This window comes from Lysinibacillus cavernae (assembly GCF_009724685.1).
GTDB classification, from domain to species: Bacteria; Bacillota; Bacilli; order Bacillales_A; family Planococcaceae; genus Lysinibacillus; species Lysinibacillus cavernae.
This window is the reverse complement of the sequence record NZ_WMEF01000012.1, coordinates 57,672-115,342: the sequence shown is the minus strand read 5'-3', so window position 1 is coordinate 115,342 and position 57,671 is coordinate 57,672. Positions and strand designations below refer to the sequence as shown.

Genomic DNA, 57,671 nt, shown 5'->3' with positions numbered 1-57,671 from the left:
GCAAGACATGCAGATACAGTAGTAGTTGGGAATATCATTTACGAAGATTTAAAAGCTGCACTTGCGACTGTTAAGGCTGTTAAAAATACGTTATAATTTTAGAACAAATGTTTGTAAGGCGGTGCGAAATGGAACAGTTAACAAAAAATTTACTTGCAGGTATGAATCCTGAACAGGAAAGAGCAGTCAAAACAACTGAGGGACCGTTACTAATAATGGCGGGTGCTGGGTCAGGAAAAACAAGAGTATTAACCCATCGAATTGCTTACTTAGTCGTAGAAAAGGAAGTATATCCTTCAAAAATTTTAGCCATAACGTTTACGAATAAAGCAGCCCGTGAAATGCGCGAGCGTATTGATGGTATTCTTGGCAATGGTACTAGCGATAGTATGTGGGTATCTACTTTTCACTCGATGTGTGTAAGAATTTTACGTCGTAATATCGATCAACTAGGCATATCGCGTAATTTCTCCATTCTAGATTCTACTGATCAGCTATCAGTGATCAAAAATGTGATGAAGGATGAGAATATTGATCCAAAGCGTTTTGAGCCACGAGCTATTTTAAATGCCATTAGTTCAGCTAAAAACGAGTGTATAACGGCAGACGATTACGCTGGACAAATGAACGATAAAAATCCTTATGAACAAACCGTTGCACGTGTCTATAAAGGCTACGAGAAAAGATTGCGTCGCAACCAGTCCCTTGATTTTGACGATTTAATTATGACAACGATCACGTTGTTCAAACGTATACCAGAAGTGCTTGAATACTATCAAAATAAATTTCAATATATTCATGTGGATGAATATCAGGATACAAATAAATCACAATATTTACTTGTACAGTTACTGGCTAAGAAATTTAAAAATATTTGTGTTGTAGGAGATTCCGATCAGTCCATTTATCGTTGGCGTGGAGCGGATATTGGCAATATTCTATCATTTGAAAAGGATTATCCTAATGCCAAGGCAATTATGCTTGAGCAAAATTATCGTTCAACTAAACGCATCCTACAAGCAGCCAATGACGTCATTCAAAATAATACAACACGTTATCCAAAAGAACTGCGCACAGAAAACGCAGAGGGTGAGAAAATTGCCTTATACAAAGCTTATAACGAGCAAGAAGAAGCGCAGTTTGTTGTACAAACGATTCAACAGTTGATCGAAAAAGAAAATCGTTCATTTGATGATTTTGCCATTTTATATCGTACGAATGCTCAATCACGTGTGATGGAGGAAGTGCTTGTAAAGTCTAATATGGCCTATCAAATAGTGGGCGGAACAAAGTTCTATGATCGAAAAGAGATAAAGGACTTACTAGCTTATTTAAGACTGATTGCCAATAATGACGATGACTTATCACTTGCACGTATTATTAATGAACCAAAGCGTAGTATTGGCGCTACATCCTTTGAAAAAATGGCACGCTATGCGATTGACCAGGATCGTTCCATTTTTGATGCTATGAATGATCTTATATTCATGGGGCTTTCCGGAAAAGCTGCAAACTCAGCTGAGCAGTTTTATGCAATGATTAAAGGCTTTACAGAAATGCAAGATTATTTATCTGTCACTGAAATTGTGGAGCAAGTTATTGATAAATCAGGTTATCGTGCAATGTTACAAAACGAAAAAACGATTGAAGCCGAAAGTCGTTTAGAAAATATTGAAGAGTTCTTATCCGTTACAAAGGCTTTTGAGGAGCGAAGTGATGATAAAAGCTTAATTGCCTTTTTAACAGATTTAGCACTAATTGCTGATATCGATGCACTCGATAAAGAAGATGAATCCAAGGGCAATATTATTTTAATGACGATGCATGCGGCTAAAGGCTTAGAGTTTCCTATTGTCTTTATTATCGGTATGGAGGAAAACATCTTCCCACATTCTCGCTCTTTAGATGATCAGGACGAAATGGAAGAAGAGCGTCGTCTCATGTACGTTGGCGTGACACGTGCAGAAGAACGTCTATATTTAACATGTGCACAAAGCCGAACAATTTTTGGTCGTTCAAGTTTTAATATTGCCTCAAGATTTTTAGGGGAAATTACAGAAGACATTACAGAATCAATTTCCAAGGCAGGTACTAACTCAAATATACCGTTTGCCACTAGCAATCGTTCAACAGGTAGCTATCAAAAACGGACACTTGGGGCTATTCAACAAACACAGCCTGCTACAGCACGTTTACAAGCAACGGGTGGAGACCAATTTGGCTGGAAGGCTGGAGATAAGGCTATCCATAAAAAGTGGGGAACAGGTATGGTTGTTAGTGTAAAAGGTGAGGGTGATAGTACAGAGCTTGATATCGCTTTTCCACAACCAATTGGTATTAAGCGATTACTAGCTCAATTTGCACCGATTGAAAAAGCGTAAGCGGAGGAACGTAAATGAACGAAATAGAACAACGCATAGCGGAGTTAAATAAATTACTGCATGAATATGGTTATGCCTATTATGTGTTAGATAAGCCTGTCGTAGCTGATAGTGTCTATGATCAATTATTACATGAACTGATTGCATTAGAAGAAGCGAATCCGTCACTCATTTACCCCGATTCTCCCACCCAACGTGTTGGAGGAGCAGTGGTAGAGGGCTTTAAAAAAGTGACACATGATTACCCAATGCTCAGCCTATCAAATGCTTTTAACGAAGAAGATTTACAAGAATTCGATCGTAAAGTTCGTCAAGCGATCGGGGATCAATTTTCCTATGTATGTGAATTGAAAATAGATGGTCTTGCCATTTCATTGAAATACGAAAATGGTGTGTTTGTACAAGGAGCAACACGAGGAGATGGTGTTGTAGGGGAAGATATTACAGCCAATTTAAAGACAATTCGCGCGATACCGCTTCGTTTAAAGGAACCTGTTACGATTGAAGTACGTGGCGAGGCATACATGCCAAAAAAATCATTTGAAAAATTAAATGGGCAGCGTACAGCCAATGGGGAAGAATTATTTGCCAACCCACGTAATGCCGCTGCTGGCTCTTTACGTCAATTAGATCCTAAGATTGCGGCAAGTCGTCAATTATCAACTTTTATCTATGCCATTGGTGGAGATGGTGAAGGATATGGTATTGATGGACATGCAGAAATGCTTGATTATCTAGAAAGTCTAGGCTTCCCTTCTAACAAAGAGCGTCAACGTTGCTCTACAATTGAAGAGGTAATGACCTTTATAGAACATTGGACAGAAAACCGCCCAAATTTAGCCTACGAAATTGATGGTATCGTTATTAAAGTGGACCGTTATGCTCAACAAGATGAGCTAGGTTATACAGCAAAAAGTCCACGTTGGGCAATTGCTTACAAATTCCCAGCAGAGGAAGTTGTCACAACATTACTTGATATTGATTTAACAGTAGGACGTACAGGGGTTGTTACGCCAACAGCTATTTTAAGTCCAGTACAAGTAGCGGGGACAACGGTTCAACGTGCTTCTTTACACAATGAAGATTTAATTCGAGATAAAGATATACGCCTTGGGGATACAGTGATTATTCGAAAAGCTGGTGATATTATTCCGCAAGTAGTAGGAGTCCTTATAGAGCAACGCCCTGAGGATTCAGTACCATTTGAGATGCCAAAAAATTGCCCTGTTTGTGATAGTGAATTGATTCGTATTGAAGGTGAAGTGGCATTACGCTGTGTAAACCCTGCATGCTTTGCCCAAATTGCAGAGAGCATTAAGTATTTTGTTTCTCGAAATGCCATGAATATTGATGGTCTTGGAGATAAAGTAGTTGAGCAGTTATTACGTGCAGATTTAATCCATGATGTTTCTGACTTATATCATTTAACAGTTGAGCAACTTGTTGGATTGGAACGCATGGGGGAAAAATCTGCTACCAATTTAGTGAATGCCATTCAAGCATCTAAGGAAAATTCGATGGAGCGTTTATTAATTGGTCTAGGAATTCGACATGTTGGTGAAAAGGCAGCGAAAATTGTATCAGAGGAATTTGGTTCAATGGAAGCAGTAATGGCAGCAACGGAGGCTCAGCTAGTCGCTATTTATGAGATTGGTGATAAGATGGCTTCATCCCTAGTCGAATATTTTTCAAATGAAGATGCATGTACAGTCATAGGCAGACTTGCTGAAGTAGGCGTAAATATGACCTATAAAGGTAAAAAAGTAGAAGTGGTTGTAGGTGATAATCCTTTTGCAGGTAAAACAATTGTTTTAACTGGTAAACTTGAGCAATTGACACGCAACGAAGCAAAGGTGAAAATAGAAGAGTTAGGTGGTACTGTAACAGGCAGTGTCAGCAAAAAAACGGACCTTGTCATCGCAGGTGCGGATGCGGGTTCTAAACTGACAAAGGCTGAGCAATTAGGTATTGAAGTTTGGAATGAAGAAAACTTAATTGAACAACTTAACCTCATCTAATAAGTGCATTTTCAATATATTTTGTTGTTTGGAAGCCATATTGAATGCATAACGATTACATCATGGCGTCGATTGACTCGTCAGCCTAAAATTGACTATTAGTAAAGGAGCACTAAATAATGAAGTCTTTTCGACTCATTCCAGCAATTGTAGCTGCTGCAATGCTAGTCGGCTGTGTGCCTTCTGACAAGAAGGAGACAGAGCTTACACAGGAAACGCAACAGAAAGAAAAAGCTGAAACAACAATTATCCCAAGCATACAGATTGATGAATCCTATTATAAGACACTTATTCCTTATAAAGAGAGTGCAAGTAGAGGACTAGTTGTGTCAAATATTTATACAAAATATGATATGAAGGAAGTAGAAGGGGGTTTAATGCGTCTATCTCAAAATGAGTTTGATACGGAAAACTACTACTTCCAAGAAGGTCAATATTTAGCTGAAAGTACAGTGAGTTCATGGCTTGCCCGTAGTTCACAAACAGAAGATGGATTGAATCCACCGACAACAGAAACGATGACACCGGAAGAAAGAGCAACGAAGGCTCCCGTTTATTTAGCTCATATTGTGGAGCAAAACTACTTAACAAAAACAAAAGATAATAAAGTAAAATTAGGCGGAATTTCGATAGGTCTTGCCCTTAACTCTATTTACTACTATCAGAAAGAACAGTATGGAGAGTATTATGAGAAACCGATTTCTGAGTCGGATCTAGTTGAGCAAGGCAAAAAAATGGCTGCTGAAATTGTATCCCGTTTACGCACACGTGAAGAGTTGAAAGATATACCTATAGTTGTTGGTTTGTTTAAACAGCAAGCCCGCAATCAAATTATTCCAGGGGCATACTTTAGTTACGGTGTAGCAAAAGCTGGGCAAAACGACATTGCCGATTGGGAAGGCATAGATGAAAATTATGTCATGTTCCCTACAGATGATTCACAGGATGTCTATCGTGATGTCAACAATAACTTCAAGAATTTTAAACAAGATGTCGATAAATACTTTTCTAACTATACTAGTGTGATTGGGACAGGTTTTTATCGAAATAAGCAAATACAAAATCTTACTATCGAAATTCCAATCCAATTTTTTGGCAAAGCTGAAATAATAGGATTTACGCAATATTTGACAGGTATTTTAATCAACCAATTTGATAATATTCATGTTGAAGTGAGCGTTACTTCAATAAATGGTCCTGAAGCTTTAATTATCAAAAAAGCCAATGACAAGGATCCTTACGTGCATGTCTATGATTAATATAGTCAGCCTTTGTGCTGGCTATATTTTTATCTTAATTCAGCAGAAGACTTCCCCTTTAGAGGAGGGAGTCTTCTGCTGATTTGACGCAGGTCAGTTAAACATTATCACAGGACGTGATGGTTTTCGGTTAACTTCTACTCGTTAGCTCAAAAAATTATCTGGGCGAAAGCCAGGCGTAAATGAAGTAGATGTCTAGAATTAAAGGGACGCAAAAGGAATATAGTGACAACACTTTGTTATAGTAGTGAAAGTTTCTATATTTTTGGTGAAAGTTGTGATTTTTAATATGAATAATGTTATGATTATTGGCATGGTTAACTTTATTCAACCCTATTGTTATCAATAAAAACAATGAATTGAACAAGTATTCGGAGGTGTGAAAAATGGCTAAATTAACAAAAGAGGAAGTAAAGCACGTGGCAAATTTAGCACGTCTTGCAATTACAGAAGAAGAAGCGGAAAAATTTGCTGAACAGCTTGGGAAAATTACAGACTTTGCGGAGCAGTTAAACGAGTTAGATACAACGAATGTTGAACCAACAACTCACGTTTTACCACTAGTCAATGTAATGCGTGAAGATGTTGCAGTAAAAGGTTTAGATCGCGAAGTTATGATGTTAAACGTAAAAGAACAAGAAGATGGTCAAGTAAAAGTACCAGCTATCATGTAATACTAAAACATAGGAGGATTCCTCATGACGTTATTTGAACGTTCAGCAAAGGAGTTACAAGCAGAAATTAAAGCAGGTAACTTATCAATCGCTGACTTAACGAAAGAAGCATACGAGCGTATTGCAAAGCTTGATGGCGATGTACAAGCATTCCTTGCTTCAAACGAAGAAAAAGCAACTGCACAAGCAACTGAAATGGATAAAGTACCATTTGAAGAACGTGGACCACTATTTGGTCTTCCAATCGGTGTAAAAGACAACATCGTGACAGAAGGTTTAGAAACAACTTGTGCCTCTAAAATTCTTGAAGGCTTTATGCCAATTTATGATGCAACTGTTGTAAATAAGCTACGTGAAGCTGGAATGATTACAATTGGTAAATTAAACATGGATGAGTTTGCAATGGGTTCTTCAAACGAAAACTCCTATTTTAAAACAACAACAAATCCATGGAACTTAAACCACGTACCAGGAGGATCTTCAGGTGCATCTGCAGCAGCAGTAGCAGCCGGTGAAGTGCCAATCTCTCTTGGTTCAGATACAGGTGGTTCAATCCGTCAACCAGCAGCTTACTGTGGTGTTGTAGGGATGAAACCTACATATGGTCGTGTATCTCGTTTTGGTCTAGTTGCATTTGCATCTTCTTTAGATCAAATTGGACCAATTACACGTAATGTTGAAGATAATGCTCTAGTACTTGAAGCTATTGCAGGCTTAGATCCAAATGATTCTACATCTGCAAACGTAGAGGTGCCAAATTATGCTGCAGCCCTTACTGGTGATGTAAAAGGCTTACGTATCGCTGTACCAAAAGAATTCCTTGGTGAAGGTGTTGGCGAAGCGGCACGTCAATCAGTGTTAGATGCATTAGAGGTATTAAAAGGCTTAGGTGCAACGGTAGAAGAAGTATCACTTCCTCATTCTAAATATGCACTTGCTGCGTACTATATCCTTTCTTCATCTGAAGCGTCTTCAAACTTATCTCGTTTCGATGGTATCCGTTATGGTTTCCGTGCAGAAAACGTTACAAATTTAATGGATCTTTATAAAGAAACACGTGCACAAGGTTTTGGTGATGAAGTAAAACGTCGTATTATGCTTGGAACTTACTCATTAAGTGCAGGTACGTATGATGCTTACTACAAAAAAGCACAACAAGCACGTACACTCATCAAAGCAGACTACGACAAAGTATTTGAAGACTTTGATGTTATCATTGGACCTACAGCACCAACACCAGCATTCAAAATTGGTGAAAACGTTGATGATCCGATGACAATGTATGCAAACGATATTTTAACAATCCCGATGAACTTAGCTGGTGTCCCTGCCATTTCAATTCCATGTGGCTTTGAAAACGGACTACCACTTGGTTTACAAATTATTGGTAAATACTTCGACGAAGCAACTATTTACCGTGTAGCTCATGCTTTTGAACAAGCAACGGAGTTCCACAAACAAGTTCCTCAAATGTGGGAGGGAAAATAACATGAACTTTGAAACAGTCATTGGTTTAGAAGTACACGTTGAGTTGAAAACAAACTCAAAAATCTTCTCACCAGCACCAGCTCACTTTGGTGCTGAACCAAATACAAATACAACAGTAATCGATTTAGGTTATCCTGGTGTCCTACCAGTTCTTAATAAAAATGTAGTTGATTTCGCAATGCGTGCAGCTCTTGCACTAAATATGGAAATCGAACAAGAAACAAAATTTGACCGTAAAAACTACTTCTACCCTGATAATCCGAAAGCTTACCAAATTTCGCAATTTGATAAGCCAATCGGTAAAAACGGCTGGGTTGATATTGAAGTAGACGGCTATACAAAACGTATCGGTATTACACGACTTCATATGGAAGAAGATGCTGGTAAACTTTCTCACGCAGGTGATCATTCATTAGTTGACTTCAACCGTCAAGGTACACCACTTGTAGAAATCGTTTCTGAACCAGACATTCGTACACCAAACGAAGCCTATGCATATCTTGAAAAAGTAAAATCAATTATTCAGTATACAGATGTATCTGACTGTAAGATGGAGGAAGGATCACTTCGTTGTGATGCCAACATTTCTATTCGTCCTTATGGTCAAGAAGAATTTGGAACAAAAACGGAGCTTAAAAACCTGAACTCCTTTAACTATGTTCGTCGTGGTTTAGAGCATGAAGAATTACGTCAAGCAGATGTATTATTATCAGGTGGCGTGATTGAGCAAGAAACACGTCGTTTTGATGAAAAAACAGGTAAAACAATTTTAATGCGTGTTAAAGAGGGAACAGATGATTACCGATACTTCCCTGAGCCAGATTTAGTTCGTCTTTCTATTGATGATGCATGGCTAGAGCGTGTAAAATCAGAAATTCCTGAACTTCCAGATGCGCGTAAAAAACGTTATGTTGAAGAGTTAGGCTTAACACCATATGATGCAGGGGTTCTTGTTATTTCGAAAGAAATCTCAAACTTCTTCGAGGCAATGATAGTGAAAGATGCAGATGCGAAGCTTTCTGCTAACTGGTTAATGGGTGACGTTTCTGCTTACTTAAACGCAGAGCAAAAAGAACTAAAAGATACTGCGTTAACACCTGAAAACCTTGCTGAAATGGTAAAATTAATTACGGATGGTACAATTTCTTCTAAAATCGGTAAAAAAGTATTTGCTGAATTAGTAGAAAATGGCGGTTCTGCACAGGATATTGTGAAGGCGAAAGGTTTAGTTCAAATTTCCGATGAGGGTGCATTATTAGCAATCGTAACAGAAGTTTTAGATAACAACGCACAATCTATTGAAGACTTCAAAAACGGTAAGGATCGTGCTATTGGTTTCCTAGTTGGACAAATCATGAAAGCAACAAAAGGCCAAGCGAACCCACCAATGGTTAATAAATTATTACAACAAGAAATTGCCAAACGTTAATACTCGTTGTAACATAATAGCCGAGAGAGCTTCATTGCTTTCTCGGCTATTAATTTTCAAAAATGTAACAAATTTGCAATTTGCAACACTTAATAGTTGTTTAAAAAGAGTATTCATAGCAAAATATAGAATAGATAATAATAAGGGGGACGAGCCAATGAAAACAGAACAACAATATTTTAATGAAGCTATTTCAATACAACAATATATGGAGAACATGACGACGCTGAAAGAAGAAAGTTTCCGTATTTATGATGGCTATGAAGTGCCAACAAACGATGGGTTTATCGACTTACTAAAGGACAAGCAACTAAAAATTTTAACCATTACAGAAGATTGGTGCGGGGACGCAATGTTAAACAATCCAATTATTCGTCGTGTTGCTGAAGCAGCTGGATTAGATATGCGTGCAGTTTTCCGTGATGCCGATACAGCTCTAATTGATTGTTATTTAACAAACGGAGGTCGTGCTATTCCAATATACTTATTGTTAGATGAAGCAGGTGAGGTTGTTGGAAAATGGGGACCACGTGCACCTGAATTACAAGAGCTAGTAGTAACGAAACGAGCAAGCTTACCAGATAAAGAAGATCCAACATTTGAAGAAGCCCAAAAAGCCCTTTATGCAGAAATTCGAGAGGAAAATATTTCGAATCAAACCTACTGGACTTATGTCTATGAAGACTTTAAAAATCAGGTAACAAACACATTACAAAAATGACAAAAGCATTGCAACATTTCAGCGTTTAATTCGTTGAATGAAATAGAATCTTATGAAGCAGGAAGGTATGTTATGAAACGAGCAAGAATCATTTATAATCCTACATCTGGACGCGAAGTGTTTAAGAAGCATCTACCAGAGGTGTTGGAAAAACTAGAGGTAGCAGGCTATGAGACATCCTGTCACGCAACAACATGTGAGGGCGATGCAACGCTTGCAGCAAAAAATGCGGTAGAACGCGGTTTTGATATCATCATCGCAGTTGGTGGAGATGGCACATTAAATGAAGTTGTTTCAGGTGTAAGTCCATTTGAAAACCGTCCGAAAGTTGGTCTAATTCCGATGGGCACTACAAATGATTTTGCCCGTGCTGTGCATATCCCTCGAAATATTGATGAAGCTGTAGACATTATTATTCAAGGCGACACATTACCAGTTGATGTTGGTCTCTTAAATGGAGAACGTTATTTCATCAATATTGCTGCCGGCGGACGAATTACAGAGTTAACATATGAAGTACCAAGTAAGATGAAAACCATGCTTGGTCAACTAGCCTACTATTTAAAGGCGGTAGAGATGATTCCATCAATCAAAGCCTCGCATATGCGCATTGAATATGATGGAGAAGTATTTGACGGTGACGCCATGATGTTCCTATGTGGTCTAACCAATTCAGTAGGTGGTTTTGAGAAACTTGCACCTGATGCAAGTATTAATGATGGATACTTTACATTGTTAGTACTTAAAAAAGTTAGCCTACCTGAGTTTATTCAACTGGCTGCCATGGCATTAAGAGGCGAGCATTTAAATGATGACCGTGTCATCTACAAAAAAGCTAGCGTTGTCAAAGTTACTACAGAAAACGAAGTCCATCTTAATTTAGATGGCGAATATGGCGGAGACGCACCTGCTACGTTCGAAAACTTGAAACAACATATTGAAATTTTTGTTCCACTTGCAGATATTCGAGAGGAAGACCGCATCTAAAGATTGAAAAGCTCATCCGATTTTAATGAGGATGAGCTTTATCTATTTATTTGCTTGCTCTTTTATGAGGGAGAGAAAGCCCACGAAAAAGGATTCCTGTAACATTGAATAACAAAGTAACTTCTCATTATTGGCGCTCACTATTCTTAAAGGTTCATGGCTAAAATTCCACAATCTACGTGCTAGAACTAACATTGTGAATGAATTTAGAAAAATGTTTGGCGAATGTGCGTATATTACTTGAACAAAATTTGAAACCTTACTAATAGGCTGAAATTTCAGTCCGTTATTAAGGTTTTTTTCGTTGTAATAGTGGAAAATGGGGGTATGGATAAAGGAAAGGAAGTGTTGCCTATGTATAAGTCACAAGAAAAGAAGCTTATATGGCTAAGCTTTGGTGTTGCAATCGTTATGCTACTTTCCATTCTTGGAAAAATATTTGGAAGTTAGGGGGGCAATGAGATGATTAATGAATCTGCAGTCTTTTGGAGTCGAGCATTAACTGAGTTGACATTATCGTTCCATATTATTTATGCAACGATTGGTGTGGGTGTCCCGTTAATGATTATGCTTGCTCAATGGACTGGGTATAAAAAGAATGATGAGCATTATATCTTAATGGCAAGACGGTGGGCGCGTGGTTTTGTTATTACCGTAGCTGTTGGTGTTGTAACAGGAACTGCAATTGGCTTACAACTTTCACTACTATGGCCTAACTTTATGCAGCTAGCTGGTCAAACGATTGCTTTACCACTTTTTTTGGAAACGTTTGCATTTTTCTTTGAGGCAATATTCTTAGGTATTTATTTATATACATGGGACCGCTTTGATAGTCAGAAAAAGCACATGTTGCTGTTAATCCCTGTTGCTGTTGGGGCGTCTATGTCGGCTGTATTCATCACAATCGTTAATGCTTTTATGAATGCACCGCAAGGCTTTGATATTGTGGACGGAGAGCTTGTTAATATCCAACCTCTTTTAGCAATGTTTAACCCTGCCATGCCGACAAAGGTTGCACATGTACTTGTAACTGCCTATATGACATCGGCATTTGTGCTGGCTGCTATTGCAGGATACAGAATGCTAAGAGGATCTAAGCATGTATACCATAAAAAATCATTACTTTTATTGATGAAAATTGGCCTGATTTTCTCCATTGCAGCCGCTGTTATTGGAGATTTTTCAGGAAAATACTTAGCCGAATATCAACCCGAAAAACTAGCAGCAGCAGAATGGCATTTTGAGACTGAAGGGAAAGCTTCACTTGTATTATTTGGTGTATTAGATGGAGAAGAAGTAAAATATGCCATCAAAATTCCGTATGCTTTAAGCATTCTTGCACATTTTAATCCTAATGCAGAGGTAATCGGCTTAGATCAATTTGCGGAAGAAGATATACCACCACTCTATATCCATTATCTATTTGATATTATGGTTTCCATCGGTATGTTTATGGTGCTAGTTTCATTACTTTATGTTGTAGGGAAAGCGCGTGGTTGGCAGTTTATTCATTCACGATGGTATAGATGGATTATTGTGGCGGGAGGACCACTGTCGATCATTGCGATTGAAGCAGGATGGTGGCTTGCCGAGGTTGGACGTCAACCATGGATACTTTATGGTTTAATGCGCACACCAGAAGGAGCTACGACGAGTGATCATGTGGATTTAATGCTGCTGTTATTTGCGGGTGTGTATGCTGTATTGGCAGTAGGAAGTATTGTCGTATTGGTACGAATGTTTAAAAAGAATCCGATTGAGCGTGAGATTGAAGAGCGCCACTCTGAAAAAGGCGGTGACTTCCTATGACATTAGAGATTTTAGGTATTTCAGTATTATGGATTTTCCTATTTGGCTATGTCATTGTCGCTTCAATTGATTTTGGTGCAGGCTTCTTTAACGCATATAGCCTGCTCATTGGTAAAAATCATATTTTAACAAATATTATCAAACGTTATTTATCACCTGTCTGGGAAGTAACCAATGTCTTTTTAGTGTTCTTCTTTGTAGGAATCGTAGGATTTTTCCCACAAACAGCTTTTTATTACGGAACAATTTTACTTGTGCCAGTCAGTATTTCACTTGTACTATTGGCAATTCGGGGCTCCTACTATGCTTTTGAATCCTATGGTGCGCGTGGACACATTGGGTATACGTTGACATATGGTGTGGCAGGCTTATTAATTCCTGCTTCCTTGTCTGTTGTCTTTGCCATTGCTGGTGGAGGCTATGTTGATCTGATTGATGGGCAGCCTGTATTAAACTACTGGACTTTATATACAAGTCCATTTGCATGGAGCATTGTGGTACTAAGCATTGCCGCTGTACTTTATATTTCTTCCGTATTTTTAACTTGGTACGCCCATAAAGCAAACGACATAGAAGCTACAAAACTAATGCGAAAATATGCACTTGTGTGGGCTGCACCTTTAATGATCAGTGCACTTGGCATTATGTATGAAATGAAATCCATCAACCCAGAAAGTTATAGTCACATGGTTAATTTATGGTGGATGTTTGCGATTTCTGCCGTATTATTTATCATCACAGTCGTACTCATTATGATGCGTAAAAAGTACGGACTGGCGGTTGGGCTCCTCATCGCTCAATTTGCTGTAGCATTCTTTGCTTATGGTATTGCACAGTATCCTTATTTACTTTATCCGTATTTAACAATTTACGATGGCTTCACAAGTACACAAATGGCGATTGCCTTAATCATCGCATTTATTTTAGGGCTTTGCCTCCTTCTTCCTTCACTTTATTTATTGATGAAATTGTTCTTGTTCAATAAAAATTATGTGACAGGAAAAGAAGACAATCACGCATAGGAGGAAATAAGATCATGCAGAGTTTTTTAATTTTTTATGCGCCTTTTATCGTTGTCATCCTCGGTATTTTGTTTGCATTTTGGTGGGCACCAAGGGACTATCATATTACAAAAGATCAAGGAAAGAGTCGCGAGTAGCGGCTCTTTTCATAGTGTTGAAAAACAAAACCATCCATAGAATTTTTGTGTAAGGTGAAAAAGGATTTCTGTTGCAGGCTACTTGCTTTCCTGTGGACGAGCGCCGAGCTACCGCTCCGTTCAGGAGCTCGCCTGTCTCGCTATCCTGTTGGAGTCAAGTAGCCTTCCACTCCAATCCACAAAAGTGTTATGACAAATAAAGTGAAGATGTTCACTTATTGATCGTTGTTGTGACTCATCACTTCTCCACAAGAAAATAAGAGCCTATTCTTTCTCTAATCATACAAATAATGAGCAATTTTGTTTACTACGGCTAGTATGAAAGAGAAGGAAAAGACACTTTTGCACATGGTTGATTGGAGCGAACGCAGTGAGTGAAGCGGCTCATCGGACGCCCCATGGAAAGGACGCTGGCTGAACGGAAATCACCCCCTCACATTGCCCAAGGCTCTTTTTCTGCTATTGACATGATCTTTTTTCAAGTTAGTGAGGGGAATAACATAACGGGCAAGTCTTGTTCTTTTTTCATTCGCCAACACATGCTACAATAAGGAGATTGAAATGGAGGATGTACGAATGTCAGCACCCGTGAAAAAAAATGATCGACTTTCAGTTTATATAGAAGATTTAACACATGATGGTAATGGTGTCGCAAAGGTTGACGGCTACCCGTTATTTATACAGGGCGCACTTCCGAACGAAACAGCCGAAATCCATGTGTTGAAAACCTTAAAAAATTATGGCTTTGGAAAAGTTGTAGAAATTATCAAGCCATCACCAGACCGTGTTGAAGCACCTTGTGATTATTTCAAGCAATGTGGCGGCTGTCAATTACAGCACTTATCTTACGCGGGGCAACTAAAATGGAAAGAAAATATGGTGCGCAATGTGATGCAGCGCATTGGTAAAATTGATGCACCTGTTCTCCCCGTAAAAGGAATGAAAGAACCTTGGCATTACCGCAACAAAGCGCAAATTCCTTTCTCTGAAAATGAAGCAGGACAAGCTATCGCAGGCTTTTATAAAACAAAAACGCATAGCATTGTGGATATGGAACGTTGCTTAATTCAAACAGGAGAAGCAGACGCCATTCTAGCAGGCTTGAAGAAGGAATTAACGGCGATAGGGATTCGCCCTTACAATGAACAAACACATGAAGGTATGCTACGCCATGTGGTCATTCGCAAAGCAAGAGCAACAGGTGAAGTGATGGTCGTCCTCGTGACAAAAAAGAAAAAGTTCTCACAAAAAGAGGCAGCAGTTACAACGATTCAAAAGCTTGTTCCGAATGTCACGTCGATTATGCAAAACGTGAATAGTGAGAAAACAAATGTCATTTTTGGTGATGACACGATCAACCTATGGGGCAAGGACGTCATTATTGATACAATTGGCGATGTGCGCTTTGAAATTTCAGCCCGTTCGTTCTATCAAGTCAATCCAGAGCAAACAGAGGTCCTTTATAAACAAGCGCTTGATTATGCTGCCTTGCAGGGGGATGAACGTGTTATTGATGCGTATTGTGGAATTGGTACCATCTCTTTATTCCTTGCGCAAAAAGCAAAGGCAGTCATGGGAGTTGAGATAGTCCCACAAGCGATTGAAGATGCCAAACGTAATGCAGTACTCAATGGTTTTACAAATACTTATTTTGAGGCTGGCCCAGCAGAAGAAGTTATACCAAGATGGTATAAAGAAGGTAAGGAAGCAGACGTACTCGTAGTCGACCCCCCACGCAAGGGCTGTGATGAAGCACTTTTAAATACGATTTTAGAACAACGTCCAAAGCGAGTGGTCTATGTCTCTTGTAATCCAGCTACATTAGCACGCGATCTTCGTATTTTGGAGGATGGCGGTTATCAAACACAGGAAATTCAACCAGTGGATATGTTCCCGCATTCAACGCATTGTGAAGCGGTGGCGTGGCTTGAACTAGCTGATTAAACTAAGTTAAGCGTGTTTTTTAATGTACGCTTTATTAGGGTGTGTCTTTGGAACATCTAGCTTAATATTCGTTGAAACATAAAAAGCAGACGGTTTAGAAGTGTGATAATGCACCTCTAATTGGCCGTCTGCTTTTACTATGATTTTATGAATGAAGCGAGCATTAGGAGAAACAACCGGGAAATTTGGTTTATTAGTGTGTCGCAAAGTTGAGAATGTAGAATTATTAATGAAACGATGTAAAGATACAATGAATAGGGACAGGAAGTTTATTTTATTTTTCGATGATAATGATATTAAAACTTTATTAACTTTGAAATCAAAAGAAGATGAAGAAGGAATTATCGATTATTTATCTGAGAAATGGGATCGATTGGTTTTAGATAATTAAGATGTTTTTTGATATGTGTCTTTAATTAAATATATCTTTTACTGTAATTTTATAAATGAATCGTGCTAATGTGGTTGGCGTTAGTTCTACAGAAGTGAGCAAGGTAGATTGTTGGAAGTGAGATATAAAATAAAAGAAAAATATTTATATTTATATAATAACAGGGTGAGTAACTATGAAAAATAAATATAAGTAGGAGAGATTTTTATGGAATAATGAATATTTGTAGTAAAATAAAGGATACATAGGTTTTATTAAAGTGTTTACTATTAGAGATAACGCGAGATAATTATTTGAAAAAATCATATAATTGGAGATTGTGGTAATGAATAGAAAAGAAATATTAAATTATTTTCAAACTAAAATACCTTCATATGAATTGAAAGCGAACCAAAATAAACATATTTTACAATTTGATTTATATGTTCATCCATTTTTTAGTAACGGTAGAAATACGCATTTTATTACCCAATTTAGTGAAGTACTCGAATTTATCGATTCGTATGTTGAAAATTATGCTCAAATTACAATTGATAGTATTGCAAGCTATCCTAAAAGTGAGCCTCAACAATTTTTTCAAAGAGTAGCAGAGGTATATGTTTTGTTTAATTTACTTAATATAGAAGGTGTAGATAGAAATAGTGTGATTCTTGAACCCAGCGCTAGAAATCAAGGTAAAAATCCAGAATATAGGATAAAAATTAAGGATATTTGGTATGCATTTGAGGTTAAAACACCCGATCATAGAACATTTGAAAATCGTCAACAAGGTGTGCAGACTACAACACGACTTTCTGAAAAAGAAGTAAGTATTATTAAAAGATATAAAACTTTAAGTTATACAAAGGACAATAAAGTAAAAGATTTTATTAAAAGTGCCGACGAAAAATTTTCTGAATATAAAACATCATCTGATTATTCAAGAGATATAAAAATTCTTGTTATTGTTTGGGACGATTTTATAAATGAAGTAGTTAGTTCTTTAATCAATCCACATGCTGGGATCTTAACTAATAAATCGTTTGCATCGGATATCAGTTTTGAAAATATAGATGGTATATTAATTTCGCGTTTTTTAACACCATTAAAAAGGGTATTTTATTTTGGAGAGGTATTTAAAGAAAATAATGGATATATACAAAGTGTTTTTAAAGATAAGTATAATATCAAAGGTCTTTCAATAACGCTTTCAGATAGTTTTAATCCATTAATATTTTTTAAAAATTTCCGTCCATATACTATTGATATTGAAGCTGCAGAATATCATCCAACAGACTTTATTGATTGGGAATCTTCAATAGGCGTAATAGGTTTAAATAATTGTCCTCAAAATATTAAGGAAAGTTTATTAAAGCATCTAATGAAACTAAATTATAAAAAAGAGATTTATTCTTTTAATTATATTAATTTTGGTTTAGTAAACATTAATAAAATTTGGGATAATTCAATCAAAGATAGTCAAAACTTAAATAATATTAGAGGAGTTATTGAATTTTCGAAATTAATGGCTAAGGAAGACCTTAAAAGTCCGGAAATTAATTTGAAAACTTTTGAAGAAGGGGCATTAAAGTATAAAGAAGTCTTAGAAAAAGAATATAATAATTTAGTAGGTACTGAGAAATTATGTAAATGCAATTCAGGAAGGCTGTTTAAAGATTGTTGTGAAATCAATCTAAAGAATTATGAATATGTCACTTTTTTCGAAAGGTAATATACAAATAGAAGAGCGTAATCTTATTTTTATATTCAAAGTGGATTGTATAATTAACTTTGTAACTATTTATGATAACTATGATTTGAAGAGAATTTTACTACATCAATTATAATTTTTGTCTACGCTCAGCACTCAACGCATTGTGAAGCGGTGGCGTGGTTAACGTTAGCAGAGTAGAAAAGCAGATGGTGTAGAGAGATCTATGCTATCTGTTTTCTTTTAGACAATTATCATTTAGAAACGATTTTCGATCTAATAAATGTGACTGATTTATAAAAAGTTATTAGCATGATAAAAATGAAAAATGGAGCTTTATAGTTTGAACGGTGAGTATCGAGTTTTAGCCATATTACTATTAATTTTAATCATCATAATAAGCAAGCTGCATTTTTAATTTAGACAAAATCAACTATACCACCAATCAATCTACCTATGCCTCTAAGTAACCAGAAAAGGACTCTAAAAGGCAGGAGAATGAGTTCAGGTATCCAAAATAGTACATCAAAAATGAAATCTAAAAACGTATAACCGTTGTCGTTCTTCTTGTTTTTTCTTCTTTGCCACCATTCCTTCATATATGTCATTCCTTTTTTAATAGTTGTTATCTTTTAGTAAATTTACGTTCAAGTTTTTATTTAGTTTCAAATGGACTTAATTCATCTGCCAGAGACTGTTACCTTGTTGAAAAACTTGCTAGAAAAAACCACTTTGTTTAGGCAAGTGCTATATTCCTTCACATGACAGGATGCTGCTTAAACATAAACTTGCCTTTTTTGAATGTGCATATTACAATCAAAGTAAGTTAATAGTAGGTTTGAGTAACTGAGAGACCATTGAAAACATATGTGCCTAGCGTACATATGCTTTTGATGGTCTTTTTTTATCGTTAAAAAGATGAGGGAGGAAAAAAGTATGAGTACAGCTTCTGCGTTACAACGACAACAAACAATAGAGGAACTTCAAGGCAGGGAGTACGATTTATTAGTAATTGGTGGCGGTATTACAGGGTGTGGTATTGCACTGGATGCTATTGCACGTGGTCTTTCTGTAGCATTAGTGGAAATGCAGGATTTTGCAGCAGGTACATCTAGCCGTTCCACAAAATTAGTACATGGCGGTTTACGCTATTTAAAGCAATTTGAAATAAAAGAGGTAGCAGAGTTAGGAAAGGAACGTGCCATTGTTTATGAAAATGGTCCACATGTGACTACACCTGTTTGGATGCTGTTACCTTTTCATAAAGGAGGGACATTTGGAAAATATTCTACAAATCTCGGCTTGCGTGTCTATGATTTTTTAGCAGGTGTCAAACGTGACGAGCGTCGTTATATGTTAAATACAGGTCAAACCATTGAGAAGGAGCCATTAGTGAAAACAAATGGATTACTTGGCGGTGGTATGTATGTAGAATATCGTACCGATGATGCTCGTTTAACAATTGAAGTAGCGAAGGCAGCCATTGAAAGAGGTGCAACATTACTTAATTATATAAAAGCCGAAAACTTCTTATATAATGAACAGCAAAAAATAAATGGCATTGTTGCAAAGGATTTATTAACAAATCATACAATCGATATTCGTGCAAAGGCTGTGGTTAATGCTGCTGGTCCATGGGTGGACGAAGTGCGCACAATTGAAGGTGAGCAAGCAGGGAAGCACTTAATTTTATCAAAAGGTGTGCATATTGTTTTTGATGAATCCAAATTCCCATTAAAGCAAGCTGTTTATTTTGATACACCTGATGGTCGCATGGTATTTGCCATCCCTCGTCAAGGAAAAACATATGTGGGTACAACAGATACATTTTATGAGGGCGATGTTCGCAATATGGATATTTATCAAGAAGATCGCGATTATATAATGAACGCTATTCATTATATGTTCCCAAATGTGAAGGTGAGCGATGCGGATATTGAATCAAGTTGGGCAGGTGTTCGTCCATTGATTCATGAGGACGGAAAAAATCCATCTGAAATTTCTCGGAAGGATGAAGTGTGGATTTCGCCATCGGGACTTGTAACAATTGCAGGTGGGAAATTAACAGGTTATCGTAAAATGGCTGAAACGGTATTAAATACGATTGCACAAGAGCTAGAGCAACAGTTTGGCATTACATCTTCTCCATGTACAACAAAAAATATTCCGATTTCTGGTGGCCATATTGGCGGCTCAAATAAATTTTATGCCTTCTTATATGATCATACAAGATTAGGTAAGAAGATAGGTTTATCAGAGGAAGAGGCCAAATTTTTAACGCAGCATTATGGTAGCAACGTAGAAATTGTTTTTAATTATGTAAAGGAAGGACATCCAATCTTACCATCATGGCTATATGCACAATTGATGTATAGTATTCATCATGAAATGGCCGTTCATCCAAATGATTTTATGATTCGCCGAACAGGATATATGTTCTTTCAAATGGCAACTGTTCAACACTATGAAGAGGCTATTTTAGATGAGATGGCTAAGCAACTCAATTGGACAGCGCAGCAACGTACACAATATGAAGAAGATGTAAAGAAAGAAATAAAACGTGCGACAACTGCGCTATAATGAGGTAGTTACTCTCAACATAATATAAGGGTGAGCATTCACACTGTATTATAAGGGAAGGAGAGAATGGAATGCATTTTGATAATCAACAGGTGATTCCTGCTGCGCGTACCGTCAAGCAGTTTGACGAGATAATAGCAAGCCCATTCGATTATATTGTGCTATTGGAGGTGCACATTAGCTTATTGATGTCTTTAAAGCGTGAGGCACATCGACATGGAAAAAAATTAATCATTCATGCAGATTTAATTCATGGTTTAAAAACAGATAATTTTGCAGCGGACTTTTTATGTAATGATATTCGTCCAGCTGGCATTATTTCAACGCGTTCCAATATGCTAATGAAAGCCAAAGCTCGTGGAATTATGGCTATTCAACGTGTTTTTTTGATTGATACAATCGCTCTTGAAAAAAGTTATTCGATGATTGAAACAGCGCAGCCTGATTATATTGAGCTATTACCAGGCATTATTCCGTCGATGATTCAGGAAATCTATGAGCGTACACAAATCCCTGTTATTACAGGTGGCTTAGTGCGTACAGTAGACAATATTGAAGAAGCAATAGCTGGAGGTGCTATTGCCGTCACAACATCTAATAGACAATTATGGGAAAATTTCAAAAAATAGTTGACTCTGTATGTTTTTTTCTCTAAAATGGACATAAGTTCATAAGCACGTGGTTAGGAAAAGGAACCCACATTTGTTCAACTACATGTATTAATGTAGTTTGATTGGATGTGGGTTCCTTTTTGTTTTCTATGGGCTATTATCACAAAGGGGGACTAAACTATGTCTACGTTTACAGCTGAGCTGGTCGGCACAATGATTCTTATTTTATTTGGTGGCGGCGTAGTAGCAGGTGCCGTGCTAAACAAATCAAAAGGCTTTGGTGGTGGATGGATCGTCATTACCTTTGCATGGGGGCTTGCTGTTGCAATGGCGGCTTATGCAGTAGGTGGAATCAGTGGTGCTCACCTAAATCCAGCACTAACAATTGCTCTTGCCACGATTGGAAATTTTCCTTGGGCAGATGTACCAGCATATATTGCCGCTCAAATGATTGGTGCATTTTTAGGGGCTACGCTTGTTTATTTTATGTATTTACCACATTGGCAAGCAACAGCAGATGCCGATGTAAAATTAGCGCCATTTTCCACAATGCCGGCTATTAAGCATCCTTTATCAAATCTATTATCAGAAATGATAGGAACATTTATTTTAGTTTTAGGGATTTTAGCGTTAGGTACAAATACGATTACAGATGGTTTAAATCCATTTTTAGTTGGTATGTTAATTATTGTAATTGGGATGGCTTTAGGGGGCCCAACAGGTTATGCAATAAATCCAGCTCGTGATTTAGGTCCACGTATTGCACATTTTATTTTACCGATTGCAGGTAAAGGTAGTTCTGGTTGGGGCTATGCATGGATACCGGTTGTAGGTCCAATTATTGGGGGTACATTTGGTGCATTGTTTTTCCAACAAATATTTGAAGGGAAAAATAGTATAGCATTTTGGATTGTTGCAGTAATTGTTGTTGCTATTTTCATAGGAGCACAATTAACGCTTAAGAATGTTCAAGTAGAAGACTAATTTATTTGGAGGGATTTCTATGTCAGAAAAAAAATATATTTTAGCGTTAGACCAAGGCACAACGAGTTCAAGAGCTATTCTTTTTGATGAAACGGGTAAAATCGTACACACAGCACAACAAGAATTCCAACAACATTTTCCACAAGCAGGCTGGGTAGAACATCATGCAGAGGAAATTTGGTCATCTATTCTATCTTGTATTGCAACAGTGTTATCAGAAAAAGGTGTGAATTCAAGTCAAATTGCAGGGATTGGGATTACAAACCAACGTGAAACAACAGTTGTGTGGGATAAAAATACTGGCAAGCCTGTTTATAACGCAATTGTCTGGCAATCACGTCAAACGAATGAAATTTGTGAGCAATTAAAGGAAAGCGGTTACAATGATGTATTCCGTGATAAAACAGGTTTATTAATCGACGCTTACTTCTCTGGTACAAAAGTGAAGTGGATTTTAGATCATGTTGAGGGAGCACGTGAAAAAGCTGAGGAAGGAGAGTTGCTTTTCGGTACAATCGATACTTGGCTAATTTGGAAGCTATCCGGTGGGAAAGTACATGTAACAGACTATTCAAATGCTTCTCGTACATTGATGTATAATATCCATGACTTAAAGTGGGATGAAGAACTATTAGAAATTTTAACTGTTCCTGCATGTATGCTACCAGAAGTACGACCTTCTTCTGAAATTTATGGCTACACAGAGGAAGCATTATTCTTTGGCTCTGCGGTCCCAATTGCGGGTGCTGCTGGTGACCAACAAGCAGCATTATTTGGTCAGGCATGTTTTGAGGAAGGCATGGTCAAGAACACATACGGCACGGGCTGCTTTATGTTAATGAACACTGGCGAAAAGGCAGTAAAGTCAAATAATGGATTATTGACAACATTAGCTTGGGGCTTGGATGGCAAAGTAACGTATGCTTTAGAAGGTAGTATTTTTGTTGCAGGTTCAGCGATTCAATGGCTACGTGATGGTTTGCGTATGTTCCGCAATGCGAGTGAATCAGAGCAATATGCAAAGCGTGTAGAGTCAACAGATGGTGTTTATGTTGTCCCAGCATTTGTTGGTTTAGGAACACCGTACTGGGATTCCGATGTGCGTGGAGCTATCTTTGGCTTAACACGCGGAACAGCGAAGGAGCATTTTATACGTGCTACACTAGAATCGTTAGCCTATCAAACAAAGGATGTATTAGCAGCGATGGAGGCAGATGCTAATATTCCGCTAGCAAAATTACGTGTAGATGGCGGAGCTGTGGCTAATGATTTCTTAATGCAATTCCAGGCAGATTTATTGGATGTTCCTGTTGATCGCCCAATTATTAATGAAACAACAGCTTTAGGTGCAGCGTATTTAGCGGGCTTAGCAGTTGGCTATTGGCATTCGACAGAGGAAATCAGCAAGTATTGGAATGTAGATCGTCAATTTACACCAAATATGGTTAATGACCATCGTGACAAAATTTATGCAGGATGGAAAAAGGCTGTTGCTGCAGCGCAAGTATTTAAGTAAGCGAATCATTTGAGAGGCTGGGACATAACTAGATTCAATGAATGAGAAATCCGAACTCGGATTTCTCTATTTTTTATGTTGTCTCCAGATAGCTTGTCCAATGAGTCCTTAATTTTTCGATTATTTGAGCGAGGTCTTTCAATGCTAATTCCTTTTCATTTGCTTATGGCATGATTTCTTTTTCAAGCAGCTCATCGTCTAGCTGGTTTGACTTTTCAAGCAGTCTGTTTTGTCATTTGCATTAGCTATTGGTGCTCTGGCTACAGAAGCTGGTGGGGAGGTTCTTGTTTTTATGCGCAGCTTTTTATTTATACAAGCCCTACTATTAGTCATTTTTCTAATAAGTATTTCTTTGTATTTGAGAAAGATGAAGCAAGCGTCCAATTCTTTATAGAGTTGGGCTTTTTTGTTTGCCAGGAATAGAGGATTTAGAGAGATGTCAGAGAATTGTATATAAGTACCATTATACGTAATGACGTGCTTATAGGAGTTGTATGAAGATGGTTGTGACAACGAGACCGTTAAAAATTAAGTATAAAAAGCTAGCTAATCCTTTTCAGGAGTTTATGCAGATCAGTCCTAACAATAATGCCCTTACGAAGGAAGTAGTCTTTCTACGGTATATTGGTATACCTGATTCTGTAGATCTTTATAAAGAAGATATTTTAAAAATGGATGAGTATTTCTTAAATCAAAGCGTATTTTATTTACGACTACATAGGCTTGAGGTCATCAATAATAAGAAAGATGCAGATAGACTGTCGGAGCTTTGGGGAGATTGGCAGGTTGCTGCTGATAGTATGCAGTTACTGTATGAGACATCTTTATGCAGTAAATTAGCGAATCATCAACTTGAATGGACAAAAAAGCTTAGCTTTAAAAAAATTCTCCAACTTTTTAAAGAACACCAGCCGCATGCTAATGACACTTTACTAAAAAACTTTGCAGTTAAATTTTTATATTGGATGGATTATTATTTACCACAAATCTTTTCTAAGGAAAATCAAACATCCTCTAAAATTGTTTTTATAGGTGACATTACGCAGCATGAATCATTATTCTTATATTTCTTATCGACACTTGGCTGCGATATATGCTACATGAACCCTAAAGGGGATATCACTAATTTGTATCCGATCATAGCAGCATCATCTACTTTGCATAGTTGTCCTGATTGCTATGAAAAAGAATTCATAATCCCTAAAATGCTCTCGATGAAAAGCATACCACCACAACAACCGACGATTGTCCCAGCCCGTAGTTCTAGCATGGTTTCTACAGAAGCGTGTAGTTATGAGCAGTTAGCTTCTTTAGCGACATCTGTTGTAATGATTAAAACATTTGGGGCAGATGACAAAGTCTTATGTTTTGGCTCTGGTGTCGTTCTACATCGTGATGGTTATATTTTAACGAATCTACATGTTGTGGGTGGTGGAAAATATTATTCTGTGCTATATGAAAATGACACGAATGAGTATATGACCCACCAATTTGTGAAATATCATGATCTACATGATTTGGCTATTTTGAAAGTGGATAGAACAAGCCAACCTTTACCTGTTAAAATTGATGGTCAATTAGTGCGTGGGCAAAAAATTGTTGCGATTGGCAGTCCTTTAGGGTTATTTAATTCTGTTTCTGATGGCATTGTTTCAGGATTTAGGGATATTCGGAAAATGTCTATGATTCAATTTACTGCTGCTATTTCAAACGGTAGTTCAGGGGGTGCTTTATTGGATATGCATGGGAGATTGGTAGGTTTGATTACAGCAGGCTTTGATGATGGCCAAAATCTAAACTTGGCAGTTCCTGCTCATGTCATTTATCAATTTGCTCACAACTTTATTGAATGTCCAAGTTAATTTCCACTATTCAACCATTGCTTTTTCATTTGTAATCTTATAGAATGTAGAACGGTATAAACGAACGAAATAATAATTCCTTTAATACGGTCCAGAGAGGCTGAAAAGGGCTACATGATATTTTAAAGCTAATATCTTTGCTTTGACATGCCCTTTTGTCCTCTGTGACGAAAGGGCTTTTATTATTTGTTCCATCCCCCTCTTTTAAAGGGAGTCCTGTGAGGCTTCAAAAGAGAATGGACAAGACAGCTTTAATCCATTCACTCGAACACTAAAAGAGAAAGACAACTAAAACTGGAGGTTAGAAAGAATGGATTATCGTAAAAAAACCGTAGTCGCTTCAGTGGCTGGGTTAACGCTAGAAGGAATGGACATTATGTTTATTTCTTTTGCTATGACAATGATTATTGCAGAATTTAACATTGATCTTGCAACGGGTGGATTGATTTCATCCATCACAAATATTGGGATGCTACTGGGTGGTATTATTTTTGGTGTATTAGCAGACAAATATGGTCGGGTAAAAGTGTTTACGTATACCGTTATATTGTTTGCCATCGGTACAGCCTTAACAGGGGTAGCAACAAGTATTGAACAAGTTTATGTCTATAGATTTATCGCTGGTTTAGGTGCTGGTGGGGAATATGGTATTGGTATGGCGCTTGTGGCGGAGGCTTGGCCAAAGAATAAGCAAGGAAGAGCTTCTTCTTATGTCAGTGTAGGGGCACAATATGGGGTAATTTTAGCAGCTTTATTAAGTGCCATCATTTTACCAACTTTAGGATGGAGAGCACTATTCTTTGTTGGATTATTACCAGTAATTTTTGCCTTCATCGTACGTAAAAATCTTGAAGAATCACCAGAGTGGTTAGCATCGCAAAACAATCAAAATAAAAAACAAGACAAAGGGAAATTGGCACAATTATTTGCTTCACCACGTATCACGATGACGACCCTTTCCCTTATCTTAATGGCTACTGTTCAAATCGCAGGCTACAATGGTTTGATGATTTGGCTACCATCTATGTTACAGAAATCGCAAGGTTTATCTGTCTCTAGCTCAGCATTGTGGACAATTAGTACCGCAGTCGGCATGATTATTGGGATGCTGACGTTCGGCAGATTTATGGATCGTTTTGGTGCAAAGCGAGCATTTGGCATCTTTTTATTGGCATCTGCTTGTGCAGTGTTCCTTTATTCCTTTGCAACTGGTCCAGCATCCATTTTAATTGGCGGTGCCATTGTAGGATTCTTCTCTAACGGAATGTTTGCAGGGTACGGTGCATTAATTAGTAGCTTCTATCCAGTACAAATTCGCAGTACAGCAACAAACACCATTTTTAACTTTGGTCGAGCAATCGGTGGATTTTCACCAATCTTTGTCGGCTATATTTTACAAAGCTATGATATGACAGTCGTAATGATTTACTTAGCAGCACTGTATTGCATTTCCTTTATCATTATGTTGACACTTAAGGAAGCAAATAAGGATTTGCAAACGGCATAATAATAGAAATCACGAAAGAACGAATTCCACTTCATCAAATGGGATTCGTTCTTTTCTTGTTAGTTTTTAATTATAATAACCCTTTTGAACGTTTCTCAGCAATTTCTACTAGGCGTTTTGTAATTTCTCCTCCAACCGAACCATTTGCGCGAGAAGATGCCTCTGGCCCTAACTGAACCCCAAACTCTTGAGCAATTTCATATTTCATTTGATTGACAGCTTCATGTACACCAGGTACTAGAAGTTTATTTGAACTGCGATTATTGTTAGCCATTGTTCTCACCTCCTTGCGTTTAGAATGGTTGCTAATAAACTTTTCATACATTTAAAAAGAAGGAAACGCACACGCTAATTGCTAACAACAACAACTTGTGGAAAGCTAGCAATAATAAGCAAACTCTCTGTTATAATTAAGCCTGGCTCTTTGCTATTTAAGGTTGAATAAAAGGAGGAACAACACAATGACGAATAATGATCTCTTAATTCGTTTACGCTATGCACTAGATATAAAAAATATAGATATGGTAGAGATATTTAAGCTAGGCGGCATGGAATATACAAAAGAAGAAATATTAAATATGCTTATTAAGATTAATGATGAGGAAGAAGCGCCAGAAGAATACATCAAGTGTAATAACAAAATGCTAGAAGCTTTTTTAAATGGTCTAATTACCTTTAAACGTGGGCCTCAAAAACCAAAAGAAGGACAGACAGAGGGACCGCTACCTGTGTCTGGCAAAGAAAGTCCAAATAATATGCTATTAAAGAAAGTAAAGATTGCCCTAGCTTTAACAGCTGAGGATATGCTTGAAATTTTATTTGATGGTGGCATCAAGGTTACAAAAGGTGAATTAGGTGCTATTTTAAGAAATCCAAGTCATCGTAATTATAAAGAATGCGGCGATTCATTTGTACGAAATTTTTTAAGAGGGTTAACATATAAATATAGAGAGTAACCCACTGATCTTGCCAATTTAAATCATAAAGTACCATTTTTTTCTTTAAAATTCGTTGACAATTTGTGACGAAATTGTGTACAATAAAATTATCACAAAATGTTCACAAAAAAGATGAAAAATGTTCACAAATAAAGGGGTGCTTGTATGATTTATTTTGACATCTTATTAGTAGCTATTGCATGCGTTACAATGCCTTTTATTGTTGCTGTTATGTTAGATATTTTTTATGCAGAACGAAAAAAAGTTCGTTTTTCATTACGTCGTACTTCAGTATGGTATATCGCTATGTTTGCTCTATCCTTTATACCATCCGTTTTACTTGTCACACAGAACGTATAATGTAATCAAACACTTAGGGGTAAGTGGAAAATAGGCAGCTACAACGTTAAACAATGTTGTAGCTGTTTTTATTTGTTCAATAAAAGTAGTGAATGAAAATTTCAGAATGATGTATTTTTAAGCAAACAAGCAATTGTTAATGATGGGTAAAATAGTATAAACTATGTATATTTTAGATGGGTGTCATTGACTACTTTTACCTACTGTGTTAATTTAAGAAAGGAAAAGATAGGCAAATTTACTGAAAAGTAAAGACGCAAAGCTACAGGTCTAAGGCAATGGTTGCTAAGATGGCTGGGTTGCAAAAGAGTGCTAGTTTTATCCACTAATTTCTAGTTTAAGTTCTTTTATGCCTATTTCTTTTGAAATAGGTTATTTTTTTGCAAAAAAATCTAAGGAGGAAATGGGGTTATGAAGTTGTTGAAAAACACATCATTAAAAAACAAGCTTTTATTGACAGTTTCTATTGTTGTTTTACTGCTTATTTCTATTATCACTACCCAAAGTATTAGCGAATTAAATAATCGAATGACTACTGATTTAGAGCAAGAGTTAAAAAGTGTTGGTTTATTAACAGCTATGAATTTGGACAGTGATGAAGTAAAAGATTTATTGTCCAAAAAAGGGGAAACAAACGCGGAGTTTACTAAGATCCAAAAACAACTCGATATGATTCAAGAACAGCAAGGTATTATGAGTTGGAGTTATATTTGGGATATGCAGGACGAAGGTGGCGTCAATCCAATCGGCTATACCTCTAATCTAAATGAGGTATATGAAGCTGGTGACATTTTTACGGATTTAGCGGATGAACATGTAGAAACAGCAAAATTGGCTATTCAAAATAATAGTACTGAAGTAACAGATATTTTCGAGGATCCTTTTGGCTCTTGGAGAACCGTTTTTAGCCCGATTAAAGATGATAACGGACAATTGATTGCCCTTTTAGGGATTGATTACTCCGCCGATTATATCAATACGATTATTAAAACAAGTGTGATTAAACAAATTGTCATTGCTATTATCGGAATTTTAATTTTATTAGTTTTAGTTTACATAATTATCGATCGTTTATTAAAACCACTTAAAAAAGTGGTGAATGTTGCCAACCAAGTAGCTAATGGTGAGTTAGTGAATGTTGATTTAGAAATTTCAAAGGATGAAATCGGCAAATTATCTGCCTCTATTCAAGCGATGGTTGCTTATTTACAACATATTATTTTAAACATAAGAAATACATCAGACCATGTTTCTTCGGCAGCAACTCAATTAACTGTGAATGCTGGTGAGACATATAACAGCTCAACGAATATTGCAAAAGATATGACACAAATTACACAAAATGCTGAGACTTCAATGACTATGACAGAGGAAACAGCAGCTGCTATGGAGGAGACAGCAACAGGTATTCAACAAATTGCTGACTCTGCAAACACTGCTGCGGAATCTTCTATTTCGGCATCGCTAGCTTCTGAACGAGGCAATCAAGTTGTACAGCAAGTTATTGCGCAAATGGAGTTAATTAATAATTCTGTTGAACAAATCGGTACAACAATAAATGGCTTGCATGTGAATACGAAAAAAATTAGTGAAATTGTTAGCTTGATTACTGCTATTGCCGATCAAACAAATCTCTTAGCATTGAATGCAGCAATCGAAGCTGCGCGAGCAGGTGAACATGGCAAAGGCTTTGCAGTTGTAGCTGATGAAGTGAGACGTTTAGCAGAACAGTCTTCTCAGTCAGCAACAGAAATTTACAATTTAATTAGTTCTATTCAGTCTGATTCCAACGCCTCTATAACTGTCATGGAGAAGGGCAAAGAGGATGTTAAAGTAGGTATGGCATTTACAAATGAAGTAGGAGAAATCTTTAAAGAAATTCTTACTTCGTCAGAAGAAGTAGCTAGTCAAATACGTGAAATTTCAGCAGCTTCTCAACAAATCTCTGCATCCTCAGAGGAAGTAGCTGCATCTGTTAATAATATTAAACAATCTGCAGAGCAATCAGCTGAATTCTCTACCAATGTATCGAAATCTACACAAGAGCAATTATTGACAATGCAGGATGTGAAGGATGCCTCTTCGTCACTTGGAAAAACAGCAGAAGAGCTACAAGGGCTTGTTGCAAAATTCAAATTGGAGAATGATCATGATGGACATTAATTTTAAAGATAAAAATGTTTTAATTACGGGCTCTAGTAAAGGAATCGGTAAAGCCATTGCATTAGGCTTTGCCCAACATGGAGCCAATATTTTAATTAACTATATTGGCGATGAACAAGAGGCAGAAGCAGTTCGTGTGGAAGCTGAGAAGTTTGGAGTGAAAGCTTTAACATACCATGCTGATGTTTCTAATTCTCATGAAGTACAAGAGATGTATCAATTTATGGACAAGCAGTTAGGGGGAATTGATATTCTTGTAAATAATGCTGGTTTTGCACAGGCTTCTAGCATTACCGATTTAACGGATGAACAGTGGGATAGAATGATTAAAGTTCATTTATATGGTTGTTTCTATAATTGTCGTGAGGCAGCTAGAAGAATGAAAGAACGTCATACAGGAAAGATTATTAATATCTCATCTGATATTGGTAGTTTAGGATGTGAAGAATTTACCCATTACTCAGCGGCGAAGGGTGCTATTAATGCTTTTACAAAGGCTTTAGCGAGAGAGTTAGCACCTTCTATACTCGTCAATGCAGTAGCTCCTAGTGGCACATTCACAGACATTTTAAAAGAGTTTGGTGACAACTATGTAGAGGAAGAATCTGCGAAATATCCATTAAAACGTTTAGCGCAACCAGAAGAGATTGCGAAAAGTGTGTTATTTTTAGCCTCTAATCATGCGGACTTTTATACAGGTCAAGTTTTAACGCCTAATGGTGGAGTCGTGATGAACGGATAATGGAAAACTAAGGAGTACAAGAATGTTAAATATTATTATTTTCTGCTTATACTTACTATTTATTTATTATATTGGTTATAAAGGATATAAGCGTGTTAACACAGCTGAGGATTTAATTGTTGCAGGCTGGAGTATGCCTCTATCTGTTGTTACAGGAAGTTTGGTGGCGGCCTTATTAGCTGCTCCATTCTTTTTTGCAGCAGTAGGCTCAGGTTATACGAGTGGTGGCTTTGAAGGAACGGCAACAATGGGTGGTTTAGGGACCTGTATGATTCTTGGAGCACTCATTTGGACAAAGCCATTACGACGTTTAAAGGGCTGGACATTAGCAGATTACTATGGTTTACGCTATGGTAGTAAAAAGTTAGGTGCCTATACAGGTGTGGTGATGGTGATTGCCTTCGGTGTCTTTAATGCAGCAGCATTAACAGTTGGTGGTACATATATTATTCAGCAATTGTTACAAATTGATTTTATTCCTGCAGCACTGCTATTTGTATCCTTAACTGCTATTTATTCTGTCATTGGTGGGCTGTGGGCAGTAGCTTATACAGAAATAGTACAGGGTGCGCTTGCAGTAGCAGGCATAGTAGGTATTACTATTTTTATTTTATTTTACTATCCAGACGTTACCTTTAACCCGGAATGGTGGAATATCAATACATTGTTTGAAAAGGCCGGAGCGGAGTTTTGGACACTGTATCTTGTATTAGCACTTGGGGATATTCCAGCAGTTGACTTAGGACAAAGGGTTGCAGCTGCGAAAAGCCCAAGAGTGGCTCAACGTAGTATGATTATTGCTGGAAGTATTGTCATTGCTATTAGCTGGATTCCTGGCATGTTAGGTGAAGCCTTTAAATCCATTTATCCTAATAGCACCAACCCAGAAACATTGATGCTTACCTTTGCACAAGGATATTTCCCTCCATTATTAGCAGCTATTTTTTTAACAGCAATGGCGGCGATGGGAATGTCTACTGTAGCTGCATGTTATGTAGCGACTTCGGGTATTGTCACAAAGAATATTTATTTAGACTTTATTAATCGTAATCCTGATCCTAAAAAGCTATTAAGAATTTCACGATCTGTTATTTTATCTAGTGCATTATTAGGTTTAGTGCTTGCGATAAGCTTCCAAAAAGTTATTGATTTAGCTTATTTAGCATGGGATATTATTTTCGTTACAATTTTCTGGCCAATCGTATTAGGACCATTTTGGAAACGTGTGAGTACGCCAGCGGTTTGGGCAAGTATTTCTGTTGGGTTAATCTATTACATTGTTACGTCATTGACATTTGTACCTAGTCTGACAATACAATCAGAAGGATTTTTAGGACTATTAAATGAATTATGGCAGGCACCTGTATTTTCAGGTGTTGTTATAACAGGTATTACAATTGTCTTAGTAAGTTTACTTGTACCACCATCACAGCATGTCCTTGAAATGCACAAAATAGAAAAAGATAAAACATTAGATGACGTTAGCAGTAGGGAAGAATTAATGGGTCGCTAATACTTAGAATACGAGTTCATTGCATTTTCAATGGACTCGTGTTTTTTTATTGAGCGGTATATAGGATAAATAAGAATGAAAAGATAGAGTCTAGAATAAATTGCTAGTACATCAAACTATTTTTCTAGCGATTATCTTGATAAAGGCGGGATCTGAATGAAAATTATTTTCTTCATTTTATTAGGGATCATCTATCTTTTTCTAGCAAATGCAATTGAATTAGCCATCATTAAGCAGCTATTTTTTTTAATTGGACTAGCTTTAGTAGGTATAGGCAGTATTCGTTATATTAAAGAGCGTTATATTGCTGTGCAAACTTTGGCAGAAATGAAGGAAGCAAGTGAGGAGGAGATAAAGGCTATTCCTCATACGCAAATTACATTATCAAGTGATGCTCTAAATGCTTTATTGTTAAATGAACAAACAAGTATGCTTATTGTTGCTCTAAGAGAGGCGTTAGACGAAGAGCTGAAAATAACGGAAATTCCATTTAACAAAATATATGAAGTAGCTATCATGGAAGACGAAGTGTTTATGGTTAAAACAAAGAACCACCTCATGAGTGGCTCATTACTTGGTGAGGAGGAAGAATTAGAGGAAGTTGATTCTGAGGAAGATAAAATCTCACAGCTTTCGTTAAAGCTAGTAGTAGATCATTTATCAGACCCCATTCTAGACTATATTTTTATGGATAATGGTGAAAAGCCAATTTCGAGAGAGGAAGACGATTACAAGGAAGCAGCGGAGTTATGTGAAAAATGGTTTCAAAAGATAAGTGTTATTATTAAACGCCATGAATTGGAAAGAGTCCCTATAAGACATTGGCAATAAATATGAAGAAAAAAAGCTATCTTGAAATAGAAAATTTCTAGATAGCTTTTGTTGTGTGACGTTCGATTAAATTTTAAATTGCTGTAGTTGGCTATTTAGCTCCTCAGCCATTCCAGCAAGCTGATTTGCGCTTCTGGCAATTTCATCCATAGTAGCGGCAGTTTCCTCTACAGTTGCTGTTGTTTGCTCAACACCAGCGGCCGATTCCTGTGAAATAGAGGCCATGTCATCAATAGAGGCGTTAATTGTTTCGGAATTTTGAGCAAGATGATTTAAATTAGTTGAAATGGTCGTAATATTATCAATCATATCCTCTACCGCATTAGAAATTTGTTCAAACGTTTCATTCGTTTGATCGAGCTGCGTTGTGCCTCTTTTTACTTCCTCATAGCCCATTTGTAACGCAGAAGTAACATTGCTCGTCTCACCTTGAATGCGATGAACGATAGTTGAAATATCTGTGACAGAGAATTGGACTTGCTCAGCAAGCTTACGTACCTCATCTGCCACAACCGCGAAGCCTTTGCCATGCTCACCTGCTCGTGCTGCTTCAATCGCTGCATTTAGTGCGAGTAAATTTGTTTGGTTTGAAATATCGTCTATAACTGAAACAAGCTTGGATATTTCAGCAGATTGCTCATTCAAACTTTCAACCTTTTTCACAGAATCTAACACAATCCCATTAATTGCGGCCATTTGTTTTGTAGATTGTACCATTAAATTTTTTCCAGAAACCGTTAAATTTTGAACATGACTAGAATGTTCCTTTAACTCAGTACCTTCCTGTGTAGTTTCATGAATACTACGCTTGAATGCTGTCATTGTTTCTGCTAAATCACCTGTTGTTGATGCTTGTGTTTCTGTGCCCGAAGCAAGCTCTTGCATGGTTACTGTAATTTGCTCAGTACCTGCTTGTACTTCATTGGATGATTGAGCGAGCTCCTCACTACTCGCCGCTACAGTTTCAGAAACAGTGTATATAGAGCGAATTGTTTGTTTTAATTGAACATTCATATCGTTGGCAGATGTCATTAACGTGCCAATTTCATCTCGCGTTTTCACCGGTAATGGGTCCAATTGGAAATTACCATCCGCTAATTCTTTCATGCGATTTGCTACTACAGTAACTGGTTTAGAGATGGTACTAGCTGTGATAATAGCAATTAGAATACCAGCTATAGTTAAGATTGAACTAACAACAATTCCGATTGTTCGATTGTTTGAACTGGTTGTTACAACATCATTACCAACAACTGTAATCGCTTCAGCACGATCATACGCAAGCTTTTCATACCCATTGCGCACTTTTGTTGCGAGATCGTGTGTATCCATTAAATTTTCTAAAGCTACTTCTTTCTTGCCCTTTTGATAGATATCAAATACCTCAGTGTTGACAAGATTACTCCAATCACTCGCTAATTCTACTAGTTGGCTGCGTTCATCAGATTTTTCATATTTGTCTAGAATAGCATTGTTTTCCTCAGCCATTTTGCGATACTCATTAAACGTTTCCTTGTATTTTTCATCACCAGTCATCACATAGTTTAAAGCAGAGGACTGACGGACACTCATAGATAGTGCTAAATTTTTACTTGCATTTAAAACAACTAAATCTTCCATTACTAAACCTTTTGCCTGTCTTTCCATATTAGTATTGGAATTATAGGTGTAAGTTGTGAAGCTAATTACTAAAACTAACAAAAGAATAAATGCACTTAAAATTCGAGCTTTAAGTGTTTTAAACTGAAAAATTCCTTTCATTTTCCCATCCCTTTACTTACTCATCGAGAGTTTTAATCAATACCAATTATTATTTTATAACTATTTAGGGAGATTAATAAGACTTTCGGTAGAAATAATTAAAAATAGTTTTTTAGTACAACAGTATAATTTATTTTCATATGCAAATAGTTAAATATATATAGAAGTCTGACAACTGATTAATGTATTTAAGTTAAATTCCCTATATATAAGAAAAAAGCACCTGTAGCAAAATGCTTCAAGTGCCATGTATGAAAGAAACCCGTTACTGTTTTTGATTTTTTGCTTGCCGTTCCCACTGTAGTAAGGAAGGGTATGGATCAAAAGCCCATTCGGTTCTCCCGTTAAATTTGTAAATACCATAATGAAGATGTGGAGGGAATTTTCCTGATGTCCCTTCTTTTCCGTATCCCGAACTCCCTACATAGCCAAGAACTTTACCAGGCTCAACAATTGTACCTACTTCAATGTCCTTATGATAGCTACCAAGGTGGGCATAATAGTGATAGGAGTTATGATTGTCACGAATACCAATACGCCAGCCACCAAATTGATTCCAACCTTTTATCTCAACAATACCATATGAGGAAGATAGCACAGGGGTTCCATAGCTTGCAAAAATATCAGTTCCCTCATGTATTCTCCGTCCTCCCCAGCCTCTATTGGCACCCCAAGTGCCTTTATAACTGTAATTCGAACGAATGTTGAGAGGGAAGGTATGTGCGTCGAGTTCAATGGTTTTAAAATGTCTATAAAGTGTTGAAATGGTATTAATTTGATTGACAGCTTCTTCGCTTCCGTAATATTCCCATAAAGCTAATTTGAAATCCTCATCAGTGGTTCCAAATTTGCCTAAATAACTAGCCATTGAAAAGATGACATCCTCATCATCCTTAGGGCTAGCGATTCCATCATGATTACCATCAAGACCCATTCCTCCGAAATAGCTAATTGTCTCAGGCGAAGTATCTTCCTTTACAGGATTTAATGCTCCTGACCAATACTCATCAGAAAATTGTATAGCCAAATAGCCTTCTCGTTTCGGGATATCTTTACGAACGGATTGTAGATTTCTTTCATACTGATCGATAGCAGCTAAAAAATGCCAAGGAATGAGTAATTCATCAAATTGTACATAATAGGACATACGCTGCTGTAAAATTTCTTCTTGTGTCAGTGCCTCCTTTGCAAAAGAGGCAGTAGGGTACAGCATAATCCCTAAAAGTAAGAATGATAAAAAAATTTTAAAATGGCGATACAATGATGGACCTCCTTTCTAACGTTAGAATAACCGAAATTTTTATCTTCATTCAGTAAGCTTTTATCGATCATAACAGTCTGTAAATCCCGATTCTTCTGTAAAAAAAAATAGAAGTAATAAGAAGAAACTTCATCAAACAAAAAGTAATGGGTATCATCATGTCATTTCCTTCATACTATGTTATAAATCAAGCCCTGAATGGAGGGAAGGCTATTAACATTTTAGATAAAGTGAAAAACTATCGCGAAGAAGAAAACAGGCTGAAGTGGGAAGGGACATTTGCAGATTATTTAAACATCATTAGGGAAAGACCTGAAGTTGCTCAAACAGCCCATTCACGCGTCTACAATATGATAAAAAGTTCTGGTGTAGAGGAACGCGATGGGCAAAAAATGTACAAATTTTTCGGACAAGAAATTTTTGGGCTTGAAACAGCAATTGAAAGACTGGTGGAGGAATATTTCCATCCAGCAGCACGCAGGTTAGATGTTAGAAAACGTATTTTATTATTAATGGGACCTGTTAGTGGTGGTAAATCAACAATCGTTACTTTACTGAAACGCGGATTAGAGCAATATTCGCGAACAGATGAGGGTGCGGTTTACGCAATTAAGGGATGTCCAATGCATGAAGATCCATTACATTTAATTCCACACCATTTGCGTAATGAATTTTTTGAGGAGTATGGCATAAGAATTGAAGGAAGTTTATCGCCTTTAAATACGATGCGTCTTGAAAAGGAATACGATGGACGTATTGAAAACGTGATAATTGAACGCATTACTTTTTCAGAAGACAAACGTGTAGGTATCGGAACATTTACACCTTCAGACCCGAAATCACAGGATATTGCTGATTTAACGGGAAGTATTGACTTTTCAACAATTGGTGAGTATGGTTCAGAGTCAGATCCTCGTGCTTATCGCTTCGATGGGGAGCTCAATAAGGCCAATAGAGGAATGATGGAGTTCCAGGAGATGCTGAAACTCGATGAAAAATTCTTGTGGAATTTATTATCTTTAACACAGGAAGGAAACTTCAAAGCGGGAAGATTTGCTTTAATTAGTGCAGATGAGTTAATTGTTGCTCATACAAATGAAACAGAATATCGCTCCTTTATTTCAAATAAAAAGAATGAGGCCTTACATTCTCGTATTATTGTTATGCCAATTCCATATAACTTAAAAGTTAGTCAGGAAGAACATATTTATGAAAAGATGATAAAAGAAAGTGATATGTCTCATGTTCATATTGCGCCGCATGCTTTAAAGGCCGCAGCAATCTTTTCGGTTCTCACAAGATTAGAAGTACCGAAAAAACAAGGTGTGGATCTGATTAAGAAAATGCGCCTGTACGACGGAGAAAATGTGGAGGGATTTAATTCCGTTGACTTAGAGGAGCTGAAAAAAGAGTTTCCGAACGAAGGCATGAACGGTATTGATCCACGCTATATCATTAACCGTATTTCTTCTGCTATTATTCGTAAAGAAGTACCATCTATAAATGCATTAGATGTCTTACGGGCACTGAAGGATGGACTGGATCAGCATGCTTCCATCTCTCAAGAGGATCGTGAAAAATACATGAATTACATTGCGGTTGCTCGTAGAGAATATGATGAAATTGCTAAAAATGAAGTACAAAAGGCTTTTGTGTACTCTTATGAAGAATCGGCAAAAACGTTGATGAACAATTACCTCGACAATGTAGAGGCATTTTGTAATAAAAATAAAATTTACGATCCACTGACTGGTGAGGAAATGAACCCTGACGAAAAATTAATGCGCTCGATTGAGGAGCAAATTGGTATTTCAGAAAATGCTAAAAAAGCATTCCGTGAGGAGATTCTCATTCGGATTTCTGCCTATGCACGAAAAGGCAAACGGTTTGACTATAATTCTCATGAAAGATTGCGAGAAGCAATTCAAAAGAAATTATTTGCAGATTTGAAGGATGTTGTGAAAATTACAACTTCTTCAAAAATGCCGGATGAATCGCAATTGAAGAAAATTAATGAGGTAGTAGCAAGACTTGTTGATGAACATGGCTACAATACAACATCAGCAAACGAGCTACTTCAATATGTAGGAAGTCTGCTTAATCGATAATTAACTTTTACTGTTTCAAGTCAGATAGGAGTGTCCCATTATTAGGGCACTCCTTTTATTATCAGGACGGGGAAATTATTTAGATGCACAATTGATTTTACAAAAAAAGTTCAAGAAAGTGCTTCGCAAGCATAGTATAGAAAAAGCGAATTTGATAGATGGGTGAGGATAAAAATGACTGAACACGAAAATAAGCGCTTTGTCATCTCTCAGGAAAATTGGTCCCTCCATCGTAAAGGGCACCAGGACCAGCAACGCCATATGGAAAAAGTGAAAGATGCGATTAAAAATAATTTACCTGATTTAGTTAGTGAAGAAAGTATTGTGATGTCCAATGGTCGCGAGGTTATTAAAATACCGATTCGTTCACTTGATGAATATAAAATTCGATATAACTATGATAATTCTAAGCATGTAGGGCAAGGACAAGGGGATAGTAGTGTTGGGGATGTAGTTGCACGAGATGGCAGTAAAGCAAATCAGGCTCCAGGTAAAGGAAAAGAGGCGGGTGACAAGCCTGGCCAAGATTATTACGAAGCAGAAGTAAGTATTGAGGAAATTCAAAATGTATTATTTCATGAACTTGAGTTACCGAATTTACAGCAGAAAGAAAAGGCAGATATTAAAACGGAAAAAATAGAATTTAATGATATTCGAAAAAAAGGGCTAATGGGTAACGTTGATAAAAAGCGCACGATTTTAAATGCGTTAAAGCGTAATGCGATGCATGGCAAAGCAGAAATCACACCTATTCATAATGATGATCTACGTTTTAAAACGTGGGATGAAATAGAGAAACCGGAATCAAAAGCAGTAGTGCTTGCCATGATGGATACAAGTGGCTCGATGGGCGCCTTTGAAAAATATTGTGCGCGGAGCTTCTTCTTCTGGATGACTAAGTTTTTACGTTCAAAATATGAAACAGTGGAGATTGAATTTATTGCCCATCATACAGAGGCGAAAGTAGTTACAGAAGAGGAATTTTTCACAAAGGGAGAGAGCGGAGGAACCATTTGTTCTTCAGCTTATAAAAAGGCATTGGAATTGATTCAGGATAAATATCATCCATCTCGCTATAATATCTATCCCGTACATTTTTCAGATGGTGAAAATATTTCGATGGATAATGAAAAGTGCTTGAAATTAGTGGCAGAGTTAATGGATGTATCTAGTATGTTTGGCTATGGTGAGGTCAATCAACATAACCGTTTCTCGACACTTATGTATACGTATAAGAAAATTGATGATCCCAAATTTAGATATCATATTTTGAGAAAAAAAGGCGATGTATATGATGCCTTAAAGAGCTTTTTCAAAAAAAATGAAGAGTAACATAAATGTTTGATCAGCATCACGTTCAAAGGAGGGGACGTAAAATGGACACGAAAGAGCTTCATCGAGCGATAGATGAAATTACCGAAATTGCCTCAAGCTTTGGCTTAGACTTCTATCCAATGCGTTATGAAATTTGTCCAGCAGATATAATTTATACATTTGGCGCATACGGTATGCCTACTCGTTTTTCCCATTGGAGTTTTGGTAAACAATTTCATAAAATGAAACTCCAATACGATTTAGGACTCAGTCAGATTTACGAGCTTGTTATTAACTCTAACCCATGCTATGCATTTTTACTCGATACCAACACGTTGACCCAAAATAAATTGATTATCGCCCACGTTTTAGCACACTGCGACTTCTTTAAAAATAATGTGCGATTTTCTAATACAAGAAAAGATATGGTAGAGAGCATGACAGCAACGGCTGAGCGAATAGCTGGCTATGAAAGAGAATATGGTAAGGATGAGGTTGAACAGTTTTTGGATGCCGTTCTAGCTATTCAAGAACATATTGATCCATCTATTTTACGACCAAAATTATCTTGGAATGAGGAGGATGAGCTAGAGGAGGAAAGACCACCAATAAAATCACCATACGATGACTTATGGAGCATAGAAGAAAAAGATAAAGTCTATAAACCAATAAGACGGAGATTAAAGCAATTTCCACCAAAGCCAGAAAAGGATCTTTTGTTATTCTTAGAGGAGCATAGCCGAGAATTAGAAGACTGGCAACGAGATATATTAACAATGATGCGTGAAGAAATGCTTTATTTTTGGCCACAATTAGAGACAAAAATAATGAACGAGGGTTGGGCTTCTTTTTGGCATCAGCGAATTATGCGAGAGTTGAATCTAACAACCGCAGAGACAATCGAATACGCTAAATTAAATGCGGGCGTTGTGCAGCCCTCAAAAACTTCTATCAATCCATATTACCTTGGCATAAAAATTTTAGAGGACATTGAAAACCGTTATAATAACCCGACAGAGGAAATGAGACGACTAGGCGTTCAGCCAAACACTGGACGTGAAAAGATCTTTGAGGTAAGAGAGATAGAATCGGATATTTCCTTTATTCGTAACTATTTAACAAAAGATTTGGCGAAGCGAGAAGATTTATATTTATTCCAAAAGAAAGGTAATGAGTATCGTATTACCGACAAAGATCATAAGATGGTTCGAGATCAGCTTGTATCGATGCGTGTAAACGGTGGCTTCCCTTATATTGTTGTTAAAAATGGTGATTATTTACGTAATGGTGAGCTTTATTTAGTACATGGCTACGAAGGGATGGAACTAGACCCTCGCTATTTAGAAAATGTATTACCATATATTTATCAGCTATGGGGGCGTCCTGTTCACTTAGAAACGTATGTGGATAGTAAACCGATGCTATATTCATATGATGGTACAAAAAACTATAAACGTAATGTATAAGAAAAAAACTTCTATCTGCTTAGAGCATAATCAAACAGATAGAAGTTTTTTAGTTGGATACTACTCATTTTCTCCTGATAATAAATCATTGTCCTCTTCGTTGCTTTCACTATGGTTAGATGATGAATGTATATCGCTTTCAATGACTAAGCTATCCCGTACCTTTAGGCCTTGCTGGCCACCAGCCTCGTCGTTATCATTACCAGCAATTCCACTTCGGCCATTGCCATCTGCAAATTGAGAATTTACATTTCGTGTATGACTTCCGTTACTAGCATTTTGTCCACCTTGATTAGCATTTGTACCCACATCATGATTGATTTGACCCCCACCTTCTGCTCGTTGCTCAAAGTTAAAATCTGTATTTCCTATATTGAATGTAAAGTTAATTGTTATATGGTTTTTAGCCTGCTTATTTGATGACTCATGCTCAGGTTCCTCAGGGCCAAAAAATTTCTTAGAATTAAAGCCAGACATTTTTTTTCCTCCTTTCGTTTGATATTACTATTAACATATTAGCGCTTTGTCTGCCCACTTGTACGTGTAGCCATGTTCTCTAGAGAAAAGGTAGGGGTGTATATATACGCTCGACGATTTTTGCTATCTATCCTATAAATTTGTTAAAATGAATGGGATTTTAATTTTTTAGTGAACGGGAACGGAGAAGCAACGTTGAGAACATTTAAAAAGGTATATATAGAAATAACGAGTGTCTGTAATTTAGCATGTAGTTTTTGTCCACCAACAGCGCGTGCAAAAGGACTTATAAAAGTAGAACAATTTAATAAAATCTTGGATGAAATTCGTCCACATACAAAATATATTTATTTGCATGTAAAAGGAGAGCCGCTATTACATCCACGGATTGACCAATTATTAGATGCTGCCTATGAAAAAGGTTTTAAGGTCAATATAACAACGAATGGTACACTCATTAAAAAAAATCGAGAAAAAATATTAGGGAAACCAGCATTACGTCAAATTAATTTTTCATTACACAGCTTTGATGGACATGAGGGCTCTGAAAATCGTGAAAAATATTTAGGGGATATTTTAGATTTTGTGCGCGAATCAAAGGAATACAACACGATTATTTCCTATCGTTTATGGAATTTACAAAAGGATCAAGTTTCTGACATTGCAGCGCGCCGAAACCGTGAGACATTAGATATTTTAGAAAATGAATATAATCTTGATTTTCGCATTGAAGAAAAAGTAGAGCCTGGTAAAGGGGTAAAAATTGCCCCTCATGTTTATTTGAATCAGGATCATGAATTTAGATGGCCAAGCTTGCTAGAGCCAGAGGATGAGGGCAAGGGCTTTTGTCATGCACTGCGCAGTCAAGCAGCTATTCTTGTAGATGGTACTGTTGTGCCTTGCTGCTTGGATGGAGAAGGTGTCATTAATTTAGGAAATGTACATGAGAAATCTTTCTCAGAAATCGTAGAAGGGGAACGTGCTAATAATATCGTAGACGGCTTTTCACGAAGAGAAGCTGTTGAGGAACTTTGCAGAAAATGTGGCTATCGTCAAAAATTTGGTATGTAACTATATATGCATAATATTTTTGTGAAAAACAGCTCCAATGTCATTGACCATTGGAGCTGTTTTTCTTCGACTGTGAATCAATCGTATCTAAAAAATCCTTTGTAATGCGAACTACGTATTTAACCTCGTCTATATTACGTTCTCTTAATAATGATCGATGAATGTCTAGCATGAGGTTCTTTTCTTCAATATCAGTAACGCCAGATAATTTTTGAAAATTAAAAAGCTCCTCAGGGGCAATATCTAGTGCCGTGATAAGTGTTTCTAATGTGCTTAAGGTTATATTAGATTGACCGTGTTCAATATTGGAAACTCGTCCTTTACTAAAACCTAACTTCCCTGTTCTCTCAGCAACTTCTTCCTGACTTAGTCCCTTGGATAATCTAATAATACGGAGTTGTTCACCTACTAGCTTTAAAAAATCTGACATATGAATCACCTCTAAGTTAAAAGCTAGTGAAAAACAAATAAAATGACTATACTATTATAGTGGTATAATAGAGAAAAAGTTATTATATAATGGTACAATGTTTAGAGAAGTCCCTTTTAATTGCCAAATGACTTGATGTGTAGCACTAAGAATAAATCGTTAGTGAATGTTGTGTTTGGAAATTTACATATTAGGATTATAAGATTGGAGGGTTCATGCATGGTGAAGCAATTTTTATTAGAAGAGGTAGCGAAAATTATAATTGGGAAAACGTTCACGAATGATAAATGTTTTACTAGTGAAGGTACTCCTTTCATAACCAAAGAAACGTTGAAGAACATATTGAAAGAAGATGATATTAGTCAAATACCGAAGGTAGGCAATAATTTTATTGAACAATTTAATATTTCATATGTGCCAGCTAAAAGTATCCTTCTTAATAAACTAAATTTGATGGAAACGACTATATATCAATGCAAAAAAGATGTATGCATAGGTCAGGATATTATGGCAATCATACCGAATGAATCTATTATTGAAAGTGACTATTTATTTCACTTTTTTAAATGGTGTCAGGTAAACAAAGAGAAGCTTAATATCTATCGTTTAATAATTGATCTACCCCCTATTGAAATTCAAATGAGAGTAGTTCAATTATTAAATGCTATTCAACACTTATTATCTTATACAGAATCTTTAGTAACAGCGGTCGAAAAATTACCTGAATATTTCCATAACATTACGAATCAAACGAAGCAGCATTCGAACAACTTACATCAAGGGTTTGAAATGCTTCAATTGCAATATATTGAGATACTACATAAAGTTTTTAATGGTGAGTTTTTAAATGCAGCACAAAAGTATGATTTCTTAAGATAAGTAATCAATAAAAATAAGTCGGTGCAACGGGGATATGCCAATCCCTGCACCGATTTGTTAAATTTCAATAATAATTGGCAAAATCATAGGCTTGCGTTTTGTTTGCGTAAATAGATATTGTCCCACTGTTCTTTTGATTTCTCTTCTTAAGACATGTATTTGTTGCCTGCTGTCTTCCTGAAGTTCTATTACTATTTCTTTTGTAAGTACATTGACCTTATTTAACAGCTCCTCGAAATCTTTTGCATAAACAAACCCACGTGAAATGGTATCAGGCTCTGAAATAAAAGCACCATCTACTTTATTAAGTGTCAATACGATGACAAGCATTCCGTCTTCCGAAAGCTGCTTGCGATCACGGAGGACAATCCCTTCCACTTCACCTATTCCGATGCCGTCAACATACGTGTCTCCAGCTGGAACTTTACGAGTTTGTCTTGCCTTCGAATTTTCAATATCAACGACATCACCGTTTTTCATAATAAATGTATGACCTTTTTGGACACCAACAGATTCTGCTAATAATCGATGTTGATGTAACATACGAAATTCGCCATGAATAGGAATGAAAAATTTAGGCTTCATGAACGTCAGCATTAGTTTTAAATCTTCTTGATGACCATGTCCTGATACATGCATACCAGTATGACTGGAAGAACCATAAATGACTTTTGCACCAAGCTGAAACAAATTGTCTACAATACGAGATACGCCCTTTTCATTGCCTGGAATAGGAGAGGCAGCTAGAATGACCGTATCATCTGGTAGAACTTTTACCTCTCGATGGTTACCATTTGCTAATCGTGCAAGTGCAGCTAGTGGCTCACCTTGACTACCTGTGCATAGTACTACTACTTCTTCTGGTGGAAGATATTTAACTTCACGTGCATCAATTAACAAATCTTCTGGAACAAATAAATAACCACGTTCGATTGCTACATCAACCACATTGACCATACTGCGACCTAATAATGCTAACTTCCTATTAGCAGAGATAGTTGCATGCACAATTTGTTGGATACGATTAACGTTTGAGGCAAAGGTTGAGATGATTATTTTACGTTCAGCGTGTAAAAAGGCTTCTTCTATATGGTGCCCGACAAGTTGCTCAGATGGTGTTAAACCTGGTCTTTCTGCATTGGTACTTTCTGAGATAAGTACTAGTACACCTTTTGAACCGATTTCTGCCATTTTATGAATATCAGCAAACTGGTTATTAACAGGTGTTAAATCAAATTTAAAGTCACCTGTATGGACAACATTTCCTTCAGGGGTAGCAAGAACGATGCCTAAACAATCCGGTATACTATGGTTTGTTCTAAAGAAATTGATATCAATTTGCCCTAAATGTAAAGCTGAATCAGCATGAATTTCAATTAAATCGGTTTCTCTTAGAAGCTTATGTTCTTTTAGCTTTAATTCGATAAGCCCTAGAGTGAATCGGGTAGCATACACAGGGACATTTAATTTTTTTAATAGATAGGGGATACCACCAATGTGATCCTCATGCCCATGTGTCACAATTAATGCCTTAATTTTTTCTTTATTTTCAAGTAAATAAGTAATGTCGGGGATAATTAAATCAATACCAAGTAAGGTCTCATCTGGAAATTTTGCCCCGCAATCAATTATGATGATGTCATCTTGATATTGCACTACATACATGTTTTTTCCAATTTCATTAATGCCACCTAGGGCGAATATAGATAATAACTGTTTACTTGTGGACAACGTATTCCCTCCTATAGTTGTAAATCCCTCAAATAATTGCTTTAGTCAACGATAGTATAGCTTTTAGCATTTCATCTTATACGACATTTACAATGAATCACCTATGCACACTGCTATTTAATTTCGGGAAGAATAAACAAAGATAACAGAGAAGGGAAACATTTCTTAATTTTGTCTATGCAAAAATGGATAGCTTTTTAATTAGGGATGAATTACTACTTCAGTACCAATAGGAACAATGCTGGCAAGCTCTTCAACATCTTGATTTTGCATACGAATACAACCACGAGAAACAGCATGCCCAATCGAGCTAGGGTCATTGGTGCCATGAATTCCATAGTGTTCTTTAGATAGACTCATCCACATTGTGCCAAAAGGACCACCTGGATTTGGAGCTTTATTGATGATAATAAAACTGCCAACTGGTGTTTCATGCAGCATGCGTCCAACAGCTATAGGATATTGTTTTTGAAGGGTGTTATTTCTATATAAACGCAGCCAACGATTATCGGTAGAAATCTCGATACGGTAAGGAATGGTATCTGGATCGGGTAAGCCAGGTATAACAATTTGTTGACCAATGAAAAGACTATCAGGCTGAATTCCTGGGTTAGCAGCGATAATAGATGCCAATGGAGTGCGATAATCTTGAGAAATTTGAGACAGCGTTTCGCCAGCTTTGACTGTATGAATCAACGATATTTCCTCCTTTAAAAAGGTTGCTGTTCTACTATATGCGTATTGTTTTATGTAATTTTAGGAATGCAAGATTTTTCAACTCTTTGGTTACAATATGCAGTAATAGATGTCAAGGAGCAATTATGAATGAAGGAATTTAAAATAACGTATTTTTTTGATGAAATGCATTATGTCAGAAGGTTTATCTATATGGAGTCACAGCAAGAAGCAGAGAAGTTAGTAAAAAGTGAACGTGATCAATATATCTCCTTTACAGATAGCAGAGGGATCTATCATGAATTGCATACAAAAAATGTACGGGTCATTCAAATTTCTGAATATCACCGTATTGATAAAACTGCAAAAAGGAAAGACACATAATCTCTTCAGCATTACACACATTAAGAGGGAAGGGAGTGTGGATGATGGACATAGAAAAAGTACCACATGAAAAGAAAATGTTTATGAATTTAAATAGTAAAGATAAACCTGATATGGTTGAATCAGATACAATTAGTCTTTTCGATTTGCATGAAGATATGCAAACTGTAGACGCCATTCCAGTTGGAGAGCTTAATAAGAGAGTAAAAAGAGAAGGCGATGAATTAATTGAAATGCAGCCAGATGAATTGTAGGAGGTAGAAGTACGATGAATCATGAAAAAGATATCCAATATACGTCAGCGGGCACTAATATAAATGAAGTAAAGCAGAAAAATGCAGAGGCAGCATTATCTTACAATGAAGTAAAGGAATTATTGGCTAAAAGCGGTGGACATGGGACGGCGATCTTTAGTGACACAAATATTGAAGAAGTAAAACAAGAAATACACAAGCATAGACAATAAACGTATTGGGAGGAGTAAGGTATTGAGTGCTCTTCCTCTTTTACTTTACAATGATGGGTAAAGTGAAGGAGGTGCAAAATCATGTTAGAAAGGCAATGTCCATTATGTGGAGGAGAAAATCATTGTGTGGTGGCGAAGGGTGGAGAAGATTGCTGGTGCATGACGGTGAGTTTTCCAGAATATTTGTTAAATGCCGTGCAGACAGAGCCGAATAAATGTATTTGTCAAACATGCTTAGATACATACAAGGAAGATCAATAATAATTTATGACTATCAGGATGTCATTGTAAATGTTGAGTAATTGGTACAATTGTCTATCGCACAACAACCTAGCAGGCATACATTACTCTGAAAGGAGTGTGTCTAATGGCTAGACCAATTGAACTCAGTAATGTAACAAAGGCTTATTTAGAGGAATATCAACGAATCCTCAAAAAAATGATGCAGGGCATGACCTATGTAACCATTACTTGTAGTATTTCAGAGAACTTTATTAAGCAAATCATACCTCATCAAGTAGCAGCAATCCAAATGTCAGAAAATGTATTGCGCTTCACAACAAATATTCCCGTACAAAATCTCGCATTAGAAATCATTCAAACACATACAGAGATGCTTGAAAGTCTTGAAGCGATACAAAATAGATGTTGTGTCGTGCAAAACTCAGAGTATGAATTATACGAGTATATGTGTGCTTACAAAGAAATTACAGAAGCCATGTTCAATGCAATGTGTGCCCCACCAGTATCAAATAGCATTAATATCAATTACCTACGGGAAATGATTGTCCATCATCAAGGCGGAATACGACTTGCGCAAAATGTGCTTAGATTCTGTATTTGCCAAGAATTAATCCCGATTCTAAAGTGCATGATTCAAACGCTTTGTGAACAACTAGAAGTCATGGAAAAGTTACTGGATGACTTACAAAATTGCGATTGCGAGTGCTAGCACAACCTATAAGTTTATATAAATAAAACGCTAAAGTCAGACATGATTTTAGCGTTTTTTCTGCTTTAAAATAGTGTTTAACTAAGAAAGTGAGAAATTGTCAATAAGGTGGACAAAAAAATAAGAAAGTGTAAAGAATTTTTTGAGAATCTATTTTTGTTTTTCTATTGTTGGTAAAATATATATGTTTTATTAGTTGAAGGTAATGAAGAAAGCTTTATAAATCATTTATAAATATTGGTAATTTAAATTTATTCTATAACATTTGGGAGTGGGACTATGTTCAAAAGAAAGAAGATTAATCAAAACTATGATTATTTCTCAGCAGCAAAAAATTCAGACATTGAGGCCAATGAACGCTTTAAAGAGAAGCTAGATTTTCTTGCTTTATCCAGAATTAGACGAGAATCTGTTGGATTCTTACGGAAAATTTATGAAAATAATCGACATGATATACTCGATAATTTTTATGATCGTTTACTGGAAATTCCGGAGTTTAACCATGTCATTAACACGCATTCAACGGTAGAACGTTTGAAGGGATTATTCGATACACACTTTATTAGTTTGTTTGACGATGAATTAGATTTAGACTATGTATTTAAACGACGTAAAATCGCCTATATACATGCCCGAATTGGCGTCCTGCCTAACTGGATGATTTCTGCCTATACATTGATTAACCAGTTAATCATTCCACTAATTGTAAAAGAACTATCGCGTGATCAAGAAAAAATGCTGGATGTCTTATTATCTTATGACAGCTTGGTAACAATCGATCAACAAATTATTTTAGAGACCTATATTGAAATTCAAGCAGGCTCTGTAGTGAATGGTTTAGGTGAAATCATTACTTATAATACACAGTTAGATACTATTAAGGAACTGATTGAATTTCAAGATATTCAGCAACAGGAAATTGTAGCAGCAGATCAATTAATGCATGAGTTAGATGAAAGTATTGAAGAGATTGCCACTTCTGTTGGCGATATTTCAGAGCAAACAAAGCATGCCTTTAAAAAATTAAATCAAGATTTAGATTCGTTACAACAAGTATCCTCCATTTTACAAACGACTGATGAGGGCCATAAATCCATGCAGGAGGATATTAAGCGTTTAGTTGAACGTGTAAATAGTGTAGCGAAGTTGATGGAATTGATTAAGCGAATCGCAGATCAAACCAATTTGTTGGCTTTAAATGCATCGATTGAGGCTGCTCGTGCTGGAGAAGCGGGTAAAGGCTTTGCTGTTGTTGCAGAGGAAGTCCGAAAACTTGCTGATGATACAAGTACATCAGTCAAATCTATACATACAGATATACAGGAGCTACTTCATATTACGCATAATATTAGTTCATTAACTTCTCAATTTTCTCAAGATTTACATCAAGGTGTTACAGATACCTTACATATATCACAGACTCTTGCAGAGATAAATAAAAATTTACAGCAGCAAGGGGCTCGCTTCGAGGAGATAGCGACAACGACAAAGGTACAAGCACAATCTGCTACCACTATTTCTGAGCGTAACCATACCATCACAGAGAGTATGCAAAAAAGTAAGGTAATCGTTTTCGATATGGGCTCTGCTATCTACAAGTTAAGTAAAATGATTGACGGATACCGTTCAACGACGATTTCTAAAAACTTTATTATTAGCCAAGAGGATATTATTGAATTAGCCATAACAGACCATTTATTATGGCGCTGGAAGATTTATAATTTACTGTTAGGTTTTGAAACGATGACAGAGCAGGATGTAGGTTCGCCACAGGAGTCGCGCCTTGGTGAATGGTATTATGGTACAGGGAAAAAATTGCTAGGCGAAGAACGTGTCTATGTAGAATTAGAACAACCATTTATTCATGTTCATGATATAGCGAAAAAAGCAGTCCGTGAATACAATGCAGGTAATAAAACAGAGGCTGAAAAATACCTGAAGGAAATTACAGAAGAATCGCATGTTGTGATTGAAAAACTAAAAGTGTTAAAGGAAATTTTATTGGATGGCAAAAAACAATATATTCACTAAAAAGATTTGGAGCAAGTTAGTGTAGACTAACTTGCTCTTTTTATGGGTTATTACTACGTTGATTTATCAACAGTCGGAGCACACATAAATGTTACAGTCCGCTCTTTACTATCGTAAAGGCACCATTCACGGTGATCGACAACGGAACCTACGTTAACCCCATATTGTTTGTCTTGTAATACAATTGGTTGCCCATGGCGAATACGCATCGGTAGCTTTTTTTGTTGATGATAGAGACCCGATTCATGGCTATGGCCAAAGAATAATAGCGGTTTTTGAAAGGGGGGGAATGTTGGCTGCCAACTTACACTCCACTTAAATTGATGTCCATGTATAAGCGTCGCACCAATAATTTCCATTGTCTCAGGATATGTCTTAAAACGTTCGATGCCAGTCACCTGAGTAATACGCTCTTCTTGATTGCCCCGTATAGAGGGGAAGGTTAGTAGTTTTTCAAATTCACTTTCTACTATGGCAGCCTTATGCAAAGGTAAGCCAGACATTGTTTGTGCCTTTTTCTTACTAACGGTGCATTCATATAAATCACCTAACCCAATGATTTTCGCTTCCATTGCTGTTTGTTGAATATGAGCTAGAACAGCTTTAGTGTCTTCTATATTAGAATGTAAATCTCCCAAAAGTGCATAAAGCATGTTAATCCGGCCTTTCCAAAAAAATAATCGTACAAGTATCATACACCCAATAGAAATTGCTAGAAAAGTAAAATGTCTAAGAATATTTCGTTATTTCTTTTTCATATTTTGGATGTGTAGAAAAATTGCCAAGAAATTCATTGCTTGTTAAAATATAATCATAATTTTCTGAATTTTTAGTAGTTTAATAGTTTGCTTTTGATGATGACTCTACACAGCATTAAAAAAATTGGAGGGCTTATAATGACGATGTACATGACGGATATTCTTGAAAACTATGCTGTACAGCAACCAAATGAGATTGCATCTTTGTATGATGGGAAAAAGCTAAGTTATCGTGATTTTTATCAACGTGTAAAAAGATTTGCTGCTTATTTACAAGAGCAAGATTATGAAAAAGACGATGTAATTGCATTATATACGCTCAATTCAGATTTATTTTTAATTGCTTATTTAGGTGTTCAATTAGCTGGTTTCGTTGTGATGCCTATTAACACAAAATTAGCAGCTCCAGAGGTTGATTTTATTTTTAATCATTCACAAGCAAAGGGACTTATTTACGATGAAAGACTAGCTGCTTTATTAGAGGACGTTTCTTATTCATTCCAATACGTTGTCGGACTTCAAGAAATGAAAGACATTGTCGAAAACGATCATTACAAAAGAACTGTTGTGCAATTGGAGGCTCATGATACAGCAGTTGTTATGTATACTTCTGGTACAACAGGTAAACCAAAAGGCGTCATGCTAACACATCAAAATATTGTGGCTACCGCAGATATTTGGTCATCTTCTATGAACATGTCTAGAAAAGACAAGATGTTTATTTGTACACCTTTATTTCATTGTGCAGGCCTTCATGTTTTTGCTATGCCAATGATTTATCAAGGAGGAACAATTGTCATTGAGGAAGCATTCTCACCAACCAAAACGCTAGCACAAATCGCAGCAACTGATGCAACCATCTTCTTTGGGGTCCCATCTATGTATACCATCATTTTAAATACGCCAGGATTCAAGGAACAAAGCTTGAACCATTTACGTTTATTATGTTACGGAGCTGCCCCAATGCCCTATGAGCTTGTCAAGCAAGTGAAAGAGGCATTTCCAAATGTAAAAGTTCAAAATCTATATGGTCAAACAGAAAATTCACCTGCAGCTACATCTTTATTAGATACGGATGCATTGACGAAAATTGGCTCAGTAGGGAAACCATTAGCACAGACAGAGGTCTGTGTAGTTGATAGTGAAGGAATGTCAGTGCCAGCTGGCGAAGTAGGCGAGATTTGTGTAAAAGGACCACAGGTAATGAAGGGCTATTTGCGCTATCCAGAGGAAACTGCTAGAACGATTAAAGATGGCTGGCTCTATTCAGGCGATTTAGGTCGATTCGATGAAGAAGGTTATTTATATATTGTAGATCGGAAAAAAGATATGATCATCCGTGGTGGTGAAAATATATACCCGATTGAGGTGGAAGAAGTTCTATATCAAATGCCTGAGATTTTAGAAGCAGCAGTGGTTGGATTGCCACATGAAGTATATGGCGAGGTGCCAAAAGCATTTGTTGTGTTAAAGGAGGGTAAGTCCCTCGATGAAAACACGATATTATCCTATTGTCAGACACGACTTGCCAAATATAAAGTACCATATGAAATTGAATTTTTAGCAGAACTACCGCGCAATGCCTCTGGTAAGGTGTTGAAACATACATTACGACCAAAAGTAACAACGATTTGAGTCAAATCATTTATCCCCGCTGAAAAAAGCATAACCAGCATGCATCTCTCTCATTGAGGGGAGAGATGAATGCTGAATCAAGATACGATAGGAACGCCTATGAAAGTATCGTATAATAGAGTCTACGACAAATTGAAATAATAGAATGGAGAAGGGTTTACTCTTCGAATTAGAATAGGAGCGGAATTTGTCTTGTGGACGGGGTATAAACGCCTTTTACTTATAGGTATTTTGATCATTATGTTACTTTCTAGCTGTCAGCCATTTTTACAGCAAGATGCAAAACAAAAAAATCAATTAACAGTTTTAACAGTAGAATTTAATAGTGGAGCACCCATTCCTAGTCTCTATCTCACGGTCACCGATGTACAAACAGGAGATGTAGTAGAAGAAGCGATTGGTTCCGAAGAGGGAGAAGCCATATTTTCTAAGCTCAAATCAGGACGAGAATATGCAATTGCGGCAACAACACTTGAAAATAGTACGGCAAACGATGGGTATACAACAATCGAGAATTTTACATATGATATAACAAAGCCATACTATCGATTACAAACACATTTTTCTAGAGACGAGCAGGAATTAGATGTACCAGTTGTTATGCAAAAGCCTGAGCTTCCACATGGCTGTGAAATAACATCACTCACAGCTGTCTTAAATTATTTTGGAATGAATGTGTCAAAGCTTGAAATGGCTGATAACTATTTACCAAAGCAAAATATACGTACTGTAGGCAATCAACGTTTTGGGCCAAACCCAAATGAAGCTTTTGCGGGTAATCCTCGTGATAAAGCTCATGGTATGTACGTTTTTGCTGCACCAATCGTCAAAGCAGCAGAGGCAGTCATTGCAGATAAACAGGCTGATTTACGCGTGTCAAATATGAGTAAAGCCTCACAGGAGGACATTTTACAGCTTGTTCGTGAGGGAGTTCCTGTCGTAACATGGGTGACGCTGGATTTATCGAAACCTAAACGAAATGAAGATAGAGGCTGGATTTATGAAGGTGAGTCAACTTCACATAATGCCTATATGAACTTACATGCAGTTGTCTTGACAGGGCATTTAGGCGATAAAGTAGTGGTAATGGATCCGTTAAAGGGCTATGTTACATACAATGTGGATCAATTTTTCAAAAGTTATCGGGAATTAGGACAACAAGCCGTAGCTGTTCATAAATAGATTAGCTACAAATCCTTTTATTAGGAAGTATGTTACACTAATAAAAAAAGCAAAAGTGAGTTGAGTAGAATGGCCATTGAGCACGCTTTTTTACCGGTTTTGCTAGGGGATGAAATGAATGCTTATGGCATGGCCAGAGCATTTTACGAAGCCTATGGTGTGAAGCCGCTTGCACTAAATCATACGAATATGGAAAAAATTCAACAAAGTGATTTATTGACTTTCCGTGAGGTGCCTAGACTTCATATTGAAGAACGATTTGTTACGGCACTTAAGGCAATTGCACAGGAATACGTCGACAAAAAATTACTGCTATTAGCCTGTGATGAATATTATGTCAAAAAAATCGTAGAGCACAAAGTGGAATTAGCAGAGGATTTCATTGTTCCTTATGTAGATGCCACGCTTGCTCATCAGCTATTAACTCGTGAAAAGATGTATGAGCTGTGTGCACAATATGGTTTTCAATATCCTGCAATGCATGTATGCACGGTTAATGATTATGAGGACTACGACATGCCATTTGATTATCCAATTGTGATTAAGCCAATGAATATGACAAAATATGCTACATGTATTTTTCCTGGTAAGAAAAAAGTATATATTGCATATGATAAGGATGAAAAGGACAGCATATTCCATGCTATTTATAAGGAATCGGCTTATCGAGATGATCTTATGATCCAGCAATATATTCCTGGTGAAGATGCAAATATGCTTGTTGTCAATGCCTATGTAGGACAAGATGGGAAGGCAAAACTTCTTGCTGTAGGGAATCCCATTTTAGAAGAACACTCTCCAGAAGGTATTGGTCGTTATGTAGCTATTATGACAACCTATAATCAAGAGTTAATGGACAATGTGAAGTTATTTCTTGAAGCTATACTATTCCAAGGCTTTGCCACATTGGATATGAAATATGATGATCGTGATGGTCAATACAAATTGTTAAGTATTGAATTACATAATGAACTTTCCAATTATTATGTGACTGCTAGTGGCTATAATTTAATGCAGTATGTTGCGGACGATTATGTTCGAGAAAGTAAACAGCCACTAACATACGTGCAAAACAAGCATCTTTGGACAATTGTCCCAAATGGTGTTCTTTTCAAATATGTACAAAATGAACAACTGGTCATTGAAGCGAAAAGTTTGATTCGTCAAGGTATGGCTACGGATTCTATTTTTAATTATAAGGATATGAATGCAAAACGTTGGTTAAATGTAACACTTGATAATTTAAGCTTCTATCGCAAGTATAAGAAATATTTTAATAACAAAGGTCTGTCTAACACATGAAAAAACAAACTTTAGGTATAATTGGTGGCGTTGGTCCACTTGCAACAATGTTCATTGGTGAAATGATCGTAAGACGTACGAAGGCACAAAAAGACCAGGAGCATTTACACACCATCATTGATAATGATACAAATATTCCTGATCGAACAGCCTTTATTTTAGATAATACGAAGGACAATCCTGTTCCAGTGATTATTGAGGATGCTAAAAAATTAGCTTCTGTAGGAGCAGATATGATTGCCATTCCATGTAATACAGCACATACTTTTTATAATGAGATTGAGGAAGGCTCCCCCATACCTGTCTTGCATATGATTCGTGAAACAGCGAAGCGTGCTGCTGATTTAGGGGCAGAGCGTGTTGGTGTTTTAGCAACAACAGGAACCTTAACATCACGCATGTACCAAGAAGCCTTAGAGGCATACGGAATTACACCAGTTGTTCCAGATAATGAGATGAGAGCATATGTGATGACAATCATTTATGATTATGTCAAGGCTGGTAAGGATGTCACTCAGGAGGACTGGCTACCAATAGAAGAAGCAATGTTAGCATTAAATTGTGATCGAATTGTACTTGGCTGTACAGAGCTCTCTATTGTCAATCGAGATTTGAAATTAAGTGAAATTTATATCGATTCATTAATCGTTTTAGCTGAATGTGCGATTTTGGCTTGCGGTTATGAGCTAATCGATTAGTCATTGAATGAATTGAAAAGAATCTGCTTGCTTTTCACGGGTAAGCTACAAGTCTTTAAAGAGTTGTGGACAGGCTTACTTTTTCCGTGTTAGAGTTGAGCAGATTTTTTATCTTGTTTCAGCAAATGTTTTTTTACAGAGAGCGAAAGATCTTGTATAGAAGACGCTTATCTCTCTAGGGAGAGATGAATGGTTGTTTTACTTTTTTCACCGAATGGTCAAACGCCTTAGTGGATGTCACAGATTTTTTGAAACGATTAGACAAGGATTACGTACATATAAAGTAGGAACCTACGGAGTGTGTTAAACTAGTGTCAAGCAGATAGAAGGTGGGAAATAACATGTCAGTCATTAATTTATTAAAAGAAGAAATACAACAAAAATGGAATTTTGAAACACCAATGAAAATTCAAGAGGAAATGATACCAGCTATGCTCGAAGGTAAAGACGTTGTAGCTGAATCACCAACAGGGTCAGGTAAAACATTAGCGTATGTTTTACCACTATTGAATAAAGTGAATGGGGCGAAAAAGCAAACACAAGGACTGATTGTAGCTCCTTCACAAGAGCTTGCAATGCAAATTGTAGAAGTCATCCGTGAATGGACAGCGGGCACAGATATTACAGTTCAGCAGCTAATTGGTGGTGCCAATTCTGCTCGCCAAATTGAAAAATTAAAGAAAAAACCAACCATTGTTGTTGGAACACCTGGACGATTAAATGAATTAGCACGAGCAGGAAAATTAAAATTAAAAGAAATTGAAACGGTTATTTTAGATGAGTGTGATCAATTACTAAGTCGCGAATATCGTGTTGTCGTTAAATCCTTTATTGAGGGTTCTGCCTATGGACGACAAGTAGTTGTTGTTTCGGCAACTATCACAGAAGAAATTGAATTAGTAGCAAGCCGCATGATGTTTGAGCCAGTACGTTTTAAAATTAAACCTGAGGATATGTTAAAGGTCGGCAAAGTGGTACATTCTTTCTTGAAGGTTGAAGAACGGGATAAAACGGATTTCCTACGTCGACTATCACATACAGAGGGATTAAGAGCTTTGGCTTTCGTTAATAATATCGATCAATTATTAATGAAGGAAACAAAACTACAATATCGCTCAGCACCGATTGTCACACTTCATTCTGACATGAAAAAAGAAGAACGTAAAAAGGCGTTAGATGCATTCCGTAAAGGGGACGCACGTATTTTAATTGCGACAGATATTGCTGCTCGTGGTTTAGATATTGCCGGTTTAACACATGTTATTCATGTTGATGTACCACGAACAATTGAGCAGTATTTACATCGTTCAGGTCGTACAGGTCGTGCAGGAGCAGATGGAGAAGTATTAACGTTATTATCGTATCATGATGAAAAAACATATAAAAAATGGACAAGAGAAATTCCAGGCAAGCCTGTGCAAAAAGTATGGCATGATGGCAAGCTGATTGAAGGTAATTCTAAAACAATTGGACAAAAGCGAGGGAATTAATATGATGTTTGAAGAAAAATTACAGGCATATGCAGAACTTGCG

General features: G+C 36.8%; 54 protein-coding genes and 1 riboswitch (2 of these 55 cut by a window edge). Of the genes, 45 read left to right on the top strand and 9 right to left on the bottom strand.

Going from position 1 to position 57,671, the window contains the following annotated elements; all coding sequences use genetic code 11:
• The 16 genes from pcrB to GJU32_RS19300 all read left to right on the top strand — a co-directional run.
• Nucleotides 1-96, top strand: the 3' end of a protein-coding gene (pcrB, locus tag GJU32_RS19365) for a heptaprenylglyceryl phosphate synthase (RefSeq protein WP_155593560.1). The gene continues 594 nt to the left of window position 1, outside the view; only the last 96 of its 690 coding nucleotides appear in the window; its start codon lies beyond the left edge, outside the window; it ends in the stop codon at nucleotides 94-96.
• A gap of 32 nt (nucleotides 97-128) precedes the next feature.
• Complete coding sequence (pcrA, locus tag GJU32_RS19360; RefSeq protein ID WP_155593559.1) at nucleotides 129-2,381, top strand: DNA helicase PcrA; 2,253 nt, start codon at nucleotides 129-131, stop codon at nucleotides 2,379-2,381.
• A gap of 14 nt (nucleotides 2,382-2,395) precedes the next feature.
• Nucleotides 2,396-4,399: an NAD-dependent DNA ligase LigA gene (ligA, locus tag GJU32_RS19355; protein ID WP_155593558.1), complete on the top strand. Its 2,004-nt coding sequence runs from the start codon at nucleotides 2,396-2,398 to the stop codon at nucleotides 4,397-4,399.
• A gap of 119 nt (nucleotides 4,400-4,518) precedes the next feature.
• Nucleotides 4,519-5,658: a CamS family sex pheromone protein gene (locus GJU32_RS19350; protein ID WP_155593557.1), complete on the top strand. Its 1,140-nt coding sequence runs from the start codon at nucleotides 4,519-4,521 to the stop codon at nucleotides 5,656-5,658.
• Nucleotides 5,659-6,044: 386 nt separating this feature from the next.
• Nucleotides 6,045-6,332: an Asp-tRNA(Asn)/Glu-tRNA(Gln) amidotransferase subunit GatC gene (gatC, locus tag GJU32_RS19345; protein ID WP_004225708.1), complete on the top strand. Its 288-nt coding sequence runs from the start codon at nucleotides 6,045-6,047 to the stop codon at nucleotides 6,330-6,332.
• Between the two features lie 24 nt (nucleotides 6,333-6,356).
• On the top strand, nucleotides 6,357-7,820 hold the full coding sequence (gatA, locus tag GJU32_RS19340; protein ID WP_155593556.1) for an Asp-tRNA(Asn)/Glu-tRNA(Gln) amidotransferase subunit GatA: 1,464 nt from the start codon (nucleotides 6,357-6,359) through the stop codon (nucleotides 7,818-7,820).
• A gap of 1 nt (nucleotide 7,821) precedes the next feature.
• The gene (gene gatB / locus GJU32_RS19335; RefSeq protein ID WP_155593555.1) at nucleotides 7,822-9,249 is read left to right on the top strand and encodes an Asp-tRNA(Asn)/Glu-tRNA(Gln) amidotransferase subunit GatB; all 1,428 of its coding nucleotides are present in this window, start codon (nucleotides 7,822-7,824) and stop codon (nucleotides 9,247-9,249) included.
• Nucleotides 9,250-9,406: 157 nt separating this feature from the next.
• On the top strand, nucleotides 9,407-9,970 hold the full coding sequence (locus GJU32_RS19330; protein ID WP_155593554.1) for a thioredoxin family protein: 564 nt from the start codon (nucleotides 9,407-9,409) through the stop codon (nucleotides 9,968-9,970).
• 72 nt (nucleotides 9,971-10,042) lie between these two features.
• Complete coding sequence (locus tag GJU32_RS19325) at nucleotides 10,043-10,957, top strand: diacylglycerol kinase (RefSeq protein WP_155593553.1); 915 nt, start codon at nucleotides 10,043-10,045, stop codon at nucleotides 10,955-10,957.
• A 327-nt stretch (nucleotides 10,958-11,284) separates the two neighbouring features.
• The gene (locus GJU32_RS23665; protein WP_274381833.1) at nucleotides 11,285-11,407 is read left to right on the top strand and encodes a hypothetical protein; all 123 of its coding nucleotides are present in this window, start codon (nucleotides 11,285-11,287) and stop codon (nucleotides 11,405-11,407) included.
• A 12-nt stretch (nucleotides 11,408-11,419) separates the two neighbouring features.
• The gene (locus tag GJU32_RS19320) at nucleotides 11,420-12,766 is read left to right on the top strand and encodes a cytochrome ubiquinol oxidase subunit I (protein WP_155593552.1); all 1,347 of its coding nucleotides are present in this window, start codon (nucleotides 11,420-11,422) and stop codon (nucleotides 12,764-12,766) included.
• The gene (locus GJU32_RS19315) at nucleotides 12,763-13,788 is read left to right on the top strand and encodes a cytochrome d ubiquinol oxidase subunit II (RefSeq protein WP_155593551.1); all 1,026 of its coding nucleotides are present in this window, start codon (nucleotides 12,763-12,765) and stop codon (nucleotides 13,786-13,788) included. The genes GJU32_RS19320 and GJU32_RS19315 overlap by 4 nt, the downstream gene beginning before the upstream one ends.
• A gap of 14 nt (nucleotides 13,789-13,802) precedes the next feature.
• The gene (gene cydS, locus GJU32_RS23660; RefSeq protein ID WP_274381832.1) at nucleotides 13,803-13,925 is read left to right on the top strand and encodes a cytochrome bd oxidase small subunit CydS family protein; all 123 of its coding nucleotides are present in this window, start codon (nucleotides 13,803-13,805) and stop codon (nucleotides 13,923-13,925) included.
• Between the two features lie 576 nt (nucleotides 13,926-14,501).
• Nucleotides 14,502-15,869, top strand: coding sequence for a 23S rRNA (uracil(1939)-C(5))-methyltransferase RlmD (rlmD, locus tag GJU32_RS19310; RefSeq protein ID WP_155593582.1), 1,368 nt, complete (start codon nucleotides 14,502-14,504; stop codon nucleotides 15,867-15,869).
• A 151-nt stretch (nucleotides 15,870-16,020) separates the two neighbouring features.
• Nucleotides 16,021-16,260, top strand: a complete 240-nt coding sequence (locus GJU32_RS19305; protein WP_155593550.1) for a hypothetical protein — start codon at nucleotides 16,021-16,023, stop codon at nucleotides 16,258-16,260.
• Nucleotides 16,261-16,585: 325 nt separating this feature from the next.
• Nucleotides 16,586-17,971, top strand: coding sequence for a hypothetical protein (locus GJU32_RS19300; RefSeq protein ID WP_155593549.1), 1,386 nt, complete (start codon nucleotides 16,586-16,588; stop codon nucleotides 17,969-17,971).
• Between the two features lie 398 nt (nucleotides 17,972-18,369).
• Here GJU32_RS19300 and GJU32_RS19295 read toward each other — a convergent pair whose 3' ends face one another.
• Nucleotides 18,370-18,549 carry a hypothetical protein gene (locus GJU32_RS19295; RefSeq protein WP_155593548.1) on the bottom strand — a complete coding sequence of 60 codons (180 nt, stop codon included), beginning with the start codon at nucleotides 18,547-18,549 and terminating at the stop codon, nucleotides 18,370-18,372.
• A gap of 337 nt (nucleotides 18,550-18,886) precedes the next feature.
• Here GJU32_RS19295 and GJU32_RS19290 point away from each other — a divergent pair, with 337 nt between their 5' ends.
• The 6 genes from GJU32_RS19290 (at nucleotide 18,887) to GJU32_RS19265 (ending at nucleotide 27,010) form a co-directional block, all read left to right on the top strand.
• On the top strand, nucleotides 18,887-20,530 hold the full coding sequence (locus tag GJU32_RS19290; RefSeq protein ID WP_155593547.1) for a glycerol-3-phosphate dehydrogenase/oxidase: 1,644 nt from the start codon (nucleotides 18,887-18,889) through the stop codon (nucleotides 20,528-20,530).
• A gap of 71 nt (nucleotides 20,531-20,601) precedes the next feature.
• Nucleotides 20,602-21,159, top strand: coding sequence for a glycerol-3-phosphate responsive antiterminator (locus GJU32_RS19285; protein WP_054611963.1), 558 nt, complete (start codon nucleotides 20,602-20,604; stop codon nucleotides 21,157-21,159).
• 162 nt (nucleotides 21,160-21,321) lie between these two features.
• Complete coding sequence (locus tag GJU32_RS19280) at nucleotides 21,322-22,125, top strand: MIP/aquaporin family protein (protein WP_155593546.1); 804 nt, start codon at nucleotides 21,322-21,324, stop codon at nucleotides 22,123-22,125.
• A 19-nt stretch (nucleotides 22,126-22,144) separates the two neighbouring features.
• Nucleotides 22,145-23,641 carry a glycerol kinase GlpK gene (gene glpK / locus GJU32_RS19275; protein WP_155593545.1) on the top strand — a complete coding sequence of 499 codons (1,497 nt, stop codon included), beginning with the start codon at nucleotides 22,145-22,147 and terminating at the stop codon, nucleotides 23,639-23,641.
• 500 nt (nucleotides 23,642-24,141) lie between these two features.
• Nucleotides 24,142-25,503 carry a trypsin-like peptidase domain-containing protein gene (locus GJU32_RS19270; RefSeq protein ID WP_155593544.1) on the top strand — a complete coding sequence of 454 codons (1,362 nt, stop codon included), beginning with the start codon at nucleotides 24,142-24,144 and terminating at the stop codon, nucleotides 25,501-25,503.
• A 310-nt stretch (nucleotides 25,504-25,813) separates the two neighbouring features.
• A complete protein-coding gene (locus tag GJU32_RS19265) occupies nucleotides 25,814-27,010 on the top strand; it encodes an MFS transporter (protein WP_155593543.1) in 1,197 nt (398 codons plus the stop codon).
• A gap of 70 nt (nucleotides 27,011-27,080) precedes the next feature.
• Here the strand turns inward: GJU32_RS19265 and GJU32_RS19260 are convergent, their stop codons facing one another.
• Entirely contained in the window at nucleotides 27,081-27,284 is a 204-nt protein-coding gene (locus GJU32_RS19260) for an alpha/beta-type small acid-soluble spore protein (protein ID WP_004225662.1), read from the bottom strand.
• Between the two features lie 187 nt (nucleotides 27,285-27,471).
• On the opposite strand from GJU32_RS19260, the gene GJU32_RS19255 reads away from it, so the two are divergent.
• From GJU32_RS19255 to GJU32_RS19230, 6 genes are all read left to right on the top strand, one after another.
• Nucleotides 27,472-27,966, top strand: a complete 495-nt coding sequence (locus GJU32_RS19255; protein ID WP_155593542.1) for a YehS family protein — start codon at nucleotides 27,472-27,474, stop codon at nucleotides 27,964-27,966.
• Between the two features lie 147 nt (nucleotides 27,967-28,113).
• Nucleotides 28,114-28,308 carry a hypothetical protein gene (locus GJU32_RS19250; RefSeq protein ID WP_155593541.1) on the top strand — a complete coding sequence of 65 codons (195 nt, stop codon included), beginning with the start codon at nucleotides 28,114-28,116 and terminating at the stop codon, nucleotides 28,306-28,308.
• A 221-nt stretch (nucleotides 28,309-28,529) separates the two neighbouring features.
• Nucleotides 28,530-28,615: riboswitch (cyclic di-GMP riboswitch) on the top strand.
• A 104-nt stretch (nucleotides 28,616-28,719) separates the two neighbouring features.
• Nucleotides 28,720-30,471 carry a methyl-accepting chemotaxis protein gene (locus tag GJU32_RS19245; RefSeq protein ID WP_155593540.1) on the top strand — a complete coding sequence of 584 codons (1,752 nt, stop codon included), beginning with the start codon at nucleotides 28,720-28,722 and terminating at the stop codon, nucleotides 30,469-30,471.
• Nucleotides 30,461-31,213, top strand: a complete 753-nt coding sequence (locus tag GJU32_RS19240) for an SDR family NAD(P)-dependent oxidoreductase (RefSeq protein ID WP_155593581.1) — start codon at nucleotides 30,461-30,463, stop codon at nucleotides 31,211-31,213. The genes GJU32_RS19245 and GJU32_RS19240 overlap by 11 nt, the downstream gene beginning before the upstream one ends.
• A gap of 22 nt (nucleotides 31,214-31,235) precedes the next feature.
• Entirely contained in the window at nucleotides 31,236-32,726 is a 1,491-nt protein-coding gene (locus GJU32_RS19235; RefSeq protein WP_155593539.1) for a sodium:solute symporter family protein, read from the top strand.
• A 156-nt stretch (nucleotides 32,727-32,882) separates the two neighbouring features.
• Nucleotides 32,883-33,557 carry a hypothetical protein gene (locus GJU32_RS19230; protein WP_155593538.1) on the top strand — a complete coding sequence of 225 codons (675 nt, stop codon included), beginning with the start codon at nucleotides 32,883-32,885 and terminating at the stop codon, nucleotides 33,555-33,557.
• Between the two features lie 66 nt (nucleotides 33,558-33,623).
• Here GJU32_RS19230 and GJU32_RS19225 read toward each other — a convergent pair whose 3' ends face one another.
• Both GJU32_RS19225 and GJU32_RS19220 read right to left on the bottom strand, forming a co-directional pair.
• On the bottom strand, nucleotides 33,624-35,318 hold the full coding sequence (locus GJU32_RS19225) for a methyl-accepting chemotaxis protein (protein WP_155593537.1): 1,695 nt from the start codon (nucleotides 35,316-35,318) through the stop codon (nucleotides 33,624-33,626).
• 265 nt (nucleotides 35,319-35,583) lie between these two features.
• Nucleotides 35,584-36,579 (bottom strand): M23 family metallopeptidase, encoded by a 996-nt coding sequence (locus GJU32_RS19220; protein WP_155593536.1) that lies wholly within the window; start codon nucleotides 36,577-36,579, stop codon nucleotides 35,584-35,586.
• A 212-nt stretch (nucleotides 36,580-36,791) separates the two neighbouring features.
• Here GJU32_RS19220 and GJU32_RS19215 point away from each other — a divergent pair, with 212 nt between their 5' ends.
• The 3 genes from GJU32_RS19215 to GJU32_RS19205 all read left to right on the top strand — a co-directional run bounded on the left by GJU32_RS19215 (nucleotide 36,792) and on the right by GJU32_RS19205 (nucleotide 41,467).
• A complete protein-coding gene (locus GJU32_RS19215) occupies nucleotides 36,792-38,687 on the top strand; it encodes a PrkA family serine protein kinase (protein WP_155593580.1) in 1,896 nt (631 codons plus the stop codon).
• Between the two features lie 174 nt (nucleotides 38,688-38,861).
• Nucleotides 38,862-40,019, top strand: coding sequence for a sporulation protein YhbH (gene yhbH, locus GJU32_RS19210; protein WP_155593535.1), 1,158 nt, complete (start codon nucleotides 38,862-38,864; stop codon nucleotides 40,017-40,019).
• A 44-nt stretch (nucleotides 40,020-40,063) separates the two neighbouring features.
• Nucleotides 40,064-41,467 carry a SpoVR family protein gene (locus tag GJU32_RS19205; RefSeq protein ID WP_155593534.1) on the top strand — a complete coding sequence of 468 codons (1,404 nt, stop codon included), beginning with the start codon at nucleotides 40,064-40,066 and terminating at the stop codon, nucleotides 41,465-41,467.
• Between the two features lie 60 nt (nucleotides 41,468-41,527).
• On the opposite strand, the gene GJU32_RS19200 is transcribed toward GJU32_RS19205, so the two are convergent.
• The gene (locus GJU32_RS19200) at nucleotides 41,528-41,944 is read right to left on the bottom strand and encodes a hypothetical protein (protein ID WP_155593533.1); all 417 of its coding nucleotides are present in this window, start codon (nucleotides 41,942-41,944) and stop codon (nucleotides 41,528-41,530) included.
• A 195-nt stretch (nucleotides 41,945-42,139) separates the two neighbouring features.
• Between GJU32_RS19200 and GJU32_RS19195 the strand changes: the two genes are divergently transcribed.
• On the top strand, nucleotides 42,140-43,015 hold the full coding sequence (locus GJU32_RS19195; RefSeq protein WP_155593532.1) for a radical SAM/SPASM domain-containing protein: 876 nt from the start codon (nucleotides 42,140-42,142) through the stop codon (nucleotides 43,013-43,015).
• Nucleotides 43,016-43,055: 40 nt separating this feature from the next.
• On the opposite strand, the gene GJU32_RS19190 is transcribed toward GJU32_RS19195, so the two are convergent.
• The gene (locus tag GJU32_RS19190) at nucleotides 43,056-43,445 is read right to left on the bottom strand and encodes a helix-turn-helix domain-containing protein (RefSeq protein ID WP_155593531.1); all 390 of its coding nucleotides are present in this window, start codon (nucleotides 43,443-43,445) and stop codon (nucleotides 43,056-43,058) included.
• A 219-nt stretch (nucleotides 43,446-43,664) separates the two neighbouring features.
• On the opposite strand from GJU32_RS19190, the gene GJU32_RS19185 reads away from it, so the two are divergent.
• Complete coding sequence (locus tag GJU32_RS19185; protein WP_155593530.1) at nucleotides 43,665-44,324, top strand: restriction endonuclease subunit S; 660 nt, start codon at nucleotides 43,665-43,667, stop codon at nucleotides 44,322-44,324.
• A gap of 57 nt (nucleotides 44,325-44,381) precedes the next feature.
• On the opposite strand, the gene GJU32_RS19180 is transcribed toward GJU32_RS19185, so the two are convergent.
• Both GJU32_RS19180 and GJU32_RS19175 read right to left on the bottom strand, forming a co-directional pair.
• A complete protein-coding gene (locus GJU32_RS19180) occupies nucleotides 44,382-46,055 on the bottom strand; it encodes a ribonuclease J (protein ID WP_155593529.1) in 1,674 nt (557 codons plus the stop codon).
• Between the two features lie 201 nt (nucleotides 46,056-46,256).
• Nucleotides 46,257-46,751, bottom strand: a complete 495-nt coding sequence (locus GJU32_RS19175) for a L,D-transpeptidase family protein (RefSeq protein ID WP_155593528.1) — start codon at nucleotides 46,749-46,751, stop codon at nucleotides 46,257-46,259.
• Between the two features lie 129 nt (nucleotides 46,752-46,880).
• Between GJU32_RS19175 and GJU32_RS19170 the strand changes: the two genes are divergently transcribed.
• From GJU32_RS19170 to GJU32_RS19145, 6 genes are all read left to right on the top strand, one after another.
• On the top strand, nucleotides 46,881-47,114 hold the full coding sequence (locus tag GJU32_RS19170) for a hypothetical protein (protein WP_155593527.1): 234 nt from the start codon (nucleotides 46,881-46,883) through the stop codon (nucleotides 47,112-47,114).
• Between the two features lie 44 nt (nucleotides 47,115-47,158).
• A complete protein-coding gene (locus tag GJU32_RS19165) occupies nucleotides 47,159-47,368 on the top strand; it encodes a hypothetical protein (RefSeq protein WP_155593526.1) in 210 nt (69 codons plus the stop codon).
• Nucleotides 47,369-47,382: 14 nt separating this feature from the next.
• Complete coding sequence (locus GJU32_RS19160; protein ID WP_155593525.1) at nucleotides 47,383-47,580, top strand: gamma-type small acid-soluble spore protein; 198 nt, start codon at nucleotides 47,383-47,385, stop codon at nucleotides 47,578-47,580.
• 81 nt (nucleotides 47,581-47,661) lie between these two features.
• Nucleotides 47,662-47,841, top strand: coding sequence for a cysteine-rich CWC family protein (locus GJU32_RS19155; RefSeq protein WP_155593524.1), 180 nt, complete (start codon nucleotides 47,662-47,664; stop codon nucleotides 47,839-47,841).
• A gap of 106 nt (nucleotides 47,842-47,947) precedes the next feature.
• Entirely contained in the window at nucleotides 47,948-48,532 is a 585-nt protein-coding gene (locus tag GJU32_RS19150) for a DUF305 domain-containing protein (RefSeq protein WP_155593523.1), read from the top strand.
• Between the two features lie 279 nt (nucleotides 48,533-48,811).
• Complete coding sequence (locus GJU32_RS19145) at nucleotides 48,812-50,563, top strand: methyl-accepting chemotaxis protein (RefSeq protein ID WP_155593522.1); 1,752 nt, start codon at nucleotides 48,812-48,814, stop codon at nucleotides 50,561-50,563.
• 53 nt (nucleotides 50,564-50,616) lie between these two features.
• On the opposite strand, the gene GJU32_RS19140 is transcribed toward GJU32_RS19145, so the two are convergent.
• Nucleotides 50,617-51,216, bottom strand: a complete 600-nt coding sequence (locus GJU32_RS19140) for a metallophosphoesterase family protein (protein WP_155593521.1) — start codon at nucleotides 51,214-51,216, stop codon at nucleotides 50,617-50,619.
• A gap of 243 nt (nucleotides 51,217-51,459) precedes the next feature.
• Here GJU32_RS19140 and GJU32_RS19135 point away from each other — a divergent pair, with 243 nt between their 5' ends.
• From GJU32_RS19135 to GJU32_RS19110, 6 genes are all read left to right on the top strand, one after another.
• Nucleotides 51,460-52,956 carry a class I adenylate-forming enzyme family protein gene (locus GJU32_RS19135; protein ID WP_155593520.1) on the top strand — a complete coding sequence of 499 codons (1,497 nt, stop codon included), beginning with the start codon at nucleotides 51,460-51,462 and terminating at the stop codon, nucleotides 52,954-52,956.
• 192 nt (nucleotides 52,957-53,148) lie between these two features.
• Nucleotides 53,149-54,138 (top strand): C39 family peptidase, encoded by a 990-nt coding sequence (locus GJU32_RS19130; protein ID WP_230875096.1) that lies wholly within the window; start codon nucleotides 53,149-53,151, stop codon nucleotides 54,136-54,138.
• 69 nt (nucleotides 54,139-54,207) lie between these two features.
• Nucleotides 54,208-55,440, top strand: coding sequence for a carboxylate--amine ligase (locus GJU32_RS19125; protein WP_155593519.1), 1,233 nt, complete (start codon nucleotides 54,208-54,210; stop codon nucleotides 55,438-55,440).
• Nucleotides 55,437-56,138, top strand: coding sequence for a cysteate racemase (gene cuyB, locus GJU32_RS19120; RefSeq protein WP_155593518.1), 702 nt, complete (start codon nucleotides 55,437-55,439; stop codon nucleotides 56,136-56,138). The genes GJU32_RS19125 and cuyB overlap by 4 nt, the downstream gene beginning before the upstream one ends.
• Before the next feature lie 341 nt (nucleotides 56,139-56,479).
• Nucleotides 56,480-57,628 (top strand): DEAD/DEAH box helicase, encoded by a 1,149-nt coding sequence (locus GJU32_RS19115; protein WP_155593517.1) that lies wholly within the window; start codon nucleotides 56,480-56,482, stop codon nucleotides 57,626-57,628.
• A gap of 1 nt (nucleotide 57,629) precedes the next feature.
• Nucleotides 57,630-57,671, top strand: the 5' end (the start) of a protein-coding gene (locus GJU32_RS19110) for an aminopeptidase (protein ID WP_155593516.1). 1,188 nt of this gene lie beyond the right edge of the window; the window shows 42 of its 1,230 coding nt (coding positions 1-42); its start codon is at nucleotides 57,630-57,632; its stop codon lies off the right edge, out of view.

Bases quoted from the DNA above. Each gene is read 5' to 3' on its own strand.
- pcrA (WP_155593559.1), top strand. From the start codon at position 129: ATGGAACAGTTAACAAAAAATTTACTTGCAGGTATGAATCCTGAACAG.
- ligA (WP_155593558.1), top strand. From the start codon at position 2,396: ATGAACGAAATAGAACAACGCATAGCGGAGTTAAATAAATTACTGCAT.
- GJU32_RS19350 (WP_155593557.1), top strand. From the start codon at position 4,519: ATGAAGTCTTTTCGACTCATTCCAGCAATTGTAGCTGCTGCAATGCTA.
- gatC (WP_004225708.1), top strand. From the start codon at position 6,045: ATGGCTAAATTAACAAAAGAGGAAGTAAAGCACGTGGCAAATTTAGCA.
- gatA (WP_155593556.1), top strand. From the start codon at position 6,357: ATGACGTTATTTGAACGTTCAGCAAAGGAGTTACAAGCAGAAATTAAA.
- gatB (WP_155593555.1), top strand. From the start codon at position 7,822: ATGAACTTTGAAACAGTCATTGGTTTAGAAGTACACGTTGAGTTGAAA.
- GJU32_RS19330 (WP_155593554.1), top strand. From the start codon at position 9,407: ATGAAAACAGAACAACAATATTTTAATGAAGCTATTTCAATACAACAA.
- GJU32_RS19325 (WP_155593553.1), top strand. From the start codon at position 10,043: ATGAAACGAGCAAGAATCATTTATAATCCTACATCTGGACGCGAAGTG.
- GJU32_RS23665 (WP_274381833.1), top strand. From the start codon at position 11,285: ATGGATAAAGGAAAGGAAGTGTTGCCTATGTATAAGTCACAAGAAAAG.
- GJU32_RS19320 (WP_155593552.1), top strand. From the start codon at position 11,420: ATGATTAATGAATCTGCAGTCTTTTGGAGTCGAGCATTAACTGAGTTG.
- GJU32_RS19315 (WP_155593551.1), top strand. From the start codon at position 12,763: ATGACATTAGAGATTTTAGGTATTTCAGTATTATGGATTTTCCTATTT.
- cydS (WP_274381832.1), top strand. From the start codon at position 13,803: ATGCAGAGTTTTTTAATTTTTTATGCGCCTTTTATCGTTGTCATCCTC.
- rlmD (WP_155593582.1), top strand. From the start codon at position 14,502: ATGTCAGCACCCGTGAAAAAAAATGATCGACTTTCAGTTTATATAGAA.
- GJU32_RS19305 (WP_155593550.1), top strand. From the start codon at position 16,021: ATGAAGCGAGCATTAGGAGAAACAACCGGGAAATTTGGTTTATTAGTG.
- GJU32_RS19300 (WP_155593549.1), top strand. From the start codon at position 16,586: ATGAATAGAAAAGAAATATTAAATTATTTTCAAACTAAAATACCTTCA.
- GJU32_RS19295 (WP_155593548.1), bottom strand. From the start codon at position 18,549: ATGAAGGAATGGTGGCAAAGAAGAAAAAACAAGAAGAACGACAACGGT.
- GJU32_RS19290 (WP_155593547.1), top strand. From the start codon at position 18,887: ATGAGTACAGCTTCTGCGTTACAACGACAACAAACAATAGAGGAACTT.
- GJU32_RS19285 (WP_054611963.1), top strand. From the start codon at position 20,602: ATGCATTTTGATAATCAACAGGTGATTCCTGCTGCGCGTACCGTCAAG.
- GJU32_RS19280 (WP_155593546.1), top strand. From the start codon at position 21,322: ATGTCTACGTTTACAGCTGAGCTGGTCGGCACAATGATTCTTATTTTA.
- glpK (WP_155593545.1), top strand. From the start codon at position 22,145: ATGTCAGAAAAAAAATATATTTTAGCGTTAGACCAAGGCACAACGAGT.
- GJU32_RS19270 (WP_155593544.1), top strand. From the start codon at position 24,142: ATGGTTGTGACAACGAGACCGTTAAAAATTAAGTATAAAAAGCTAGCT.
- GJU32_RS19265 (WP_155593543.1), top strand. From the start codon at position 25,814: ATGGATTATCGTAAAAAAACCGTAGTCGCTTCAGTGGCTGGGTTAACG.
- GJU32_RS19260 (WP_004225662.1), bottom strand. From the start codon at position 27,284: ATGGCTAACAATAATCGCAGTTCAAATAAACTTCTAGTACCTGGTGTA.
- GJU32_RS19255 (WP_155593542.1), top strand. From the start codon at position 27,472: ATGACGAATAATGATCTCTTAATTCGTTTACGCTATGCACTAGATATA.
- GJU32_RS19250 (WP_155593541.1), top strand. From the start codon at position 28,114: ATGATTTATTTTGACATCTTATTAGTAGCTATTGCATGCGTTACAATG.
- GJU32_RS19245 (WP_155593540.1), top strand. From the start codon at position 28,720: ATGAAGTTGTTGAAAAACACATCATTAAAAAACAAGCTTTTATTGACA.
- GJU32_RS19240 (WP_155593581.1), top strand. From the start codon at position 30,461: ATGGACATTAATTTTAAAGATAAAAATGTTTTAATTACGGGCTCTAGT.
- GJU32_RS19235 (WP_155593539.1), top strand. From the start codon at position 31,236: ATGTTAAATATTATTATTTTCTGCTTATACTTACTATTTATTTATTAT.
- GJU32_RS19230 (WP_155593538.1), top strand. From the start codon at position 32,883: ATGAAAATTATTTTCTTCATTTTATTAGGGATCATCTATCTTTTTCTA.
- GJU32_RS19225 (WP_155593537.1), bottom strand. From the start codon at position 35,318: ATGAAAGGAATTTTTCAGTTTAAAACACTTAAAGCTCGAATTTTAAGT.
- yhbH (WP_155593535.1), top strand. From the start codon at position 38,862: ATGACTGAACACGAAAATAAGCGCTTTGTCATCTCTCAGGAAAATTGG.
- GJU32_RS19205 (WP_155593534.1), top strand. From the start codon at position 40,064: ATGGACACGAAAGAGCTTCATCGAGCGATAGATGAAATTACCGAAATT.
- GJU32_RS19200 (WP_155593533.1), bottom strand. From the start codon at position 41,944: ATGTCTGGCTTTAATTCTAAGAAATTTTTTGGCCCTGAGGAACCTGAG.
- GJU32_RS19190 (WP_155593531.1), bottom strand. From the start codon at position 43,445: ATGTCAGATTTTTTAAAGCTAGTAGGTGAACAACTCCGTATTATTAGA.
- GJU32_RS19185 (WP_155593530.1), top strand. From the start codon at position 43,665: ATGGTGAAGCAATTTTTATTAGAAGAGGTAGCGAAAATTATAATTGGG.
- GJU32_RS19170 (WP_155593527.1), top strand. From the start codon at position 46,881: ATGAAGGAATTTAAAATAACGTATTTTTTTGATGAAATGCATTATGTC.
- GJU32_RS19165 (WP_155593526.1), top strand. From the start codon at position 47,159: ATGGACATAGAAAAAGTACCACATGAAAAGAAAATGTTTATGAATTTA.
- GJU32_RS19160 (WP_155593525.1), top strand. From the start codon at position 47,383: ATGAATCATGAAAAAGATATCCAATATACGTCAGCGGGCACTAATATA.
- GJU32_RS19155 (WP_155593524.1), top strand. From the start codon at position 47,662: ATGTTAGAAAGGCAATGTCCATTATGTGGAGGAGAAAATCATTGTGTG.
- GJU32_RS19150 (WP_155593523.1), top strand. From the start codon at position 47,948: ATGGCTAGACCAATTGAACTCAGTAATGTAACAAAGGCTTATTTAGAG.
- GJU32_RS19145 (WP_155593522.1), top strand. From the start codon at position 48,812: ATGTTCAAAAGAAAGAAGATTAATCAAAACTATGATTATTTCTCAGCA.
- GJU32_RS19140 (WP_155593521.1), bottom strand. From the start codon at position 51,216: ATGCTTTATGCACTTTTGGGAGATTTACATTCTAATATAGAAGACACT.
- GJU32_RS19135 (WP_155593520.1), top strand. From the start codon at position 51,460: ATGACGATGTACATGACGGATATTCTTGAAAACTATGCTGTACAGCAA.
- GJU32_RS19125 (WP_155593519.1), top strand. From the start codon at position 54,208: ATGGCCATTGAGCACGCTTTTTTACCGGTTTTGCTAGGGGATGAAATG.
- cuyB (WP_155593518.1), top strand. From the start codon at position 55,437: ATGAAAAAACAAACTTTAGGTATAATTGGTGGCGTTGGTCCACTTGCA.
- GJU32_RS19115 (WP_155593517.1), top strand. From the start codon at position 56,480: ATGTCAGTCATTAATTTATTAAAAGAAGAAATACAACAAAAATGGAAT.